Raw genomic sequence first — 47,820 nt, 5'->3', positions numbered from 1 at the left:
TACGAATTTTTATGTTGACATTACTCATAGTGTTTATACTTAGAAATTCAAGGGTTCTATCATACATATTTGGTGGTCTATAAATAGAACCTCACAAAATGAGGATAATTTTTGGTCACAATGAGTCACATTTTTCATATTTAGGCGTCACAAACAATAAAAGTTTGTGGCGTTTTTACTTGTGACAAACTAGGAAAATAGTGTGACATAGTGTGCTTGGGTTCCTTCGATTACCGATTTATTAGCTGAAGACTGGGTAACTATAGCTTACTGGTTGATACGCAATAGTAACAATTAGTCACAACTAGTGTAAACTAAGTCATGTCAACGGTTACAGCGGTTCAAAAATTACATAGGAAGATATGATGACATGAAGATTAGGATATATCTATTATTTATATTTATGATAAATTATGGTATTATTAAGACGAAATCGTAAAATTATGTGCAACAAAGACTATATACATTTTGTGAGGTGAAATCATGTTAATTATCAAATATAATAGTAAATATCGAGATGATATGATTTATATGGTGCTTGAATCAAGTATCCTTGAAGCGCAATGGAATTGGTGGTCAGCTCCTTAAAACTGCGGAAACCTATGCAACTAGCAACGGAATAACTAAATTGTATACGAGGTTTGCAAAGGATTATGTTGAAGCTCAAAATTTTTACCAAAGAACGGTTTTACTGTAATTGAGCCATTTGAAATGATTAAGCACTTATCATAAGTAAAGTGAGCATTATCTTTAATAAATTCTGTGGCGTATTCTTCATACCTCGCGTCATAAATGTAAAATAATTGGTATTAGAATAGTTTTGGGGGTGTTTATATGGAAGTAATTCAATTAAAACAAGACGAATTGAAAATTAGATTTGCTAAACGTGAAGATACGGTAATTGTTTTGAAGTTTATAAAAGACTTGGCTGTATATGAAAATGAACTTGACCAGGTTACAGCTACCGAGAGTGTGCTTGAAAAGTCACTGTTTGATAGAAATGTAGCTGAAGTAATACTTGGAGAATACAAAGATAACATAGTTGGGTTTGCTTTGTTCCATAACAGTTTTTCTACGTTTCAAGGTAGGCCTGGCATACATTTAGTTGATTTATATATTGAACCCGAAATGCGAGGAAAAGGATTTGGCAAAAAGATGCTAGCATATCTTGCAAGACTGACAGTGGAAAGGGATTGTGGTCGGCTTGAATGGTGGGTACATGAATGGAATCAATCAGCAATTGAATTTTATAAAGGAATATACGCATATCCTATAGAAAACCTAAGAATTTGGAGATTGTGCGACGACGCTCTTTCGAAGTTCTCTCAATATAACAAATATGAAAGTAAATGTGATAGTAAGAAAATATCATCTTAGAATATTATTTTATAAAAGATAAAACATAAGTAATAGAAATAGTACATCATTGAAAAACCTTTAGTGGCTTTTATAGTTATTAAGATGAGTCGGAGTCGGAATCGGTTCCTAATATAAAAATTATTTTAATAATTATTACTTCAATAAATAATTAAATGACATGTATGATAAATAAACTTTCTTCATTAATTTGAAGCGCCTAAAATATAGGAAATCTTTCACTGATTTCTGTCTTTATAATTTCTGGTGAAGCAAAGGCTATCATTGGGAAATTTAGCTTGTTTGCAATAGTGAATATAGGATCATGCACATGACTTCCTGAAGCCTTTCCAAAAGGATTATCCAGCGCCAGTCCCACTTCACTTTATTTTTATATTCACTTGGTATTTTATTGAATCTCTTCGTTATTTTGTTGAAAAAAAATCCATAGCACTATTGATATTTATTTTATTGAGGTTATACTAATAGCTAAATACTTAACTAAAATGCTTCCATTATTAAGACAAAAGAACTTATAAGACAAGCTTAAATCGAAACTATGAATACTAATACTAAAAACGTTGAGCTGAAAGGAAAATAATATATGCTTTGTATGAATAAGTATACTCAAAAATATATTGATGAATGTCGCCTAAATATTAATTTGCAGCTTTCAACATACAAAAACTTGATTACAACTGCAAGAAACCAAGTTGGTTCAACAAGAAAGGAGGATAATTATGATATCAACATGTAAAAAAGCAACAATAAAATGTGCAATTGTAGTTCTGTCATTGATACTTCTTGTAGGATGTTCTAGCGTAAAAAGCCCGCTTATTCCTACAAGTAGCAGTCAAAATCAGACAACCTCTTCAACAACTACAAACTCAAGCTCAATTTTATACAAGAATGCTCAATATGGTTTTAACTTTATATTACCGAAAAGTTGGCAAAATTTTTCGATAATCAATGGAATTTGGGAAGGTAATGATATAGCATCTGGAAAGCTTACTGAGACTGGCCCTAAAATTTCCATTAGACATCCTCAATGGACTTCTAATAACCCGCGCCAGGATATTCCTATTATGGTGTTTACTCTCGGCCAATGGAACTTACTTCAGCAAGAGGAATTTCATATAGGTGCTGCGCCAATTGGGCCAAGTGAACTTGGTAGAAACAACTCTTATGTTTTTGCACTGCCAGCACGTTACAACTTCGCATACCCCACTGGGTATCAAGAAGTGGAAGAAATATTGAAAACTCATCCTCTTAAAGTAGTTCAGATAGTCCAAAGCAGCGATTTAAAAACAGTTATGCTTTTGAATATGATGAAGCTTGCAAAACAAGGAAAAATTATTAATTGTGACTTTCCTGCCAAAACAACGAATATGGAAACTATTATAAAAGCTTGGGGGCAGGCAGATAAAACTGTTTACGTAGCATCTGCTAAAGGCAGCTATGCAACTTATAAGAACCATAATACTGTCTTTGGTATCAACAAGGGAGAGCAAGTATTTGAAGTCCGGTCTTTCGATACCCAGATTAAGGTCCTATCCTTAGCTAAAGTGAAAGAGGTTTTCGGAACCCCAGTGTTTAATTCCAAGATCGGTACTCAAGAAATTATAGGATATACATCCGGCACAGAGTTTAAATTGGAAATGGTATTTAGTAGTCCTACAATTGATAATCCGAGCCCTGTGATGGATCATTATAATGTTCTATATCCGAGGGGAACCGTAAATTCTATGGCAGATGACCCTGGAAGACAATGGTGAATCAAACAATAATAGCTTAATAATTCTACTAAGAAAGCTATAATTAGAAGTCATTTATATTTTTAAATAATAAAAGCTATAAAAGTATCTATTTAAAGTGGACTCTGTGTCAATGAGATTCTAAAAAAAGAGCCTTAAAAAAAACCTTATATCATATTTCTGATATAAGGGTTTTTTTAACTTTTATAGGGTACTTACCTGTATTTAAGTATAAGGCATATTGATATGGTGAGAGTTTTGCTAGATTCCATTGGTAACGATCATTGTTGTAAAAGTCCATATAATCATCTTCCATCCGGACCCCATACTAAAAGTATTTCTCTATTTCCTTCACATCTTTCATTTCAAATAGTTCAAGTCCTATTATCTCTATAGTTTCATCTGGTAATTCCATTATCTTATTTTTATATTCACTTGGTATTTTATTGAATTTCTTAGTTAACTGTTTTAATAAAAGCTGTGCTTTTCCTTCTTTCCTACCTTTTTCCATTCCTCTTTCCATTCCTCTTTCCATTCCTTTTTCCATTCCTTTAGCAATTCCATCCTCTAATATCATCTTACCTATTTCTGTCATATTAAATACCTCCTTGAATTTTTTCTTACTTTCAGCATCACCGAATTTCTCTAATAATGCATACAACATTGTAAGACACTTTAATTTACTATCACTTATATTTATTTTATCTGCTAATTCTATACTTCTTATAGTTCTTTCTGATCTTGTTAGATTTCCCTTCATTAATGGAATAAATGTTAGACTTAATATCTCTTCATTTGTAAGTTCTTCATTATTATCAATTTTGTTTTTTAAGTAATTATATTTTTCATCACCATCTATATTATTCATATAATAGGCTTCTATATTATATTTAATACTTCCTGCATTTATATAGTTTTCTACCATTTTAATATCTGAAGAATATACTACTACCGTTCTTATTTTTCTATTCCCTTTATAATGCAAAGATGCATCATAAAACATAAATCTTCTTATATCCTCTTGCCTATTTGTTGTTTGGAATTCGAAATGAAGATAATTACCATCTTCTGTATGGAAAGTATAATCCATAAAGTTTGTATTTATTTTTATATCTTTTAGCTCCGTTTGTGCTGGTGCTATTATCTTAGTATTTATTCCAAAAAAATTAACTGCATTTTGTTGAAAAAAGTCCATAGCACTTTTAAGCACCGAATCTTCAATCTTTTCATAATCCATGTCTATTCCTCCTTTATTATATCATAATATTACCTGTCTATAGTATTAGTATTACTTTGCATTATATGCGAACATTTGTTCTTATTATTGCAACAACAAAAAAACTGCCGAAATATATTTCTATACATTTCGGCAGCAATGCTTTAATTTTCTAAGTACTGCTATTAGCTTTCCTTCCCTAGTGGCTGCACGCTACTCCAGCTGATTATGCATCCCATGTTGCAAACAGAAATTAATATAACGCTATAATGAAGGAAATGGTTTATGGAGAATTTGATGTAGTATTAGGTGATGGAGATAGACTACTAAGTTCAGACTCTCTATCATAAGATGGCAAACCGCAATATAGAAAAAATGGGAACCGTGGTAATATCCGCTGGTGATGTTGGCTCATACTGCTATATCTCTTTTTCTGTTCTATTTATAATTCTAGTTAAATTTAACAAGGTTATTAGCTAAGGCTTAACTCCGCAAAGGAACTGATTTCAGCCTATTATTAGATACTTCAGTTAAGTGTTAATTAAATTTTAATTAACTTTTACAAGATTCTAATTAATTATTATTCAGTAAAAATGCTCCTAATCTATTGATTTAAGATCAAACCCTATAAATCTATTTAATCTTCCCTGTTTATATTTTAAAATCCCCTTATTCCCTTCCATGATTGTGGCATAATATTTAGGAACAACAACAAAAACCATTTCAACCTCATTATCTGTTTCAAATATTAGCTTATAATTATACCCAACAGATGAAAATCCCATATAGTCTCCAGACATCTGCATAACTGATTCTTTTGACTTTAACCTAGCATTAACAGCAATAATAGGTTTAGTGCATAATACTATCTCTTGGTATATAAATGTTACAATCAGAAGAATAGCTACAACACCTAAAAAAGAAAATATAAAAAAGAACATTATATCGTCACGATTAATAGACTTTAAAATTTCATTTGCAGATGCAATTTCAGGAATGTCCAAATTAGAAGCTATAAGCTCCAGCGGCTTATAAAAACACGTGAAGTAAACCATTATTGTTATACTGTATAAAATTAATATTAGTATCCCCCGCTTTACAGTAAAAAAAACATTTTGACTGCTTGACACTTAAATCCCCTCCTCTGCTATTTGGTGCCATCCACGTGGCAAATGGCAAGTTCTTATTTTTACCCATATTTACCTCACTACAAAATCATACATTTTATTATTTAAAGCCTCATTTGACCTATTCTATCATGTTAACTTTGCTAAATTAGGCTAATATTGTCATATTTCAAAAATAAATAAAAAATTAACCATTTTTCTCAATGGGTTCACTTTAGAGGTGCAAAATCAATTTTCCCATAGTAAAACACACAAGTATTATCAACTTAATTTGAGCGAAAATTAAAGCAAAAAATATCCTACATCTATTCCTATGATGTAGGATATTTTTTATTTGATTACAACCTTAATGAAAATTGTTTATTTCCTATTTCTTTAATTTTTCACTCAATAAATCGATCTGTTCTTTGGCTTCTTTCAATCCTAATCCTGTAGTTTGTCTGTACATTTTAATTGCTTTAATCTTTTTACCATCTATAACAAGACTTTTAATTTCATCATCAACAGCTGTTTCAGGGACTCCAATTTGTTTAGCAATTTTTTCTAAAACCTTATTTGTGCGTTTGATATCATTTCGTAATTGATTAATGCCAGTTAATATACTCGATAGTAACAATACTCCTATAATTATCCATATAATATTATCATCCATATGTTGTTTCCCCCTAATTTTTAATAATAAACAACTTAACAATTAACTCATAATATTCTACCATTGCTCAACAATAATAAGAAGAATCGGAATTAATTATCTTGCAAATGGTTACAATTCAAATATATTTTTGATAACTCCTGTAAAATTATCATACATTGATTTTCTTATTATATTCATTTAAGAACTCTTTCGCTTTCCGAGCCATATCAAGATGGTCTCTATGCCATTCAGTTATCTTATTAAAGTCATGGAATCCAATCTCTATACTTTCAAACGATGCTTTTAAGCATCCATCTATTACCTCGCAATAAAACAATATATGATATGATGTATGGGGTTGTCCAAAATCTCCTGGTATCCTCGTAAATATGTCTATGATTTCTTTCACTTCTACATTAAGTCCTGTTTCTTCATAAATCTCTCTTTTTATTGATTGTTGAGGGCTTTCACCTGTTTCAGTCCAACCACCAGGAATGCCCCACAATTTATCGTCAGCACGTCTTTCTAAAAGAATTTTTCCTTCTTGCGAAATAATTACTCCATTTACGCCAACCTTAGGAGTTATATAACCTAACTCTTTTTTAAATCGTTCAACAATTATTTTCTCTTCAATATTACATATCTGAGAATATTCATTAGATGCTAATTCAAGTAATTTTTCGTATCTTTCATTGTCATATGGGTCTTTTGCATAACACAATCCAAGTTGTGCTATTGAGCGTATTTGTTCTAAAAGTAATAATATATTATTCATATTTCCCAACCTCCCTAAAATTTCTAAAAATTATAATTCCGACGCAATAATCTACGATTGTTTACTAAAATATAGTATATTATATACTAATTATAGCATAAATTTTACAATGAGGGCAAACCTCCCCCTTTGCAAATCGAAATTCTCTACAATCTTTAGGAAGGCTATGAGTTAATGAATTAAGTGACATTATCTCCCCTATGAAGTCAAATAAGTCTTGTAACTCTAAATCCGAAAAAGTTTTTATATCTTCTTTATCCCTATTTAGGTCTAACATAGCCAATTAAATATATGTTTTGTATGGCAATAATATAATATTGTTGTATATCAACCTATTCAGAAAATTAGTAAAAGATAAAATGGGGTGAAAATTATAAATTCCTTTATGTATTTTGCAGTTTTTACAGTAGTTTTTATAGTTGCATTCAATGCACTTGGATGGTTAATTAAAAAACTAATTTTCTTAAACACAAATAACTAGTCGAAGGTGATTTAACATCACCTCAACTAGCTATTTATTATAACTACATCAGGCTTCAATATTTCTAACTCTTTAATAATTATTTGAAAATATTCTTGCGTAATATCAATTATCTCTTCTGAAGTGCTGCGCCAATTGGGCCAAGTGAACTTGGTAGAAACAACTCTTATGTTTTTGCGCTGCCAGCACGTCTTATATTTTATAATTAGTGCATTATCTTCGATTGCCAGTTTTTGCATGTCATCTTTATTATTATGTGAGTCATTTTTTCTTTTGGGATCAATCCTTAACAAATTTATATATCTCAGTAGCTCCTATTTTCTCTTTAGTGTTTTTGATTTACTTACTTAATTTTATATAATTTACTTCTTTAAAGCTATTTATTACTAAATCTGCCATGGAAATATCTTGCCTTGCTTCAACATCGCTATTAATTCCTACACACTTCATACCTGCTTTTTTTGCTGCACGTACCCCATTATTAGAATCCTCAATAACTATGCAATTTTCTGGGCTTATCCCAAGCTTCTGTGCGGCAAAAATAAATATATCTGGTTCAGGCTTACTTTTCTTTACATAGTCACCGGTAACAAAAACTTCAAAGTATTCTTCTATTTGAAATTTCTTTGCTATAGCCTCAATTACATTTAGTGGTGATGATGATGCAATGGCTAGATTTACTCCATTATCATGTAAGTCTTGTATTAGCTCTTTTACACCCTCAATAAGAGTTATCTCACATTCATCTGAATTTAGGTATTTAAAATATTTGTTTCTTTCGTATTCAATTAACTCCTCAATTGTTTGACTAAGCTTATATTTGTTTTTTAGAGTGTCCCACATATAATGGGAGGTTGAACCTACGAAAGAGAGATGCTCATCTCCTGAAACCTCTATGCCTAATTTTTTGTATGTCTCATTTTCCAGCTTCATATGTGTAGGTTCACTATCAATAATTACTCCATCCATATCAAATATGACTGCTTTTAGCATAAAATCACCATCCTGTTCTTTATTTTATCTGTTGAAGGATGTCATGAACAAGTCTTTGAGTTTTTAGACCCTCCACAGCATCAGAAGTAGGTTGGGTATCGCCAATTATTGAATTAATAAAATGCATTATAGCATCTTCAAATCCCCTGCGCTTTAAGATTGTATCCCAGGAAGGAGATGTACTTGTTATTATTTTTCCCTCCTTTTCAACTTCCATTGTATCCATATTTTTAACTCTTATTATGGAATTTTCAGCTACAAACTCCAGCTGCTCCATATTTGATCCCGTATTCCTGTGCATGCCTAAAAAAATCTGTTTATTATTTTGGCCCTTATAAAAATGTTGAGCATAGATTAATTGTTTCTCAGCGTTAACTTCGCTCCAGCCCTTTATACTGCTGTCCGGCTCTCCAATCCAACGGGCAGTGTCAACTAAGTGAATATAATCATCAAGCATGGTAAATTCAAAATCCTTGGGTCCAATCCCATTTACTCTGTGTTTTTCAATACGTACCCAAGCAGCTTTATTTCCTTCCTGCTTTGCCTTTACATACATAGGCGCAAATCTTCGATTAAAGCCTACCATTATTTTCCTTCCATATTTTATACTTAATTCTGCTAATTTTTCTGCTTCCTCCAAAGTAGACGCCAAGGGCTTATCTACGTAAACATCTTTTCCTTTTCTTAGTGCCTCTGATACAATTTCAAAATGAGCAGCCGTTGAACTATGGACGAAAAGTGCATCACATTCTTTAATTAAATCGGATAAATTAGAAAAATCATTAATACGGTAGCAGGTGCAAATTTCTTTTCTTTTACTTTCAGTTGGGGAATAGGCACCAATCAGAGACCAAGCTGTTTCTTTTGTAAGAAAAGGCAAATATACCTTTTGAGCTATGTTTCCAAGACCCACTATACCAATTCGAAGTTTGTTATTTATTTTAATCATCTCCCAATAATTGTATTTAACATTTAATTTTGCATCCTCTGCAACTATTGTACTATTCTTTTATCATTATAACATTAATTTATAGTATAATTTAATAAGACATAATGATATAAAAGTATTAAGTAAACATCATTTAATTAATTTATTATAGAAGGGGGTGACAATATGAAAGATCAACAATTGGAAAAGCTTATTATGGAAAAAAATAATATTATTAATGAAGAATTGAAAAATATGCCAAATGATTTAGAATCAATAAAACTTTTGCTGGGCAAAATACTTACTTATGATACAATTATTTTAGAAAAATTAAATAAATATACGGGATAGTTTTTTAATATGCTATAGCTAAACGGTATAAATACATTCTACATACTTAGGCTATACTCCTTCCAAGATAATTTAAAGGAATATGGCCTTATTGTTGCTTTGCAAACTTTTAGTCTATTTTTTAAAAATAAATCTTCCCTGTAAAACTTTTTGTCAGAAGAAAATTCATTTCTTAGGTGTTATAATTGAACCCTGCACTGGCATAGGTTTGCCATCGGTATCTTTAAAATAAAGTGGCAAACCTTCTGCAAAGATTGGATAAATAGTTTTTGTTGGGTCTTGACGTTGATGATGAATATGCAAATGAGGTTCAGATGTGGAACCTGAATTTCCAACACTTCCAATGCTATCTCCATCATTTACATGGTCTCCAACTTTCACAAGGACACTATCTTTTTTCAAGTGATTCAGCAGTAAAAATGTCCCCGTTTTATCTATCTTTATATAAACATGATTTCCTTCTATAGATAGAAATTTCTCTGTATTGGGTAGTATATCATTTTCCTTATCATAAGCGGCAACAATTGTTCCTGAAACTGGTGCAATAACTTCTTTATCGTAAATTCCATAGTCCCTAAGATTTTTACTACCTATATTTTTGGGTTCCATAACCAAATCATATGCCCATCTTTCAGATGCCCATTTAGCATGTGGCAAATTAGTTTCTATGGTATCTCCACCCCATCCAACGGTTGTTTTCTCTTTTAATGGCCATGTTACTGTAATTGAAGGCTTTACTTTATCAATGTCGGCAGGATATTCAAGCTGTAAAGCATCGAATAATATAAGGATAGGGGATGCAAGAAAAATAGATAATAGCAATGCAATTGCTTTATGAATAACTCTTTTCTTTTTTACTAAGCAGATAATAAGCAGTATCAGATTAATAAGCACCAATATAACACCAATTGGTGCAAAAACTAACATTGCTAGTGGCCATGCCACAGCACCTGCTATTCCATGAATAAGAAAAATACTCCCCCATAAAGCAAATAAAACGCTAGTCATTATATAATTCAACATTCTATTAAATTTTTGAGTTTTCAATTTAACGCCCCCAATCTATAATTTCAATAACGCAACAATAATTACAAAATAAAAACACCTTATATATTATATAACGATGTTCAAAACCATAATACTTCAACTACTGTATGCTTTGCTTTCTTTGAAAGTAACTCAATTACTATAAAATGCTCCCTGTCCACATTGACAGGGAGCATTTCACTATTGTGTTACTTTCAACTTATTAAATCATCATCTGCGATGCTGCAATTAACGACTTCAGAAGGAGATTTACCCCCTTGAAGGGCTCTGGAGTAGATAACAATTCTCAATTGTTATCCTCCCACTGAAGTTTTATTTTTGTTATAGTATGTAACCCCCACTTATAGAAGTGGGAGACTTCCTTCTGAAATGTCGTTAAAGAGATTGAGTTTGCTTAAGTTGAGGTTTAAACTTACTTTATAGAAATGTAATAATCTATAAAGTTTTCATTTTCATTAAAGACCTCATAGTCAGAGGTTTCAGCAAGTTCAAATCCAGAATTAGGAAGCCAACTACCATCAATATAATCATATATTGATTGATTTAATCTTTCACCATTTAAAGTGTTATTTTTAGTATCATAATTAAAAACAGCATATTTCCCTTGTGGTAAAATCTTTTTCACCATATCATCAGGGATATTTTTATATTCTGATACTTCAACACAATAAAAATAAGTGTAATTGATCTCATCATCTTCCTTACTTATATCTTCCGGATTATAATCATATGCGGCATAATACAATTCAGTATTCACTCTGTTTTCAATAGTATTTACCATTTCCATGAACTCGTTTTTTACTTTTAATAAAAGATCAAACTTTATGTTTTCGCTTTGATTTATTTTTCTAGCTATACCTAAAAGCAGTCTCTCATCTTTACAAATAATCTGTGGTTTCAATATTATCACTCCATCTTCATTATTTTTCGAAAGCAAATTAATTTTTTCATACAGGTTTGGTTCTACTTGAGATTTTCGAAAACTGCTTGGTGGCGCTCCATAAGCCACTTTAAACGATCTCGTAAACGCTTCATGAGATTCGAACCCATATTCAAAAGCTATTTCGGTTATATTACATTTTTTAGTTACTACATCAAACATTGCATTACTAAGCTTTCTTTTGCGCACATATTCCTTCACTGGACACCCAACAATTGCACTGAATACCCTGTAAAAGTGCGGAATTGAGTACCCAGCTACTTTAGATATTTGTTCCAACTTAAGATTGTTTTTCAAATTGCTCTCAATATAGTTGATTGATTTTTGAAGATTAATATAATAACTCAAAAATACGTCCCCCCCCTTTTGCTTTCTAATTAAATAATACATTATAGGAATAATGAATACTTGATATCCTTTATCATCTTTAATTAACGAACTTATGATTATTTGTAACTGCATTCACAAGGTAAGCATATTCAAAAAGTGACTTAACACTTAACACTTAAAATCATTCCAATTTACTGGGGTAGTTTTTCCATTTTGCCAATCTTCTTTTGTAATGCCATAACCAATTGCATCATATGGTATTCCATCGTTACCTACCCATGCTTTTCGATGGTGTGCTTCTTTAGCAAAACCACACTTATGGAATACACATCTCATAGCATAATTATCTTGCCTTGTATCAGCTTCTATCCTTTCTTTATCAGAAAAATTATTAAATATATAATCAACAAGCCACTTAACAGTAATTGTACCAATTCCCATACCTTTGTACTTGCTCAAAATCTTTATATCAAACATCGGGTCACCATCTTGTAAATCATGAATCCTTATCATTCCCACTTTTATATCTTGGTCTAAAATAACCCAAAATGTTTTGCAGTCATCCCCAGTATAATATTGGTTTTTATAGCTCGCCCTAATCCTTTCTGGACTTGGGCTTGGTGTTCCATAAAACTCCCAAGTATCTGATGTTAAAAATTCTACAAGAGTTTCAATTTCATCTTTAAATTCTTCAAAGCGTATATTCATCATTTTATTTCCCCCTAATTATTTTAAATATTTTACATGTGTACTGAATTATGGATTATTCAGACACCCCCCCTTTGTTATCATTATATACGCAACTCAATAAATAATAAATCCCGACTTTATCTATAATCATTCTACACCTAAAAAAAACTGGGGTGGGTATATTTTCAAAATTTCTTCAGCATACATCCTATTACACTCAAGGTCATGATCTCTATCCATTGATACAATATCTAAACAGCACTCTCCTTTAACATTTCCTTTTTTTAAGCTATAATTTAAATATAGAGGTTTAATTTACAAAAGGGGAGTTTACAAATGGATAATATATTCAAGACTTCATTAGAAGCGGTTAATAATAAAATTGTAATTAGGATTATTAAAGAAGAGGATTCAATATCTGAACTAACAACAGTTCTTCATAGTGCCTATAAAAAGCTAAAGGACATGGGTCTCGAATATGTAGCCTCCTATCAAAGTGATGAAACTACAAGAAAGCGAATTGAGGGGGCATATAGATGTTACTTAGCTGAATATGAATCTAAAATTATAGGGACAATTTGTCTTTATGCACCAAAGTGGCATGAAAATAGTAAATGGTATTCCAATAGTTTTGTAGCAAAATTCGGACAATTTGCAGTTAATCCAAATTATCAAAACCTCGGTATAGGAAGTAAATTAATTGCTATAGTAGAGCAGAGTGCAAGAGAAATGCATGGTGTCACTGAGCTTTCCCTAGACACAGCAGAGACTGCAAATCATTTAATAACATACTATGGTAAAAAAGGCTTCAGGTATATAGAAGATGTAAACTGGAGTGTTACAAATTATAAAAGTGTAATTATGAGTAAGAAGCTTTAGCTACTACGAAAGAAATTATTTATGCCAATAATTAAATAAAACCTTAACGTGGGATTTATTATACACATCCCCTGTTAAGGTTTAATTTTTCTACAGTGCTACTGCATTAGTATCCACTAAGTAATATTGTGTTTGATATGTTTTTATAGTTAAACTTGTTGTTACTGGGGCATTTACCCCTTTTACTGTACCTTGACCCCGAGCCAACCAGATTGTTGGCAAACTATATGCTTCGGTAACATTCACTAACGTCCCCGTTTCTGTTACTGTTAATGTTGAATTCTGTAAATCTGCAACAGTTCCTTTTGATACTTCAATACCACCATATTCGTTTCCAGAAACATCAATACGTCCTGTTAGCGTTACGTCTGATCCATTTACCAGCAACGCTGCATCTCCGCCTATTAATTTGATGTCATCAATATTTACCCCTTTTGTATTGTATACCTCTATTACATAGTTTCCTTGCCATCCAGCTACATCGCCTGTGAACTTAATCATCTTACTTCCGCCATTGATTGTTACTGGACGACTTACTATAATTTTTTCTGTTGTTTCAAAGCTTGAAATTACATTAATCGTTTTAATAGCTGTATTTGCTAATGCTGCTTTAAATTCTGTTAAATTAGCTACATCTGATACATCAACAGTTGTTTCTGCTGGAGCTACAACTGTGTTCATGATTAAAGTGACCGCAGTCTGTGCTAGCAGTCGGCCATTTATCGATGCATGAGTCCCAACAGCAATATTTGTCTTTCCTAATATGATTCCCTCAAAATGTGCATCCGCTCCAATTGAAACTGAGCCTGCAGCCTGCCAGAAAATGTTCTTTGCTTGTGCTCCACCTGCTAGGATAATCTTTGCGCCAGCAGCCTGGGTAATTCCTTTAGCTATTTGGAAAATCCATACATCGTTTGCTCCACCACTAAGAGTGACATCACCATTTATTAAAACGCCAGTCCCCCACTTGTAAACACCAGCTGTAAGTGTTTTGCCACTAATATCTCCAGTATAAAGTTCGGTATAATTAGAAGGTCTTCCAGCGGCATCAATGTATGCTGTTTGCATGTTGCTTACTGCTGTAGTAAGATTACTGGCAGTTGGTGAGGCATAATCTGGAGCGTATGCTTTTCCATTAACTTGAGTAGAAGATGAAAATTGATTTGTGGCATCCACTGTTAGTGAAAAGCCAGTCATTGCCGTTGAAGTAATTGGGCTAACCCCTATATCCCCAGTGATAAAAGATTGGGGTACAGAGGAGATTCCTGATTTTGCTAACATTGCATACTTACCAGCCGCACCTAAGTTTACTGGAGCGGTCTTAACCACGGGTGTTTCGCGTGCTACCTTTGAAAAAGTACTTTCAGTAGCTATGTTTGCTGCTGAAATTTTAAAATAGTACATTTTACCATTTGTTAACCCAGTAACATCATAAGCTGATGTAGTTACTGTAGCTGGAACACTAATTAAATTATATGTTAAATCGTCTAGTGATTCAAAAACGTTATAATAGGTAGCTCCTGGAACCTCTGACCAATTTAAATTTATTTGTGAATCTCCTGCGGTGGCAACAAAGCTTGTTGGAGCTGTAAGAACTGTTGTTGAAGAAGCAAATACTGAACTAAATGAAAATAGTATCATGCTTATAGTTAATAAATATGTAGCCAGTTTTTTGAATGATTTAATATACATAATAATTTTCCTCCTAATTGTTTTTAATTTTTGAAAACCTAAAAGCATACACACCTCTATACTTGCAATATGGGAAAAAGGTTTTTAAACTTTATAACAAATAGCTTGCAAGTAAATTATTAAGTAAATATACTAATCATTTCAATTGCTTTCATATTATGTTATACGTAGAATTTCTTATTTTTGAAGGGTTTTTTTAACAAATGTATACATTTTCATAAAAGCTTACCAAATGGTTATACGTCTTTGTCTCTATTTTTTCAGATGTAGCTCAATTCTTAGAGTAACTACTTAACATTGTTGAAATAGAAACAATAATTTGATATAATATTGTTAATATACCAACGGGTGGGAGGACAGGACATGAACAAAGAAGAACAGGTCATGATGGGTTTCAGGGACTTATTAAACAAGATAGTTTCGCTTAATAAGCCTAAGATGGAAGACAGTCTTAAGGGTTATAAGTCTTCTGAAGTACATTGCATCGGATACATTGGAAGAAATGTGGATTCCAACGTGACAAAACTTGCTGAGTCCTTTTATATGACTAGGGGTGCCATAAGTAAACTAACTAAGAAGCTCATAAAAAAAGGCATTATCGAAAGCTACCAGAAACCGGATAACAAGAAAGAAATCTATTTTCGCTTGACTTCGCAAGGGAAAGTAATTAACGAAGTCCATGAGGAACTGCACAAAGATTTTCAAGAGCGTGATAAAGCCGTATTTGAGCAGGTAACCGAAGAACAATTTGATATCATGCTTAGTTTCGTGGAAAAGTATAGTAGGCATTTGGATGCAGAAATAAAGAAGCAAGGTGTAGATATAACAAATCAAAATAATTTTGAATAATAGGGCTTATCAAAAATAGCCTAAAGGGGCTGTATCATACGCTGGAACATCAGCGTATGATACAGCCCCTCTTTATTGTTGACAAAGAAACAATAAAATGATAGGATAATTATGTTGCCAAGGAAACATAATTATTCTTTTTCGAGAAGTGTGAATTACACTACTCGAGAATTTACGAGGAGGATCATTACATGAAAAAAACAGGAGATTATTATTTCGAACAAGCGACTATACCAAAAGCAATTGCACACATGGCAGTGCCCATGATGCTGGGGATGTCTGTTATTATGATTTATAATGTTACTGACGCTTTTTTTATTGGAAAGCTAAATAACACAACAATGATGACAGCTGTAGTATTAGCGTTACCTTTTACAATCATATTATCTGCAATTGGAAATATTTTTGGCGTAGGTGGTGGAACCTATATATCTAGGTTACTTGGTGAGAGAAAATTAGAAGAAGCAAAAGAAGTTTCATCAGTTACTTTTTTCTTAAGTTTACTAGCTGGATTTATTTTTATGTTATTCGCAATACCTTTAATTCATCCTATTCTAAAAGTATTAGGGGCAAAAGGTGATACAGTTTCGTTCACCAAAGATTTTATTATGGTTCTTATCATAGGAGGTCCATTTGTAATTTCTAACTTTGCATTAGGACAAGTAGTACGAGCGGAGGGAGCATCAAAAGTCTCCATGAATGGTATGTTTATAAGTGTTATCATAAATATTGTTTTGGACCCCATATTAATTTTTACATGTCATTTAAATATTGTAGGAGCAGCAATTGGAACAGTTGTTGCGAATATATGTGCAGTATTGTACTATGTTTATTACCTTAAAAGTAAAAGTTCTACTTTGACAGTTTCCATAGGAACATTCAAAACAACGCTTATCATGTTGAAAGATATTTTTAAGATAGGAATATCCTCTTTTCTATTAGATGCATTTATAATTGTTTCCGTTTTATTGTTAAATAATTTTGCAGCATACTATGGCGACTATGCTGTTGCTGCATTTGGAATATCTCTGCGAATTGCCCAACTTGCTCAGTTTGCTGCTAAAGGGTTATATATTGGAGTTATCCCCTTAATTGCTTATGCATATGCAGCTAAGAATATAAAACGAATGAAGAGTATTATAAATATTACTGCAGCCTATATTGCAATCCTAACTATGGCCTTTTCATTGATAATATTTATTTTCAGAGAACCAATAGTACATCTATTTAGCGAAGATACTTACGTAATAAACACTGGTATATACATTTTGATAGCTATGCTTATTTCAGCTTTGTTTGCTAGCATTACTGGTCTTTTTATAGCAATATTTCAAGGAGCTGGAAGAGGTAAAGAGGCAACCATTATGTCTGTAGTTCAGGGTTTATTATTAATTCCTATTATGATTTTAGGAAAATATACTTTTGGTTTACATGGAGTTATATGGTCGATGACTATAACAGAAATACTAACTTGCATAATAGGATTATATTTCTGGATTCAACTTCAAAGAGATATTTCTATGAAGGAGTAAAAATAGATATATTTACTCCTATTCCATTCATTATAAATTCATCCCACAATAACACCTTAATATTTCTACTAACAAAGCTATAATTATAAGTCATTTATATTTCCTTGAGCTTTTTAAATATAACATAAGAATATATTATTGGAACAATAGAAATTACAGATATTATTACAATTAAAGCTATGGCAGAAGAAGTTGCATCTCCAAATATTGCAAACATTGCAGATATAATACCTCCAACTACCCATAATGGGGCAGCCATTCGGTGAGTTTTAACCCACACTTCTTCATTTGAAAGCGTCCATGGAGTTTTTATCCCAACAAAATAATTATGCTTGAATTTCCCCATGACGTTTCCTATCACAACAAATAATAAAGATGTACCTAAGCCTACGAACATACTTACATTTATATGATATCCAAATGCAATTAGCAACACTGTAGCCTGAATACCTGCAAAGAGCAAATGAAAAGAACACCTTATTAATTTATATGCAGATGGAAATTTTGCATAATTAGCTTGTTTAGGGTCTAAATATGGTAAAAATATAAATAGAAAATAAGAAGCTAAATTAATTAAAGGAATTCCAAATGCGCCAAAAAACCTTCCCGAATAACCATCAATTTGTCCTTTAAAATTCCAGTGGCTTGGAATCTTGTTTGGAAGACTTGGATAAAAGTATAAACTAACAATAAAAGTTAAGGCAATTATAGAGATAATATACCAATCCTTCTTTATAAAATTAAGAATCTTTTTCATTATTAAGATCATCTCCTTCATTATAATGAGTTGCATCAAAAAACCAACCAATAACCTCTTGGAATACTGTAGTATTTAATGAATAATAAATGTTCTGCCCTTTTCTTTCATCACTTACAAGGTCAGCTTGTTTTAACATATTTAAATGATGAGAAATACTCGGCTTTGTCATATCAAAATGCTCTGCTATTTCACCTGGAGTAAGGGATTCTTTCTTAAGAAGCATTATGATTTTCCGCCTAGTTGGATCGGCTAAAGCTTTAAATGGCAAATTCAAAGCAGACATACAATCCCTCCTTTATTTAGTTATTAGATAATTAGATAGTTGTCTAACTATCTAATAACAGTATATTCCATTTGCTTAGAAAGAGCAACGGATATAAAAAAAAACATCTGAAATTCAGATGTTTTTTTTACTGTACATAGTTTTACTTACCTTTCGGTTTAGTAGTATCTCTATCACCTGTAGTAATCTATGTATTTCACGTATAATAACTGTTTAAGTTAACGTCCTAAACGTGCTTTCTCCAAAGCATTTAAATCAAACTTTTTCATTTTTAGAAAAGTCTCTGTTACTCTTTTAATTTCATCATCTGTGCCCTGCATTAAGACTTCATCCATATTTGATGGCACAATCTGCCATGATACACCAAATTGGTCCTTTACCCATCCACATTGCTCTGCCTCAGGAACAGCAGAAAGCTTATCCCAATAATAATCAATTTCCACTTGGTCCTGGCAATTTATAATGAGTGAAAATGCCTCATTGAAATTGAAACCTACATCATATCCATTATCCATGGCCGAAAAATCAAGACCGCAAAGCTTAAAAGCAGCATAATTTACTTGTGCTTTTGATGACTCCGCTTCATCCTTGCCATATCTACTTATTAAGCCTACTTCTGAATTTTCGAAAACCTCAGCATAATACTTCACTGCTTCTTCCGTTTTTCCACATGAAGAATTTGAGAAAAGCAAATTTGGTGTAATCTTTTGAACCGTTTTCCCACTATCAACAAGCATCAATTGCCAGGACAGGCCATAACGATCTTGTATCCAGCCGTACCACTTGCTAAATGGATATTCAGCCAGTGGCATCAATTCCGTCCCACCTTCTGATAATGCTTTCCATTTAGTATTCACTTCCTCAATAGAGTTACAAGCTACCATAAGGGAAATCGATGGGTTAAATTTGAAATAAGGCCCTGCACTTATTGCAGCGAATTGTTGCTCAGCTAATTCAAAACTTATAATTTCCGCATTTCCTGAAGGGGTATCTCCGATAACTGTCTCATTTAAAATCTTAGAGTTTTCAAATAAACTGATATAGAACGTTACCGCTTCTTTAGCTTCTTTGTCATACCATAAATGAGGAACTATTTTTTGCATATTTTTCTCCCTCCTAAATAATAATTTCACAAAATCCTTCATAGCTTTTAATACAAACTTTATAATAACATTATACCAATTAATTTCATTGAATAAACATTTACTCTTTCTTTAATATTTGAATTTGTCCTAAAGATCTTTCCGTGCCGTCATTCGAAACTCTAGTCATTATATATACTTCATAAAAATCGCCACTTACTTCAATATTCTTTCTATCTATATACTCAATAAGACTTTTATAATACTTGCTTGTATCATTATAATCATCATCAAAATTTAATGTTATATATTCTCCCTTTGGCAGGGTTATTAAATTATTGTCATTATCTGTAATGCGTTCTGAAACACTAATTAACATATTATTATATATTAGTTCATCATATTTTTTCACATCTTGGTATGACACAGCAAAAGCAAGTTCTTTATTTGAACTACTATACTTCTGTTCCATAGCTACTAATATTTCACTTAAATTTATTTCAAATTCTTCTGTATATCTTTTTGTATTATTATATTTAATAAATTTTCTTTCCTCGTTATATTTAATAAAAACATCATTAATACCTTCTTCTAAAGAATTTTTTATACGCTCCTCAAGAAAATTAATGTTATTTTTCATTATGTTTAATTCTTTTATTTTAGAATCTACCATTTCCTTTTGCTTACTAATTATATTAAGTATAGAGTCGAATGAAGTATAATTTTCTATTAATTCCTTTATTTCATCTAAGGATAAACCCATAGCCTTACACTGTTTTATTAAATCAAGTATTACAAAATGTTTTGCAGAATAATATCTATAGCTGCTCTTTTCGTTTATATATGAAGGCTTTAGTAGTCCAATTTTATCATAATATCTCAATGCTTGAACTGATATATTTTGTAACTTTGACATTTCTCCTATTGAAAAATTCGTCCACATATCCTCACCTCATTTGTATTCTTGCTTAAGTGCCTAAATCCTATTCAGCTAAAACCGTTTGTGTTGAAGTTTTTATGTTGGCAATTAATTTTATAGTTATAAATGTTAAACTTTCAGATACTATTGCACTTACCCATATTCCATTTATTCCAAACATGCTTCCAAATAAAATTAAGCATATTGGCAAGAAAATAACCGATCTACATATGCAACTTATATTTGAATACTTTGGTTTTTCTATAGCTTGATAATACACAAGAGTATTTAGATTTATTCCTACTACAAAATAACTAAAACTTGCTATTTGAAGGGCATTGTATGCTAATTGCGCTATGTAGGGATCTGATGTAAATATCCCTATAAGATTCTGTCCAAAGACAAAGCTTACTATAACAAAAGCTCCACTTATTAAAAGTGATGATATGCAGGTTATTTTGAAGAATCCTATCAATTTACCTCCATCTTTTCTTCCATAGTTATAACTTAAAAGTGGTTGTACTCCTAGTGTTATCCCATAAAGAACCATATATATATTTGTAGTTAAATAATTTATTATGCTATATGCAGAAATCCCTACATCCCCTACATATTTCGCTAAAGCCATATTATGTAACAACACAATTATTGAATAACTTCCTTGTGCAAAGAATGATGGGAAACCTATAAGTAAAAATTCTTTAATAAGTTCCTTATCGAGCCTTACATTTCCAAAAGTTAAGAGGCCTTCTCCTTTTAAGAAATGAGGCAATAACATAGATACTGTAACTATTTGACCAAGTCCTGTAGCTATAGCCGCTCCTTTTATTCCAAAACCAAATTGAAATATAAATATATAATCTAATATTACATTGGTTACTGCACCACTCATTGTGGCTACCATTGCAAGCTTTGGTCTTCCATCATTTCTAACAAAGCTGCAAAGGACTATTCCCATTAAATTAGGAATACAAAATAATGCATAAAACCTTAAATATTCTACTGATAAAGGCTGCAATTTCTCTGTTGCTCCCAGTAAATTTGCTATTTGCGGTGTAAATACAGCACCAATTATACTTATTCCAATACTAATTATTAGTAGAAATTTAAATACTTGTCTAAATATATTTACTGCCTTTTCAGTATTATTTGCTCCAAAATTTTTAGAGACTAGAGCTCCACCACCTATTGCAAACATAGAAGCGAGTCCAAATAATAAAACTGTAAATGGTAACACTATGTTAACTGCCGCTAATGCTGAATCCCCAACACCTTGTCCTACGAATATTCCATCAATAACTGTATATAAAGAAGAAATAAACATAGCAAGTGCTGATGGAACCGCGTATTTAAAAAATTGTTTTGTCATACATATCCACCTTTTTCTATTATTTTCACACTTTTCTATTATAAACTATGTTGTTACTATAGAGTCAAATTCTTTTATTTATATGCACTCAACAATTAAATTATCAAAATATTTAGAATTATTAACTAACTATATTTTATATTCACTAATAATTAATATTGACATTTCTACAATTTCGATGTATTATATAAAAAAGAAGTAATTTTAGATAGCGGAGGATAGTCCAATGGTTATTTGCAGCTAAAAAAGGAGTTTTAATTTGGTAACATATAAATATATAAAATACCAGTAAATCATTATTATTTATTAATAAGATTTGCTGGTATTTTATTTTTAACAATGTTGGCGTGCCTGTAACCCTATTCCTCGTCACTATTATTATATTGGTTAAAATACATATTATAGTATTTCCCTTTTTTATTTATAAGCTCCGCGTGATTTCCCATCTCTATAATTTGTCCCTCATCTATAACCATTATTTTATTTGCATCTCTTATAGTGCTTAGCCTGTGAGCTATAATAAAGCTAGTTCTTCCATGCATTAATTTAAGCATTGCTTCCTGTATTCTAAGTTCAGTTCTAGTATCAACACTGCTGGTAGCCTCATCCAATATCAATATACATGGATTTGTTAAAATTGCCCGGGCAATGGCCAAAAGCTGTCTTTGTCCTTGACTGAGATTACTTCCACTCTCAGAAAGTAGTGTTTCGTAACCCTTAGGAAGCCTTTTAATAAATTCATGTGCATTCGCCATTTTAGCTGCATTTTGTATTTCTATATCTGTTGCATCTAGGTTTCCATATTTTATATTTTCTTTTATAGTTCCTGTAAAGAGATAGGTATCTTGAAGAACTATGCCAAAACACCTTCTAAGGCTGTCTCTTGTATATTCCCTTATGTCAACCCCATCAATATATATTATTCCACTTGTAACATCATAAAATCTTGTAAGTAAATTTACAATTGTAGTCTTCCCTGCTCCTGTTGGTCCTACAAGGGCTATACTTTCACCACTCTGGACTTCAAAATTAATATCTTTAAGAATGTTTGTGTCTTCTTTATATCCAAAATACACATTATTAAATTGAACATGTCCTATGGATTCAACAATTTCTTTTGGCTCTTTTACATCTTCTGTTTCTTCCTCCGCGTCAAGTATTTCAAATACTCTTTCAGCTCCTGCTACAGCGGATTGCAGTGTATTAAATATATTTGCCAAGCTATTAAGTGGGCGTACGAATTGCCTTGAATAACTTAAAAAGCTGGCAATTACACCTACTGTAATCATATTTTCTACTGCTAGAATTCCACCTACTCCAGCTACTGCTGCAAACCCAATGTTATTTATAACATTCATAATGGGCATTAAAAACCCAGAATATATTTGAGCTTTGAGTCCCACCGTGCATAATCTTTCATTTATTTCATCAAATTCACTCATTGTTTTAGCTTCATGATTAAAAGCTTTTATTATATAATTTCCAGAGATAGTTTCTTCAATATGTCCATTAAGCTTACCAAGTTCCATCTGCTGAGCTTTAAAAAGCTTACCTGTCTTTCTTGCAATGGAGCCAGTTAACAAAAATACCAGTGGTACTGTAATTAAACTTGCCACAGTTAATATAGGGCTTAAAATTATCATCATAATAAAAGACCCTACTATAGTTATAGCTCCTGCCATGAGCTGGATAACAGATTGAGAAATAGTAGAACTAACATTGTCAATATCATTTGACAATCTACTCATAATATCTCCATGACTGTTTGTATCGAAAAAAACCATTGGAAGATTTTGGAGCTTTAAAAATAAATTATTTCTCATAGTCTTAACTATTCTTTGACTGGAACTTGCCATGGCAAACCCTTGAAATAGATTTATAGCTGCATCTGCTAAATAGGATATTAATAGTGCAATTACAATTATACTCAAAAGATTAAAATCTACCTTTCCATTTTGGGAATGCATTGCATTCACTGCGCGTCCTATTAGATAGGGCCCCATAAGTACTATGGCAGAATCAATTATTATAAATATAAATATTATTATTAATGTTTTTCTTTCAGCTCCAAAATAGCTCCACAGTCTTCTAACCGTCTTTAAGAATTTTTTAGGTTTTACTACTGGTGCCATATTTCTTTTTCCAAAGCCACCAGCTGTAAATGGCATATTAACACTATTATTTTTATCTTTATATTTGTTATCTTGCATCTACAGCATCTCCTTTCCAATTTGAGAAAGGAAGATATCATTATAGATATCACAGCTCTTTAAAAGCTGTGCGTGGCTTCCAATACCCTTAATTTCCCCGTTATCTAAAACTATTATTTTATCAGCTCCCATTACAGAGGTTATTCTATGTGCTATTAAAATGCAGGTTAAATCCTTAGCATATTCTTTTAAACCATTCCTTATTCTCACCTCTGTATCTGTATCCACAGCGCTGGTTGCATCGTCAAGTATTAGAATTTCAGCCTTTTTTATCAATGCTCTTGCTATAGATATACGTTGCTTTTGGCCCCCAGAAAAATTGACACCCCCCTGTCCAATTTTTGCATTATATCCTTCTGGAAGTTTATCAATAAATTCATGTGCCTCAGCCACTATAGACGCCGCTTGAATTTCTTCAAAACTTGCCTTCTCACTTCCCCATTTTATATTGCCCAGTATTGTACCTGAAAACAGCAGAGCTTTTTGTGGTACTACTGCAATCTTCTCCCTTAATGACTTCTTATCTAATTTTTTAATATTCACACCATTAATTTTTATTTCTCCACTTAAAGTATCATAAAATCTTGGAATTAAATTCACAAGAGTACTTTTACCGGAGCCTGTTGATCCTATTATTCCAACAGTTTCTCCCGGTTGGCAAGTAAATGATATATCCTTTAATATGGGTTCCTTATCTTTATTATATGAAAAAAATACATGTTCAAAGTCAACTCTTCCTCTGCACTTAGAATCTTCCATAATTTCCTTTCCGTTAATCATGCTATCCACTTCAGAAAATACTTCACTAATACGCTGCGAAGATGCTTTAGCGCGTACAAACATTGTAAAAACATTAGTTACCATCATAAGTGAAAATAATATTTGTGTCATATAACTTGTAAATGCAATTATTTGTCCCACCTGCATATTACCTTTGTTTACATTTATGCCACCTATCCAAATCACGAGTACTATTCCAATATTTACTACGAGTCCAATCATTGGGGTAAAAACAGCTGTTACTTTCAGAGCTGCTGTAGAAGACTGTGTAAGTTGTACATTCTTCTTTTGGAACCTATCTATTTCATAATCAAATCTATTAAAAGCTTTAACTACCCTTACTCCTGATAAATACTCTCGCATTACTCTATTTACACTATCAAGTGATTTCTGTACTTTAATAAAATAAGGATATCCAAGTTTCATATTACCAAATATAAGAATAGCTACAACTGGTACAATTGCAACCAAAATCATAGATAGCCGTAAGTTTAGTCTCACAGCCATTATAATACTTCCAATACCTACAATAGGTGCTTTAACTAATATCCTCATAAGTCCATTAAGGAAATTTTGAACCTGTGTCACATCATTTGTAAGCCTTGTCACTAGAGTAGCTCCTTCAAATTTATCAGCATTTTCAAAAGAAAACCCTTGAATTTTCTTAAACAAATCAGATCTCATTTCGGTGCCAAATTTTTGTGAAACATTGCTTGCAACAACATTACGAATAGATGCAGCTATTGCTCCAAATCCAGCGATAACCAGCATAATAATCCCCATTCTGATTACATAATTTAAATCTTTATTCGCAACTCCAACATCCACAATTTTAGACATTATTGTTGGTTGCATCAAATCACAAAATGCTTCTAGTGTTACAAAAAACACTGCCGTACAAAATCCCATACTATACTTACGAGCATATACTTTAAAATACCCCAAAGTTGATTCCCCCCAAATGGTGCCACCCACGTGGCAAGTGGCAAGTTGCTATTCTTAATCGCATTTATTTGTTTGATAATTTTTTATTTTAAATTCTTCTTAAACTCATTTTATCACAATAGCTTTGCTAAATTAATATAAATTTGTTTATATGCTTCTAGAAGAAAATCATAAAAAAATACTTATAAGAAGAAAAAAAGCCCCTAATGAAATAACACATTCATTAGGGACTTTTGTCTTTATATTTTTATATTAGATATAAGTTACCTCTAATGGATTTCTATCAACTAGTTTCTTATAGCTATACTTAGGATATCCAACCATAACAGCAGCCGTTATGATTTTTCCTTCTGGAATATTAAATAATTTAAGCAGTGGAGAACCCTTAATGGATGCACAATACTCAAAAAATCCAGCCCAACAAGTTCCAAGTCCTAGTGATGGAGCAAATAATTCTAAATAAGTCAAACAAGAAATAGAGTTAGCCCTACCATTTGAAAAGTCTTTGTCCGCAGTAGTTATAATTAAGTTTGGAGCACCACGCAAAATTGAATCAACTCCGCCTTCCCTATAGATACTGATTAATCCTTTTAATGCATCCTTTAGTGGAGAATTCTCTATCATCACAATAGTAAGTTCAGCAGCTTTTTCAACTAATTTCTTATCCTCAACTACCACAAATGATATACCTTGACTATTACTTCCAGTAGGCGCTAGCCTTGCAATATCAACTAATTTTGTTAATTTTTCTCTTGATACAGATTTATCCTTATAATTTCTTATAGAACGACGTGCCCTTATAAAATGCTCCGCCTGCTCTGCACTTAGTTTAGGAAAATCCTTTCCATCAACTTGCTTTTCTAATGGTGTTTTTTTATTATCTATAGCATCAGTGGGGCATATAGCAACGCAGTGTCCACAGGCAATACAAGTGGTATTTGCTACTTCCTCTGGTCCCTTTTCTCCCATCTTTAGAACATATGCTGGACATTCCTTAATGCATTGCTCACATTTAATACATTTTTCTTCATTTACAGTTATAAGATCCATTCTTTTCATCCCCTTGTTAAAATTAAGTTTTAGCTGTATAGCCTAAAATAGACTATCATAATTATTAGTTATCCAGTTTGCTATATTTCATATGTATATACATACATTATGCTAAAAAAATTTACTCTACTAATTTTTCAATATCCTTTAATGTGTTTAATAACTCCTCAATTCTTTCTTTGCCAATACCATCTTCAATCTTATTTTGTGCTTTCTTTAATAGAGGTATAGCCACTTCAAGAGTCTTTAATCCTTTATTAGTTATAGTTATGCACTTTTTCCTAGAGTCCTGCTCTTCTTTCTTAATATCAATATAACCACTCTTTATAAGTAACTTAACATTTCTTGTTACAGTACTTTGATCCATGAGTAAGATGTTACCAAGACTCGAAACAGAAATATTTTCATTCAGTGAAATATCCAGCAATAACAAACATTGAGTACTCTTAAGTCCAGTTGGTTTAAGCATTTTGTCATAAAATTGAGTAATTGCACGGGTTGTTTTTCTTAGGTTACCACAAGCACAACTCTTGGTATTTTTATTAGTAGACGAAATTAAGCAGCACATAAATTCAACTCCAGTACAATATATATGTATATACATATACTATAGTCAAGTTGAATTTATGTCAAGTATATGTTAATTAAAAGAATTTATAGATTTACCATTTTCATTATATCCATGAAGTCTTTATATAGCTGACCTCCTTCTAAATTGCTTTTATCTTTTGCTTTTTTCAATACAATATCTTTAACATTATGGCTACATTTACAATATTATATAATATGGTTTTTTTATTTATATTAAAATATAGAATAAAAAATGAAGGAGGGATTATATGTATTTAGATAATATCTATAGCTCAAATTTTTCAAAGATTCAATATTTATATTCTAAACATATGGAGCTAGGATATCCTACTTTGAAAGGTATGTTTGAAAGAGGTATCCCTGAGCATGGGTTAAGCAATGAACATGATGAATTTTTAGATGTTGTTGCCCTACTTTTAATAAAGATTCACAAGGATAAAGAAATTTTACCTCTTATAGTAGACATAATTTTTTTTAGAAACAGAAAAGGTCTTTTTACTCATGATTTGATCTGGGCTTTTTTTCAAGCAAGAGATCCACATAGCTTGATGTTAATCGCTAATTATTTAATTTCAGAAGATGTAAATGATGTTAGGTTAGCATGCAAGCTTCTAGATTTTGTACCTTCCATAGATATGACTATGGGAAAAAGTAGTGAAAAGCAATATATAGCCTTTTATTATTGGCTTGAAGAGAATTATCCCTTTTTATATTTTACGGGGGAAAGCTTTCAGAGAACCAGTAAGCCTATACCCTATATTGTAGCTTTAGATGCCAAATATCTATGCAAACAGGTATCACTTTATACTTCAAAAACCTTCATACCAAACACTGTAAAAGAAAACAGCTTACTATATTATTTTAACGACTTAGATGAAAGTAACAAGCTGCTTCTATCAAGCTTCTCACGTGCAATGCATTATGAAAATATATATTTATGGAAATCATGGATTAACCAATCCATGACTAAGCAAATAAGCATCGCTGAAGCTAGGTTAGGCTCGGAACCTAACAATTGATAATTGTTATAACTAATTAAGGAGGCTTGCAAATGATCATAATTTCTAACAATACACTTAACGTCGATACTTTTATAAATAAATATAAACCAAATGATATTGAGCTAGATATCATTACTAAGATGAGTTTAAGCAAAGAGCAATATGAGTATGATTCATTAAAACAATTGCAGTTTGAGTTGAAATTACGAAATAATATTGTTATTGCTGCCCAAAAACTCAATGAAAGCGATATGTCCTTTAAAACCTTTCGTAAATCAATCTGTAATCTTGATTATTGGGATCGTACTGATGAAGGTGGATTTATATTAAAAAAAGGAATAACTCCCAGTGCAGCTATAAATGATATTTCTATAAATAGTTCAAAATATGGTACTGAATGCGCTACCGCAATGATTATTATTTATTATCAAGCATTGCTTAATATATTTCCCGAAAAAAATTTCAATGAGTTATTTCCTAAAATACAATTAATGAATTGGCATTATATAGATGATTTGCTGGAGGATGCAGGTTATTTAGAAAAACGAAGTGATTATTTACCAGGGGATAGAAGATACTTTGATAACCCTGATGTAAACCCAGTAAAACCTGAATGGCAAGGAGAAAATGTTATAGACCTAAGCAATGGAATTTATTTTGGGCATGGTATAGGAATAGGAAATGCTGAGGAAATAATTAGTGAATTAAATAAATTTAGAATAGCGGGAGCAAAATCATCCGCTTATTTACTTGATTCAGCTGCACGCCTAGATTTTAAAAATTTAGCTGATATATATCTTAAATTTCCTTCATCATCTACCAATTAAAATTCCAATTGGATTTAAAGGTACAATTAAATTTCTTATTAAAATTAGTGAGAATAAAACTAGATATTCTAAGTAGGAAACTATTAAAATTTCTAAAATATTAAATCAGAGATTTACTTGGAAGAAGAAGGCACCGCCTTTACAGCAATCCCTTAACTACTTCCCTTAAAACAGGGTGTGTTGGACTTCTGTGTTGCCTAGGATGGCAGGTTAAAAATGAACAACATCCATGGTAACAAAACAATAAAAACAGAATAGTATAAAGGGTAAAGATTATTTTGGAGGTACTTATGTACGACTACCGTAGTAAAGATTTTGAAAATCTTGGACAGAATATGCCTATGAAGGATATGCCCATGAAGGATATGCCTATGACGAATATGCCTATGCCGAATATGCCTATGATGTGTATGCCTATGATATGTATGCCTATGATGTATATGCCTATGATGAATATGCCTATGTATGATGAAGATGATGAATATGATGAAGATGATAAAGATTTAAAAAGCATGTATCCTAAGATTTATATGAGGATACATCCCATGGTAAAGCATCATTGTGATATGCTGGAGTCCATACATGGCACAATGTATTGCCCTAGTAAGGAAGAAATGGATCATATGTGTAAAGAAATATGTGACAAGTACGAAGAGAAGCATAAAGATGACGATGATCGAAATGATAATAATGATATGAGACAAATACTCGGACTAGGCAGGAGAGGTCCAATTGAGGATTTAACTAGAGTACTGTTTATCAGAGATTTACTTGGAAGAAGAAGAAGACGGAGAAGAATGTTCGATCATGGATCCCATCATGGATCCCATCATGGATATTAGGATTAACTGCTGCTAATATGATGAAATAAACCCAGTCATCCTATGGCGTAGGAATGAATTAAGCATTATAAAAGTAGCCATTCTCCTCAAGATATTGGCTACTTTTATAATGCTATTCTGGCACTACCTTTAGTTAACATAAAAAATTGACTCGTAACCTTCTACTTATTAAAATTACAATGAATAAGAATAAAAAATAAATATATACACACACTGAATTAAAATGAGGTGTTGTAAATAATGGATAAAAAGCTAAGCCTTATAATGTTTAGTGGGGAGTATGACAAAGCTTTAGCCGGATTAATACTGGCAAATTCAGCTAAAGAATTAGGAATGGAAGTATCTGTGTTTTTTGCCTTTTGGGGTTTACTTCTATTGAGAGACCCCCATGTAACCATAAGCGAAGGCAAGTCTTCACTTGAGAAACTTATGGGAACGATGACTCCAAAAGGTCCAGATGAATTACCCCTTTCCAATATAAATTTTAGTGGTTATGAGGTTGCAAAAAAATGGTTTTACAAAATTGTGAAAAACTAAAATATAGAAGTTACTTTAAATGATAAATATATATAAATAGTCCCGATATAATATCAACTGGTTCCGTTTTGAGGTGCAAAACAATAAAATATCATAAATAATAACATAAAAGCAGCATTAATATTCACAGGTATTAATGCTGTTTTTTATCTGTTATTTTTTAGTAACATTAGTATTGGTATTTTGTATATAATTGTAATATAATATAAGTACACACTTGTATTTGATAACGAATAAATCATAGTTGAGGAGATTAACGATATATACTCAATTTACAGTCCACATAACTAATACCTTCATCTTTATGAGGAAATGGGTGTTCTATCGGGTTTACTGAGGGTAACTTATAATTAATTTATTTTTAACTTTCAAGTAGAAATATATGGAATTTATGCAATAATGTTTATTGAATTGGTGGTAAGAAAATTATAAAAGACTATTTCGTCACTTTTACTTATAAATAATTATGATATACGTTTTTTGCGTCCGTTCATCATATAAAAAACCATACTATTTTTATTGTATTTTGCATTTTTAATATCAGATAAATATAATACTTTTTTCTTAAATATTAAACCACAGTTTTCAATTATACTATCATTTTTAAGGGTTAAAAAATCCTTATATAACATATAGAAGTTAATACTGTTTACTATTGCACCAGCAAATGTTAGTATAATTATTGGTGCAACAATTATTAAAAAAGATGGATTTTTAGACAATATCATAATTTAAACAATACACATTACTGCAACTATTATCCATATGAAAGCTACAATTAAAATATTTGATGACATTTTTATTTTAATAAGCAGTTATTCCTCCCATTATGCAATGTGTTGTTTCTACTTAGTTAAATTTTTCTTACAATTGTGAAACAACTTTTATAAATATTGTACCATTATTTTACATGAAACTATATACTTTTATAAATATCTCCATAACTGATTTAAACCTGTTTTTTTAATTATACCTTATTGCTCTCATAAGGATTTCTTAACCAACCAACCAACCAAATTAGAAAAATCATTTAAATTCACTAGTGGTTACAATATTTCAAAGATGATAAAGACATAATAAAAAGCAAAAATATTATAGTTCATAGTACAACTAACTTTGTAGATACCAGAATTGCTACTTACAAAGGTAGAGAACCTATTTTCAGATAATTAAATCCCTTATACTTGAAATTTATGTTATAATTAGTATATAAATAACTATAATTTAGTAAACACTTGTATAAAATTATAGACTATTATAATGGGGGAGTAAAAAGATGAGTAATGATAAAACAAGCAATTATGGAATACCATTTTTATATGTAATAATACTTTGCACTATTGGTCTTTTCACAATAGGATATGGGTTAATAGTTGGAGTAATAATTGGACTGTTAGTTGCAATTTTAATCGCTTTGGAAAGAATTTTAAATATATTAAATAAGGAATACAAATCTAAAATTTAAAAGTAACCCCATATCATTAGATGTGGGGTTACTACTGCGATTGCAACGATGTTAATATTAAAAAATGTCGTAAAATGAGTACTATGTGATATTAAGTTAATTCGCGCTCTTGTTATATAGTTCTTCTATCCTCTAACCCTTCCCCCATGAACCACTCTGCCAATGACACTTCCAAGTTTCCCCTTTTCGTCCTCTTCATTAATTTGTAGCGCCCAAAATACAGGGAATCTTTCACTGATTTCTGTCTTTATAATTTCTGGTGCAGCAAAGGCTATTATTTGGAAATTTAGCTTGTTTGCAATAGTAAATATAGGATCAAGTACATGGCTTCCTGAAGCCTTTCCAAAAGGATTATCCAGCATGTGGCACTTTGATTGCGAGTCCTATCATGCCATGCTTTTGATAAGCCCTGCTCCAATCCTTAAAATATCCATTTAAAGAATTCTATCACATTACCCTTGCTGAATTAATCAAATACCGTCATATTGCAAGTTGCAAAAAAAATAGATAGGCACCAAATACCTATCCATTTTCTTAATATCCCGTAATCTTAATATTTAGTTATAGTTACTTAATTATTAAGTTTTGTAAGTGCCTGTGCATCTAGTTTTGTAGAAACTCCTTCAGATGAATACTGATAAAGATTCACAAAGCTAGGCATTGAATATTTGGTTTTTTGTGGTATCAGCACTACAAATGTCATAGTTGGATATGTATTCTTATCTATCCAAGTACCAGAGTTAGCATAAATAGCTTTTTGGTTATTAACAGTGTTATATGACAGTATGCGAGCCTCATGTGTGTGTCCAAATACTACAATTCTTTTATCAGAGTTAGGGTTACTGAAGTACTGAATATTAGACATTTCATCTGAATCACTAGCTAATCCACCGTTTGTAATAGCATTTTTCACAGAAGTTTTTATAGGTACTTTATTCAAAGTTTGTCTTGCTTCCCAGGAATCTTGACTTCCTTTGAATAAATTCACGTTAATAGCACCATTTTTCATAGTTTGGTAAGGCATGATTTCATTTATTGAGTAATCTTCCTTAAATCCATCTATATTAGTGGTAATAAATTTTTCATCAAAACTCTCTTTTGCCGGTAAGGCAGTCATAAGTCCCTTCCATTGTTGCCAATAGCTATAAGCCAAATCTTGACTTACTCCTATATTATTAGGGGTAACTTCTGGCATTATTCCACCTGCTTTAGGATGTCCTTCTATAACAGAAGTTGTTGCTATACGTGTGAAAAAATATCCTGGCGGAAGGATTGAGCCAGGTGCAATTTTAGCATTTGAAATAGGGTCAGGTGCACAAAAAAAATTATATCTATGCCCATGTTCAATTACAGCCTTTGGAAAATTCTCTGGTGAATATGCTCCTAGTCCTTGTACATCACGTGCTTGCGATATCCCTGGAAGTACACTCTGCACGTCAGAAGCTGTAAATAACAGGTCATGATTACCTGGTACATAAGTCACTTTAATTTTTTTATCTGTGATTATATTGTTAAAAGCATCAATTATTGTTTTATTGTTTTTAGCAATTAGTTTTATAAAATCAAGTTGTGTTTTTCCATTGAAAGTATCTAATTGTGCTGGAATAAACCATTCGTCAAATAAGTCACCAGCGATAACCAGTTCTTTAACATTAGGTGAATACCTTATTTGTTCAAGAAATTTTTTAAGATCCTCTCTGTTCTTTTTAATTTCGGCATATTTATCATCTATTCCAAGATGTATATCACTTATACAAACTACTAGTTCTCTTTTTGAATCTAATTGAGCTATTCCTTCTTTTGCAAGAGTAAAAGAATAGTTTACAGCAAAATATTCAATATTATTACTTAATGAAAGGCCCTTTGATGATTTCAATTCAGGACTTACTACAATTTTAAATTCTTCTCCTTGCGTAAATGGGACACTGTCTTTTGTTTTAATTTGCAGTATTGATGGATTAATTTTGTCTATAACTGAATTAACAGGTACTTCAGTTTCTAAGCCTTTTGTGCTTACTTTAAATACTTTCACTGCATTTGTAACAGTATTTCCATCAAGGATTGTCCCAAAGTCAAGCAATAATGAATTAGTAGAGCTTACAACAACGGGGTTATCTGCATTATTTGCAAGGGTTGTGCTTGTTTTCATTACCAGAGTAGGCTGCACAACTGGGTTTACCTCTGCAAATGCAACTGTAGGTAAAATAAATGTTAATAGAGTAATTAATAAAACTAGATATTTTTTCATAAAATCCTCCTTTAATTTTTAGCCATCAATAGATAACCAAATCTTTAAACTTTTCTCTTTAAAATAGTAAGTTACACATATTATAAAACATCAACCCTAAATGAACCCTAAATGAGAAGTGCCCTATAGGATTTATTCTCCTATAGGGCACTTCTTATAAATGCTTGTACATCAATGGTTTTAGCGTTTTTTATCTAAATAGATAAAATACTGTCGAAAAATATTTTATTAATTTATTTTTAAGTTTCTTATCATTTTCTAAATTCCCCATAAAATTTTTATACATTTCCTGGAGTTCTGCATCTCTTGGCTGTGCCCAGGCATACCCACTCTCTTCCATATACCCTCTTTGATTCAACTTCTCAAGTAAATTAAATTCTTCTTTTCTTTTTATCTTATTGCTTTTAACCAGATCTTCAAAGTTATAACTATCACAGTCAACTTGCTCTGTAACTATTTTATAATTTCCACTTCAAATAAGAAATAAAATTGTAATAGCTAACTTTATATGGTAAAATATTAAGGTAAATATATAATATTATAAGGAAATATAGGTTATTTTTGTTTTAAAAGGGATATTTTACTGTGCATAACGGTATGTATGGCGATCCTAAAGACAGGAGGTGATATATGGATAATCGTGATTGGGATACAATTAGTATAATTCAGAATAGTATTGTTAATAACCGATTGGTTGAATCCTGGGATGAGAAGGATAGTAGCTTAGATTATACATCCGATGATCAATCCTTCCATATTATATGTAGCTTTAACCCGTGGCAGATTGTACCAGAAGGTAGTGGTAAAAATATAAGAATAAGACTGCCAATTCAGGAAGGTTTATTGACAGTGGATGAAACTGCCAATGATATATCTGGAATTAGCATTATTATTTCTTGTACGTTAGATTTTGTTAATTTACCAGATAACAAAAAATCCTCCATACTAACTTTTGATTTTTCTTATGTTGCTACCAGTGAAAAAGATGGTTTTACGCAAGGTGCAGTATATCCAATTGTGGTAGAAGATAAAACAGACAAGCTTGGCATAATAAAAGAACAACTACTGATTAATGGAATATGCGACTATTTAGTGGAAAATCCTAACAAGGTTAGATATATTTTTGCACAAGTCGGTTCTTTGAATGAAGCGCTTGCTGAGTGGATACGGCCAGTGCAAAATAAATATGTCTTTTTAGATCAGGACAATGGATATTTTGCAATTTGTTCTGTATGTGACGAACGCGACGTTTCCGGTTATTCAATAGATATTGATGTGCAAAATAAGGACATGTATAGTACTGCACTTTTCTCAATTAACAGAGACAAGGTTTTATGGAATATTGTTTTAACAAGTCTTTTATCTACCTTTGAAAACTCCACTGCTGATTTCAATTTACAGGATTCAGTACTACTAAATAATAAAACTCTAAATCTACATAAAATTCACAATGGTGCAATTGATTATTATCCTAAAGTAAAAAGTTTTCGTGGAGTCATAACTGGGGAATACTTAAACATTACGTGTAGTGGTAATTGCAATCTTTATGTGGGCATTGATATGACATTTAGCATAGAAGCAACCATCAAGCCTGAGAAAAAGAATAATAATACAATTGCCTTTGTCATAGGAGATATTAATGTTTCTAAAGACTCTCATGTACCATGGTATTGGAAATTTCTTTTGGGCTTAGTTGATGTTGCGGTGAATATAATATCAGAGGATTTAATCAATCAAATTAGTTCGGCATTTCAATCTAGTATAAATGTGATGGAGATTGATGCTATAAAATGGAATGATGGTAACAATGAAACAGTATTAACTAATTGCTTTTTTTCAAATGAATTAATATTACAGTATAAATTATAAGTGCGATTATGAGGGGGAATAACAAATGAGTGATAATTTAAAAATCAAAAATCACAGTGTAAGTTTAGAGGTTGAAAATCTAGATAATATCCTTAAGGACGCAGTGTTAAATACAGGTCTATATAAAAATGCTGTAATGCTTCAGAAATCAGAGGAACAATTAGAAAACCCTAATATACTATTAGGTGATAGTGTCACCACGAATGGTTGGGATAGCGTATATGCTATACGTGCTAATTATTTAAATTTAGCTATCCAAGAAAAACATACTTCACCACCTAATTTCTCACAAGATTTAGATGATAGTGGGGATATATTTAAAGTTGATGGAAACTTTGGGGATTGGCAAATCATAGAAGGTGGAGATGGCTCCAATGTTAATATGAAAATACCTATTAAGGATGGAATATATACTTCTTCAACAGGCAAGCAAATTTCTTTGAATGATGTGAGTGCTGTTGTACAAGTTAAGCTTGCATATTTTCCAGAAGTGTTATCTGAACAATTTGAGGATGGAAGTTATGACTTAAAGATTAATACTACTCAGACGAATCAACAGAATCCTGTTGTATCCTTACTCTATATGAACTTTCCACCTGATTCAAAAATTAGTACAATAAATAAAGCAATTATACAAAGCATGCTACAGCTGTGGCTAAATGACAATTTAAAAGCCTTTGATAATGTGTTTTCTACGGTGTATCTTAAAAACTTGTCTTCTGGTGAAGATTTTAAATGGTTAAAAACTACGTATATGTCATACGCATATACTGACAATGGAACCTTAAATAGTAGTGTTTTTGGAGTATTGTGTATGACAAATAATAGAAGTGCAGATGCACTATCACACCAAATTACTTCGGTAGCCTTTGAAAAAGATGATAGTAGTGTATTTATTATTAACACCCAGCTATTTTTAAAATATCAATTCCTACCAGGAGTACAGCAAGATTTTTCAAAAGATAAAGATAAGTTTGTCTTAAATGAGAATATGATTACCGCAAAGAATCTTTCCATGGAAGGAATAAAATATGGTTGCATTACGTATCATCCAAAGATTGACAACTTTATGGTGTCCTTTGAACCGACTCAAATTAGAACTACAACACATATAAGCGTTAATATTTCGCCTGGTATTGATGCTTATATAGATATGGACTCATTCCAAACATTAGAGCTAACGGTGAATGATAAAGGGGAGCAATGTCTTACCTATGCGAATTTGGGAGAGCCTATAGTGATTCATCGTGTGGTTACAGATCCTGCTATTATCATCACGGAGATTATATTATCGGGGATTGTAGCAATATGTGGCATCCTTATAGAGAGGGTAGTTAAAGATGTGGTAAATAGAGTTATTGTTGGAATTGTAGTTGCTGTTGTAATAGCAGCTATAAATGGTATATCACAAATTATTAGCAACTGTATTGCAAATGGAGTTGCTAATAATGTTCCGAGTATTTCTACTTTAGTTAAAATTGCTACAAATCAAATCGCCTGGCCATTATGTGATCCAAATGATCCGGACCGTTATGTACTAAGAACTGTTGTCTATAATGGTGGCATTATTTTAAAAGGTGACCCAGGCTTTATAGAATCATCTAATACAAATCAGGAGGCTTCAAATTATTAAATAAAAAAATAAATAGTAATATCAATAGTTAAGGACCTATTAATTTAAAGGGATTAATAGGTCCTTAACTGTTGATATTACTAGATGCCGTATAAAAATATTCCTTAATAACTATATAATCAAATGTAAAAAGGCATGTTAATTTCACCTTATTAACATGCTTTTACTATTTCAAAAATGCTTGTAAATTTTTTTTATAAATCAAACAATGCGTGGACTAGTGCAATATCACATTTTGCTGCCAATCTATTTAGTGTTATCGTCCTAGTATTCCTTTAATACCAATTCAGGGATTAATTATTTTTATTATTAAATTTGTGTAAATGACAATAAATAAAAATTGAAAAACTAAGAGAAGCCCATAAAAATATCAGTGCACCTATCCTGGTATTTTTATCTATTGCTCTATATTCAGATAGCTATATATGTAAGTACCGAAAATGCTATGATCTACTCCACCATTATAATTCCTTTTATATGTAATATGATTTAGCAGCTTTTTTACATCATTCAATAATTAACTTATATTCCCTTTATTTATTATAAATTCTCTTTTAATTTAACTCCATATTGTACTAAACACGTAATTTACATCATATTATTTATGAACAAGGAGAAGCCACTTTAAATTAATGTATTTTAAAAAAATATTGTTTTTCACTTTATAGGAGGTGCATTAAGAATCATAGATAAATTGGCATTGCAGCTTACCTCCTTCATTTGTACGCAGGCCTACAATAATGTTAAAGATAGAGCAAGGATACAGTATGGCTTAAGTATACTTTTAAGTGAAGGATTCAAGATTGTTTTTCTAGTATTATTTTTTAATATAATACATGTTCAGAAGTATTTCTATTTTTCATTACTCGTACTATTGTCAACAAGGGTATTTGCTGGAGGAGTACACGTAAAGGGAGCCTTGAATTGTTTACTTCTAACAACTCTGCTCTTTATCTTCACCAGTGTGCTCGCTCCCTTAATGCCTAGACTTCTGGCAGTATATTATCTACCTGTGAGCATAGCTAGTTTTGTGATAGTTTTAATCCGTGCTCCAATATGCTGTGTTCGTAGTCCTGTAAAAGATAATAAAAAAAAGCTGCAATATAAGTATACGGCAGCTCTGTCTATAGTTTTATGGACCACTATTTTATTATTTTTAAAAAGCCCTTCCTATATAAACTGCGGCTTCAGCACTATATTAATACAAAATATACAGCTTGTGCTGGTTAAAAAGCCGACGTTATAACCCATTTGTGAATTCTATAAAAAAGGAGGACATTATGAGAAAATTAGTTAACAGTTTTAAAGGAAAATCCATGTTATGCGCACTTTGCCTCACTGTAACTTCATTTGTATTTCCATGGTATGGCTCCTTCCTCTTTCTTGGAGAGCCTGAAATCCCAGAATGCCTAAAAGAAGAATAGTCACATACCTACGACAATTTAATGCTGAAAATTGTATAATTGTTTTCAAATGATAGTTGAATCCTAGCACCATAGGATTCAACTGTTTTTTTTACATTATACAGCCCGTATCCGCGATTTTCTCCTCCTTTAGTAGTATATCCTGCACTAAAGATCTTTCCGATTTCATTAAATTCTATTCTTTCACCTGTATTTCCGATTTCTATAATACAATTGTCTTCAAGGTAACCTATATTTAAGAATACTTTTTTCAAATCACCTTTTGAATTTATAACAGCGTCAAAAGCATTATCTACAAGATTATTTAAAAGCTCTGATAATTCATAATCCTTGAAAGGAAACTTAGAGCCCCCTTGAATCATAAACTTAAACTCAATATTATTTTTGGCTGCCTCATTAATTTTATTGTAAATAATGGCCGTTACCACTGTATTGTCTATTTGAAGTACCTTCTCCATATCTTCTAAGGAAATATTAAGAGAATCTATATATTTTGTTATAGTTTCCTTTAAATTCTTTTCATCAGATACTAGGAGAAGGCTGTAAACTGTATTCAAATGATTTTTAAAATCGTGCTGTCTCCTTCTTACGTCCTCGAGTAACTTCGATATTACAGGAGAGTATTTCTGATATTCCTCCAGTGATTTCTTTATTTCGTTATTTTTCATTTGATACTCAAGAAAAAACAAATTTGCCAGAATGTATACTATAGGAATGGCAAGATACAGCGCTATTTCATCCAAAAATTCATGTCTTTTAAAATTCCATACCCACTTTGCCGTAACTATATATATTAGAAGGTTCACAGAAAAAAAGTATATTTTAGAACTTTTTTGCTTAAAAAAAATTATTAGCTTATCATCAGATACATATCTATATATACAAAAAGAAAAGACCATGCAAACGAGGTTTGCAATAAGTAAATATATAAAATCTCCTTTTTCCATAAAAGTTGGAGTAGCCAATCTAAACACAATTATTATAATCAACTGCATTATACCAAAAATGGCCAGAACCAAACCGAACTCTAATAATAAATACTTTATTTTTTTCTTAAATACCAGCTTAATAGCTAAAAGTAAAAACAGGTAATTAACAAAAAACTGCAAGGGAGGATAAATATAGTTTGTAATTAGAACTACTAATGAAGTAAAAATTACTATGATAGCACTTTTATAAAATCTCTTTTCATATTTTTTATTAAACATATTCCATAGCAACATAAAGCTTCCTACTTCCAGGAATATCAAAACAAATATCTTATAATCCTTCATTTGTCTCCCCACCCACAACATTATTAAACCTGTCCATTATACTTTTCTTATAGTTATTTCCGAGTAATGCAGTTTTATCAGTATTGCAAAAATAAATTTTGTAAGAAGTTTTATCATTAGTTTTTTCAATTTTATTGATATATTTTACATTAACTAAATAGGACCTATGGCTTTGAAGGATATTCTTATGTTCCATAACTGAATTTATTTTCTTAAGGGATAAATAATCTATAGTGAAGGACCCGTTTATAGTATGAATTATTGAAGTTCTAATAAAGACTTCCACGAATATTATTTCATTAATAAATATTTTTACCTGGACGTTCTTTACAGGAACTATTATGAATTTTTCCCTAATTTCTGTAACAGCAACCTGTGCACTACTTTCTGATAGCAAAAGCTTTGTTATCATTTGGATGTTTTCCTTATTATAAGGCTTTAATATATAATCATAACAGTGAATTTTCTTAAAGGCTGAAAGCATATACTCCTTGTAAATTGTCACAAATATTATCCAGTTTAATCTATATCTTTCTATTTTTCTTATTTCCTGAGCAAATACAAGACCTGATTCATTTTTTAAATTAATATCTATATAGAAAAGATCAATCATCTCCTGCTGGGCTATTTTAAGAGCCTCTGCAGTATTGGTGGTTTCATATACTTGATACATGTCCCCAGACTGTTTTATAATATCTGACAGGGTTTTCAACTGAATACAATCGTCTTCTAAAACTAATATATTGTACATATAGTTATCATCCCCCCTTTGTATTGATTTACCCTTAATTACATATTCTATATTAATTTGAAAATACCTTCTAGTAATTTGAATATTTTAGTTAATCAAATTAAATAACACATTGATATTAATGACAAAAATTAGGTGTTTTATGCAATGTTCAATACATCCTAAAATATATATGATACAATTAGTGTACAACCTTATATCATTTCCAAACTCTATTCAAAAAGTGAGCGGATTGCACCTAAAATAAATTTAAAAAGGAGTGTGGTCTTGTGAATCTAGATTTTATTATTATTGTTCTCTGTCTAACAATGTTGGGTATTGTTGCTATGCTGCTTGGTTTCTGCTACAAACAAGAGATAATGAAAGCTATGTTTCAATCAAAAACAACTATAAAAAATAATGAGCTTTCCGCTGAAACCTCATTAAGTATTGACAAAAAAGAAAGCAATAAGTAGCTCCGGCGAGCTTCCTATTGCATCTAAACACAATTATATCTAATCTCATAAGCAAATTGAACAGTACAGCAATCCGCTCACTCAATAAGTGTATCATGATTTTTATAACAAATCAATAGTAATTTAGAAATTATTCCCTTTTAAGGTTTATGATTCCATATTATAGTACAGTTTTACGTAAGGAGTATAATGTATACTCTATAATAATAAAAGCTGCGAATTTAAAATTCACAGCTTTTATCTCTTTAAACAGATCTCTTATTCTAAAAAATCATACACAATTTTAGAAATATTTGGAATAATAAAAATTGTAAAACTAAGAGAAGCCCATAAAAATATCAGTGCACCTATCCTTGTAATTTTAGATAATTAAATAAGCTTGTTTTATATTGCACTCTACGTATACTTTTATGATTTTATCAATTATATGTTTTCTTTATCTAGCCTTTTATTTACTATGTCTAAAAATTCTTCTGGTTTCATTCCTGATAGTTCCTTTTTTTATTTCTTCTATAATCTGCTTTTTAATTTGAATGTATAGTGGTACCCCACTTTCTTTACTTATTTTAAAGTTAATAAAAATTCCACTCAAAGCATATTTCTCATTTCTATCATCCTTTACTTTTTTTTAAAAGTTTCTTTGAATTTCTTCCATAAAATCTTTTTTAATTGAACCTTATTTACAACATAGTTTTTGTTGAATTCCTCTACAATAATCCTATCGGCTTCTCTATTTCCTGTTATATTGACTTGAAATTTCTTATCTAAGTTTTTGTACATATCCATAATAATTCTCCCTTCAAACTCTAAATATTATTTAAGCATAATTTTAGAATTTGAGGTGGTTCCGGAAAGCAGCCATATGCACTTGCTCTTTTTAAGTTTAAATACGTAGCTGTAAATAAATCATCCAATGAAAATTTTATTAATTTATTTATTTTGCCCATATTTATAATACCTCCTAGCATTTATCTCAAGTTTAGGCCCATTAGGTAAACAAATAACTTAGGCACTTTAAGCTTTCTTAGTACAATTAAAAATTTCTGCTTCCAACTACCTTTATTGCTGTTAAAAGAATATATTAAAAAAACATTATTCAGTTTTATTCTCCTGATTTTCTTTTTTAGTTCTCTCTACGAATCTTCCGAGGAAAAAGAAAAGAACACCTACTCCAATACCTGTCTGTAGACAAAAGAGTAAACTCTCAATTTCGCCTGGTAATTCTCCGCCAATCCAAGTTTCCATAACAGGTGTAGCCCAAGGTTTATAATCAGTACCTGTAATCTCGGAAACAACTTTGCTTCCTGCATCATCTGAGCCACCAAATTCAGCACCTTTTAACGTGAATAATGGTATAATGGCAATTAATGCAGCAATAATTAATAGAATGATAACTTTTTTTTTCGTCTTTACCATTAATTTTCTCCTCCTTTTAGGAATCCAAGATCTGTGAGTTCGGATTTTGCATATGTTTCAAGACCCATAATGATAACAACTGTCAAAATTCCTTCGATAATTGCCAATGGAAGCTGTGTCGGTGCAAATACTGCAAGGAATTTAGCTGCAGAGGCTGCGATACCACCGCTGGCTGACGGATATGCAAGTGCAAGCTGAATACTAGTTACACAGTAGGTAAATAAGTCGCCAATTGATGCTGCAAGAAAAATACCTACATATTTATTGACTTTCAGCTTTTGGCATAATTTATAGATTCCATAAGTAATAAGCGGTCCTGCAATAGCCATAGAAAACGTATTAGCACCAAGAGAGGTCAGGCCGCCATGAGCAAGCAGGATTGCCTGAAAAAGCAGCACAATGATCCCCAGGATACTGACAGCCATAGGTCCAAATAAAATTGCACCAAGTCCGGTACCAGTCATATGTGAGCAACTTCCTGTTACTGACGGAATCTTTAAAGATGAAATTACGAAAATGAAGGCACCCGCCATAGCAAGAATAGAAATCGATTTACGATTTAATGACAATGTTTTCTTAATTGAAATGTAACCTGCTAGTAAAAACGGAACACAGATAACACCCCATACTATACAGAATTTAAGTGGTAGATATCCTTCCATGATGTGCATTGCGTTTGCTACGGGAGTTACTCCGAAAATTAATGCAAAAGCTATGGCAATAAAGACAATTTTCTTTTCTTTTTGATTCATTTTTATTTCCCCCTTTGTTTTTTTAAATTTATATTAATCTAAGTTAAAACACCTAGAAAAACTAACTATTTTTCAAGCATTTCCTTGAATTCCTGTGTACTTTTCGGATAGGCTTTAGTATCTTCCAGCAGATGTTTTTCTACAAGCAATTCATAGACATCCAGCATGGCTGGCTGTTTTAGATTTGCCTGTTTTAAAATTTCAGTGTTTCGGAAAATTTCTAGCGGTGTTCCATCTGCGATAATTTTCCCCTGGCAGAATACAAGGACTCGCTTAGCCCATCTGTATGCGAAATCTACATCATGGGTGGAAATCAGCATTGTCTTACCCTCCAAAGCAAGCTTGTCCAAAACTTCTTCTAACATCAGTGCATTTAAAGGGTCCAGTGATGCAGTCGGTTCATCAAAGATAATGATTTCCGATTTCATAGCAATTATACCGGCAATGGTGACACGCTTCTTTTCACCCCCACTCAAATAGTGTGGCGGACGATCTTTAAAATTTGAGATGTTCATATATGCCAGTGCTTCCTCAACCCGTTCCAATACTTCCTCTTTGGGAAGTTTTAAATTCATCGGCCCGAATCCAACTTCTGCCCTAACTGTAGATGCAATTATTTGATTGTCCGCATCCTGAAATACGATTCCGATTTTTTTTCTAAGCCCTTTTAAATTCTTTTTATTGACCACAGTACCCCGGTAAATGATTTTTCCCTGTTCCGGTGTAAATACACCGTTTATGTTCAAGAAAAATGTGGATTTTCCAGATCCATTGGAACCAATGACAGCGATTTTCTCACCTTCATGGATATCCACGCTTACGCCGTCTAGTGCAGACTTTCCATTTCCGTAGGTGTAGTATAGATCTTCGACCATTAATATTGGTTTTTCCATAATAGCTCCTTTCTATCTTGTAAAGCACCAGAGCAGAATCAAAGAACTTATGAAGGCTACTGCAGAGGCAATCTGTATTATCTCTACCTTTTTATCTTCCTCCAAAAATATAAGATCTCCATCATAACATCTGGCCTCCATGGCATCATAATAAGTGTTTGCCTTTTTAAGCGAAATAACCAGCATATTGCTTGCAATGCTTCCAAATGTATAACAGGAAGTTTTAAAATCACAGTAACCTAGGCGTGATTCTGCAGAGTTTTTCATTTTGGCATAGACATCCATTAAAATGAAAATGTAACGGTAAATGAGGTTCATCAGTTCTACAATAAGCTTTGGCACATGTGCCTTTCGAAGCACATAGATAATCTCAGAAGATGGTGTCGACAGTGTCATCATCTGTAGGGCACTGATAGCTGCAAACACCTTCAGAATCAAAAATACCACTTCCTTAAGCTTTGCCTGAGAAGTAAACACATAGCAGAAACCAAGATACAGGTTATACTGCCCCATGGGCTGCTTTGAAAAATCAATGGCAATGGTAAAAGTGCCAAGGAGAATAAAGACGATTGGAATCGCCAGTATTGACAAATATTCATTTACTGGAAGCTCTCCTCTTACAATGGTCAAATATGCCATTGCAATAATGACCACAACAGATACATAGGGGTTTTCCAATGCAATACAAAGAATCAGTATTAGAACAGAAAGAGATACTTTAAAAGTAGCATTCCAGTGTCTGATTTTGGAACTGTAAGCATAAAAATCAATTGAAAACCCTTCGCCATGTTTATGTCCTATTCTATGTTGATGATGATGTTTACCATCGCCATTGGTGTGCCCCTTCCCATGTTTCCATTTGAAGAAAAAGACAGCCACCAGAAACATGGCACATAAAATAATAATTTTTTCCATGTAACACCTCCTTTGAATTTTTACCTCACGTCAGCATTCTTGAAGAATTTAGAACCATGAAAATGCAGGAAACATTGTGAACAATTGAACCTACAGTAGGATTTAAAAATTCTAGGCCGAATAATGTGAATTTTAAAACTATAATCCAAAAAAATAAAAATACTCGACCTACAAAAGGTGGAGCAAAAGATTTTATAAAATAAAATGCCTTCACATCCCATGTGAAAGCAATATAATGCAAAAAGGCATATATAATTGCAATCCCGTCCCTCCGTAGGATAAAGCTGTATATCATCTAGGCAGGTCTCCTGGCTTGCGGGTCACTCTCCTCCAACCTTCCCAGCGCTTGCCAGTGGTATAGATTTGTCTCCGTGTACAGTAGCGGGGGCTGCAGTGGATTTAGACCACTTTCCCTATTAAACCTTTAAAAGGTACCTTAGATAATTTCTTATTAAGTTATTAATGTTATTACAGAGTATATTTTCTTTTTTTATAATAATTAAAATTGTATGTCCTCTCAAGATGGAACCCCTTGGTTAAAATAATGCTTTATGTCCTTCATCTCAGGTCTAGATTATGTTTTTTTATTTTATATTGCAAATCTTGTCTTGAAATACTCAGTTCTCTTGAAGTTTTGCTAATATTATAAGCATTCTTTCTTAATGTTTTTTCAATAATTGCCCTTTCAATATTAGCCATATAAGTGCCCAGTTCGAATTTTTCATCTAAACTTGTCACCATATACTATAAACGCCTCCCTATCTCGTATATACTTTCTAATTAAAATAATAAATTTCCGTGAAAAAAACAGCAAATAAAAAACCACACCCTAAGGATGTGGAATAATGCAATTAACTTTTTGGCGCATTGAATAACCCAATATTATTGTTAATTTACGTATTTCCGTCCCCCCTCCGAAGACTAAAATTTTACACAGTAGGCAGGTTTACTGGCTTTAGCATCATCTTACTCTCCAACCTTCTCAGTTTCCCAATGGTTTTCTGGATTTCATCCTCTAATACAGTAGCGGTGGGCTGCAGTGGTTTTTATCCACTTTCCCTTTTAACCCTAGTTATAGGGCACCTAAAGCTAATATTCAATTTTTATTATATTACAATTACTATATTAGCATCAAAGAAATGTAAAAGCAATAGAAATTTAGCCCTTCAAAATGCTAATATAGCAGTTGATTTTTTATATTAACAATATTATACTTATACAATAAGCACATGTTTGAAACAATTTAAAAATTAAATAATAAAATATAGGTTTAATTAAAATTAATTAATGAAAAGGGAATCAGGTTAAAATCCTGAACTATCTCGTAGCTGTAATAGATGAATTTTAGTACATTATGCCACTTGGAAACGGGGAAGGCGTACTTAAATAATGATTCTTGAGTCAGAAGACCTGCCTATATTAATGCACCACAAACTCTACGAGTGATAGGGGGTGACGTATAATTGTATAACACGCATTTTATTTTTGCGCTTTTTACAATTATGGTCAGTATTATTGTCATACCCTTTAGCAGAAATGCTAAAGGGATTAATTTTTTGTTAGAGAAAAATTTCTAATTATACTATAGATTTTTTATAAAATAGAATAAAGAAAACACAATATAATGTGTTCGAGGAGGCCTAGTTATGCTACATGTACTCAAAAGAGATGGACGAGAGGTTCAATTTGATTCGATAAAAATTACAAATGCCATAAGAGGAGCTGCGGATGAGATAGCTTTTAATTTAAGAGAAAGTGAAATTATAGAGCTAACTCAAAAGGTGTTAGAAAGAATTGAGGATTTGGACAAGCAGCAACTTTCTGTGGAGGAAATACAAAATATTGTTGAAGATAAACTTTTAGAAAATGGACATAAGCCTATTGGAGTGGCTTATTCTAATTATAGGCGTGAACGTAACAAGATTAGAGAAATAAAATCAGACCTTATGAAAGCT

The 47,820-nt window shown here is 31.7% G+C and carries 53 protein-coding genes, 1 pseudogene and 3 riboswitches; of the genes and pseudogenes, 18 read left to right on the top strand and 36 right to left on the bottom strand.

Annotated features, from left to right (window positions below; translation table 11 throughout):
• Positions 1-553 precede the first annotated feature (553 nt).
• Entirely contained in the window at positions 554-697 is a 144-nt protein-coding gene (locus KPL50_RS22670) for a GNAT family N-acetyltransferase (protein ID WP_216300803.1), read from the top strand.
• A gap of 137 nt (positions 698-834) precedes the next feature.
• The gene (locus KPL50_RS22665) at positions 835-1,377 is read left to right on the top strand and encodes a GNAT family N-acetyltransferase (RefSeq protein ID WP_216300802.1); all 543 of its coding nucleotides are present in this window, start codon (positions 835-837) and stop codon (positions 1,375-1,377) included.
• A gap of 199 nt (positions 1,378-1,576) precedes the next feature.
• Here the strand turns inward: KPL50_RS22665 and KPL50_RS22660 are convergent, their stop codons facing one another.
• Entirely contained in the window at positions 1,577-1,735 is a 159-nt protein-coding gene (locus KPL50_RS22660; RefSeq protein WP_216300801.1) for a hypothetical protein, read from the bottom strand.
• Between the two features lie 361 nt (positions 1,736-2,096).
• Here KPL50_RS22660 and KPL50_RS27235 point away from each other — a divergent pair, with 361 nt between their 5' ends.
• Entirely contained in the window at positions 2,097-3,131 is a 1,035-nt protein-coding gene (locus KPL50_RS27235) for a YjgB family protein (RefSeq protein WP_253200767.1), read from the top strand.
• A 151-nt stretch (positions 3,132-3,282) separates the two neighbouring features.
• Here KPL50_RS27235 and KPL50_RS22650 read toward each other — a convergent pair whose 3' ends face one another.
• The 9 genes from KPL50_RS22650 to KPL50_RS22610 form a co-directional block, all read right to left on the bottom strand.
• Positions 3,283-3,426, bottom strand: coding sequence for an IS3 family transposase (locus KPL50_RS22650; RefSeq protein ID WP_216300800.1), 144 nt, complete (start codon positions 3,424-3,426; stop codon positions 3,283-3,285).
• 12 nt (positions 3,427-3,438) lie between these two features.
• Positions 3,439-4,347 carry a DUF4351 domain-containing protein gene (locus KPL50_RS22645; RefSeq protein WP_216300799.1) on the bottom strand — a complete coding sequence of 303 codons (909 nt, stop codon included), beginning with the start codon at positions 4,345-4,347 and terminating at the stop codon, positions 3,439-3,441.
• Positions 4,348-4,925: 578 nt separating this feature from the next.
• A complete protein-coding gene (locus tag KPL50_RS27755) occupies positions 4,926-5,456 on the bottom strand; it encodes a DUF2500 family protein (protein WP_216300798.1) in 531 nt (176 codons plus the stop codon).
• A gap of 364 nt (positions 5,457-5,820) precedes the next feature.
• Positions 5,821-6,105, bottom strand: a complete 285-nt coding sequence (locus KPL50_RS22635; RefSeq protein ID WP_216300797.1) for a ribosomal protein L7/L12 — start codon at positions 6,103-6,105, stop codon at positions 5,821-5,823.
• 151 nt (positions 6,106-6,256) lie between these two features.
• A complete protein-coding gene (locus tag KPL50_RS22630) occupies positions 6,257-6,862 on the bottom strand; it encodes an NUDIX hydrolase N-terminal domain-containing protein (protein ID WP_216300796.1) in 606 nt (201 codons plus the stop codon).
• 79 nt (positions 6,863-6,941) lie between these two features.
• Positions 6,942-7,139 carry a hypothetical protein gene (locus KPL50_RS22625; protein ID WP_216300795.1) on the bottom strand — a complete coding sequence of 66 codons (198 nt, stop codon included), beginning with the start codon at positions 7,137-7,139 and terminating at the stop codon, positions 6,942-6,944.
• Positions 7,140-7,369: 230 nt separating this feature from the next.
• On the bottom strand, positions 7,370-7,636 hold the full coding sequence (locus KPL50_RS22620; RefSeq protein WP_216300794.1) for a hypothetical protein: 267 nt from the start codon (positions 7,634-7,636) through the stop codon (positions 7,370-7,372).
• Between the two features lie 46 nt (positions 7,637-7,682).
• Entirely contained in the window at positions 7,683-8,336 is a 654-nt protein-coding gene (locus KPL50_RS22615; protein ID WP_216300793.1) for an HAD family phosphatase, read from the bottom strand.
• A 19-nt stretch (positions 8,337-8,355) separates the two neighbouring features.
• Positions 8,356-9,285 carry a Gfo/Idh/MocA family protein gene (locus KPL50_RS22610; RefSeq protein ID WP_216300792.1) on the bottom strand — a complete coding sequence of 310 codons (930 nt, stop codon included), beginning with the start codon at positions 9,283-9,285 and terminating at the stop codon, positions 8,356-8,358.
• Positions 9,286-9,450: 165 nt separating this feature from the next.
• On the opposite strand from KPL50_RS22610, the gene KPL50_RS22605 reads away from it, so the two are divergent.
• Complete coding sequence (locus tag KPL50_RS22605) at positions 9,451-9,615, top strand: hypothetical protein (RefSeq protein WP_216300791.1); 165 nt, start codon at positions 9,451-9,453, stop codon at positions 9,613-9,615.
• Between the two features lie 165 nt (positions 9,616-9,780).
• Here the strand turns inward: KPL50_RS22605 and KPL50_RS22600 are convergent, their stop codons facing one another.
• The 3 genes from KPL50_RS22600 to KPL50_RS22590 all read right to left on the bottom strand — a co-directional run bounded on the left by KPL50_RS22600 (position 9,781) and on the right by KPL50_RS22590 (position 12,643).
• Complete coding sequence (locus KPL50_RS22600) at positions 9,781-10,662, bottom strand: M23 family metallopeptidase (protein ID WP_216300790.1); 882 nt, start codon at positions 10,660-10,662, stop codon at positions 9,781-9,783.
• Positions 10,663-11,074: 412 nt separating this feature from the next.
• Positions 11,075-11,950 (bottom strand): AraC family transcriptional regulator, encoded by an 876-nt coding sequence (locus KPL50_RS22595; protein ID WP_216300789.1) that lies wholly within the window; start codon positions 11,948-11,950, stop codon positions 11,075-11,077.
• A gap of 150 nt (positions 11,951-12,100) precedes the next feature.
• Positions 12,101-12,643, bottom strand: a complete 543-nt coding sequence (locus KPL50_RS22590) for a GNAT family N-acetyltransferase (RefSeq protein WP_253200766.1) — start codon at positions 12,641-12,643, stop codon at positions 12,101-12,103.
• 315 nt (positions 12,644-12,958) lie between these two features.
• On the opposite strand from KPL50_RS22590, the gene KPL50_RS22585 reads away from it, so the two are divergent.
• A complete protein-coding gene (locus tag KPL50_RS22585) occupies positions 12,959-13,501 on the top strand; it encodes a GNAT family N-acetyltransferase (RefSeq protein ID WP_216300788.1) in 543 nt (180 codons plus the stop codon).
• 90 nt (positions 13,502-13,591) lie between these two features.
• On the opposite strand, the gene KPL50_RS22580 is transcribed toward KPL50_RS22585, so the two are convergent.
• The gene (locus KPL50_RS22580) at positions 13,592-15,193 is read right to left on the bottom strand and encodes an ice-binding family protein (protein ID WP_216300787.1); all 1,602 of its coding nucleotides are present in this window, start codon (positions 15,191-15,193) and stop codon (positions 13,592-13,594) included.
• 363 nt (positions 15,194-15,556) lie between these two features.
• On the opposite strand from KPL50_RS22580, the gene KPL50_RS22575 reads away from it, so the two are divergent.
• Both KPL50_RS22575 and KPL50_RS22570 read left to right on the top strand, forming a co-directional pair.
• Positions 15,557-16,042, top strand: coding sequence for a MarR family transcriptional regulator (locus tag KPL50_RS22575; RefSeq protein ID WP_216300786.1), 486 nt, complete (start codon positions 15,557-15,559; stop codon positions 16,040-16,042).
• A 191-nt stretch (positions 16,043-16,233) separates the two neighbouring features.
• Positions 16,234-17,574 (top strand): MATE family efflux transporter, encoded by a 1,341-nt coding sequence (locus KPL50_RS22570; protein WP_216300785.1) that lies wholly within the window; start codon positions 16,234-16,236, stop codon positions 17,572-17,574.
• A gap of 94 nt (positions 17,575-17,668) precedes the next feature.
• Here KPL50_RS22570 and KPL50_RS22565 read toward each other — a convergent pair whose 3' ends face one another.
• The 9 genes from KPL50_RS22565 to KPL50_RS22525 all read right to left on the bottom strand — a co-directional run bounded on the left by KPL50_RS22565 (position 17,669) and on the right by KPL50_RS22525 (position 27,540).
• Entirely contained in the window at positions 17,669-18,331 is a 663-nt protein-coding gene (locus KPL50_RS22565) for an SdpI family protein (protein WP_216300784.1), read from the bottom strand.
• Positions 18,315-18,617 carry an autorepressor SdpR family transcription factor gene (locus KPL50_RS22560; RefSeq protein WP_290443285.1) on the bottom strand — a complete coding sequence of 101 codons (303 nt, stop codon included), beginning with the start codon at positions 18,615-18,617 and terminating at the stop codon, positions 18,315-18,317. Before KPL50_RS22560 ends, KPL50_RS22565 begins: the two co-directional genes overlap by 17 nt.
• Positions 18,618-18,835: 218 nt before the next feature.
• Positions 18,836-19,720 carry a VOC family protein gene (locus tag KPL50_RS22555; RefSeq protein ID WP_216300806.1) on the bottom strand — a complete coding sequence of 295 codons (885 nt, stop codon included), beginning with the start codon at positions 19,718-19,720 and terminating at the stop codon, positions 18,836-18,838.
• A gap of 100 nt (positions 19,721-19,820) precedes the next feature.
• On the bottom strand, positions 19,821-20,642 hold the full coding sequence (locus tag KPL50_RS22550) for a MerR family transcriptional regulator (protein WP_216300783.1): 822 nt from the start codon (positions 20,640-20,642) through the stop codon (positions 19,821-19,823).
• A 40-nt stretch (positions 20,643-20,682) separates the two neighbouring features.
• Positions 20,683-21,987, bottom strand: coding sequence for an MATE family efflux transporter (locus tag KPL50_RS22545; protein WP_216300782.1), 1,305 nt, complete (start codon positions 21,985-21,987; stop codon positions 20,683-20,685).
• Between the two features lie 359 nt (positions 21,988-22,346).
• Positions 22,347-24,197: an ABC transporter ATP-binding protein gene (locus KPL50_RS22540; RefSeq protein WP_216300781.1), complete on the bottom strand. Its 1,851-nt coding sequence runs from the start codon at positions 24,195-24,197 to the stop codon at positions 22,347-22,349.
• Positions 24,198-25,922: an ABC transporter ATP-binding protein gene (locus KPL50_RS22535; protein ID WP_375372958.1), complete on the bottom strand. Its 1,725-nt coding sequence runs from the start codon at positions 25,920-25,922 to the stop codon at positions 24,198-24,200.
• Positions 25,923-26,174: 252 nt separating this feature from the next.
• Entirely contained in the window at positions 26,175-26,972 is a 798-nt protein-coding gene (locus KPL50_RS22530) for a nitroreductase family protein (RefSeq protein WP_216300780.1), read from the bottom strand.
• 121 nt (positions 26,973-27,093) lie between these two features.
• Positions 27,094-27,540: a MarR family winged helix-turn-helix transcriptional regulator gene (locus KPL50_RS22525; RefSeq protein ID WP_216300779.1), complete on the bottom strand. Its 447-nt coding sequence runs from the start codon at positions 27,538-27,540 to the stop codon at positions 27,094-27,096.
• 271 nt (positions 27,541-27,811) lie between these two features.
• Here KPL50_RS22525 and KPL50_RS22520 point away from each other — a divergent pair, with 271 nt between their 5' ends.
• The 4 genes and pseudogenes from KPL50_RS22520 to KPL50_RS22505 form a co-directional block, all read left to right on the top strand.
• Positions 27,812-28,582, top strand: coding sequence for a hypothetical protein (locus tag KPL50_RS22520; protein WP_216300778.1), 771 nt, complete (start codon positions 27,812-27,814; stop codon positions 28,580-28,582).
• A gap of 32 nt (positions 28,583-28,614) precedes the next feature.
• Positions 28,615-29,391, top strand: coding sequence for a protein-glutamine gamma-glutamyltransferase (locus tag KPL50_RS22515; RefSeq protein ID WP_216300777.1), 777 nt, complete (start codon positions 28,615-28,617; stop codon positions 29,389-29,391).
• A 290-nt stretch (positions 29,392-29,681) separates the two neighbouring features.
• Entirely contained in the window at positions 29,682-30,233 is a 552-nt protein-coding gene (locus KPL50_RS22510; protein ID WP_216300776.1) for a hypothetical protein, read from the top strand.
• Positions 30,234-30,473: 240 nt separating this feature from the next.
• Positions 30,474-30,725, top strand: a pseudogene (locus KPL50_RS22505) (DsrE/DsrF/DrsH-like family protein); the annotation flags it as partial.
• A 509-nt stretch (positions 30,726-31,234) separates the two neighbouring features.
• On the opposite strand, the gene KPL50_RS22500 reads toward KPL50_RS22505, so the two are convergent.
• Complete coding sequence (locus KPL50_RS22500) at positions 31,235-31,498, bottom strand: hypothetical protein (RefSeq protein WP_216300774.1); 264 nt, start codon at positions 31,496-31,498, stop codon at positions 31,235-31,237.
• Between the two features lie 548 nt (positions 31,499-32,046).
• Between KPL50_RS22500 and KPL50_RS22495 the strand changes: the two genes are divergently transcribed.
• Positions 32,047-32,235: a hypothetical protein gene (locus tag KPL50_RS22495; protein ID WP_216300773.1), complete on the top strand. Its 189-nt coding sequence runs from the start codon at positions 32,047-32,049 to the stop codon at positions 32,233-32,235.
• Between the two features lie 125 nt (positions 32,236-32,360).
• Here KPL50_RS22495 and KPL50_RS22490 read toward each other — a convergent pair whose 3' ends face one another.
• The 3 genes from KPL50_RS22490 to KPL50_RS22480 form a co-directional block, all read right to left on the bottom strand.
• The gene (locus KPL50_RS22490) at positions 32,361-32,597 is read right to left on the bottom strand and encodes a hypothetical protein (protein ID WP_216300772.1); all 237 of its coding nucleotides are present in this window, start codon (positions 32,595-32,597) and stop codon (positions 32,361-32,363) included.
• Positions 32,598-32,806: 209 nt separating this feature from the next.
• Positions 32,807-34,483, bottom strand: coding sequence for a metallophosphoesterase (locus KPL50_RS22485; protein WP_216300771.1), 1,677 nt, complete (start codon positions 34,481-34,483; stop codon positions 32,807-32,809).
• Positions 34,484-34,673: 190 nt separating this feature from the next.
• A complete protein-coding gene (locus KPL50_RS22480) occupies positions 34,674-34,823 on the bottom strand; it encodes a hypothetical protein (RefSeq protein ID WP_216300770.1) in 150 nt (49 codons plus the stop codon).
• Between the two features lie 290 nt (positions 34,824-35,113).
• Here KPL50_RS22480 and KPL50_RS22475 point away from each other — a divergent pair, with 290 nt between their 5' ends.
• The 4 genes from KPL50_RS22475 to KPL50_RS22460 all read left to right on the top strand — a co-directional run bounded on the left by KPL50_RS22475 (position 35,114) and on the right by KPL50_RS22460 (position 39,409).
• Positions 35,114-36,352 (top strand): TULIP family P47-like protein, encoded by a 1,239-nt coding sequence (locus KPL50_RS22475; RefSeq protein WP_216300769.1) that lies wholly within the window; start codon positions 35,114-35,116, stop codon positions 36,350-36,352.
• 25 nt (positions 36,353-36,377) lie between these two features.
• Complete coding sequence (locus KPL50_RS22470) at positions 36,378-37,985, top strand: TULIP family P47-like protein (RefSeq protein ID WP_216300768.1); 1,608 nt, start codon at positions 36,378-36,380, stop codon at positions 37,983-37,985.
• Between the two features lie 694 nt (positions 37,986-38,679).
• The gene (locus KPL50_RS22465) at positions 38,680-39,231 is read left to right on the top strand and encodes an accessory gene regulator B family protein (protein WP_253200765.1); all 552 of its coding nucleotides are present in this window, start codon (positions 38,680-38,682) and stop codon (positions 39,229-39,231) included.
• Between the two features lie 34 nt (positions 39,232-39,265).
• A complete protein-coding gene (locus tag KPL50_RS22460; protein WP_216300767.1) occupies positions 39,266-39,409 on the top strand; it encodes a cyclic lactone autoinducer peptide in 144 nt (47 codons plus the stop codon).
• An 8-nt stretch (positions 39,410-39,417) separates the two neighbouring features.
• On the opposite strand, the gene KPL50_RS22455 is transcribed toward KPL50_RS22460, so the two are convergent.
• Complete coding sequence (locus KPL50_RS22455) at positions 39,418-40,683, bottom strand: ATP-binding protein (protein WP_216300766.1); 1,266 nt, start codon at positions 40,681-40,683, stop codon at positions 39,418-39,420.
• Entirely contained in the window at positions 40,670-41,434 is a 765-nt protein-coding gene (locus KPL50_RS22450; protein ID WP_216300765.1) for a LytTR family DNA-binding domain-containing protein, read from the bottom strand. The genes KPL50_RS22455 and KPL50_RS22450 overlap by 14 nt, the downstream gene beginning before the upstream one ends.
• Before the next feature lie 308 nt (positions 41,435-41,742).
• Here KPL50_RS22450 and KPL50_RS22445 point away from each other — a divergent pair, with 308 nt between their 5' ends.
• Positions 41,743-41,889: a hypothetical protein gene (locus KPL50_RS22445; protein ID WP_253200764.1), complete on the top strand. Its 147-nt coding sequence runs from the start codon at positions 41,743-41,745 to the stop codon at positions 41,887-41,889.
• Between the two features lie 618 nt (positions 41,890-42,507).
• Here KPL50_RS22445 and KPL50_RS22440 read toward each other — a convergent pair.
• The 7 genes from KPL50_RS22440 to KPL50_RS22410 all read right to left on the bottom strand — a co-directional run bounded on the left by KPL50_RS22440 (position 42,508) and on the right by KPL50_RS22410 (position 46,606).
• Positions 42,508-42,675: a hypothetical protein gene (locus KPL50_RS22440; protein ID WP_216300763.1), complete on the bottom strand. Its 168-nt coding sequence runs from the start codon at positions 42,673-42,675 to the stop codon at positions 42,508-42,510.
• Between the two features lie 20 nt (positions 42,676-42,695).
• On the bottom strand, positions 42,696-42,836 hold the full coding sequence (locus KPL50_RS22435) for a hypothetical protein (protein ID WP_216300762.1): 141 nt from the start codon (positions 42,834-42,836) through the stop codon (positions 42,696-42,698).
• Positions 42,837-42,981: 145 nt separating this feature from the next.
• Positions 42,982-43,305: an energy-coupling factor ABC transporter substrate-binding protein gene (locus KPL50_RS22430; protein ID WP_216300761.1), complete on the bottom strand. Its 324-nt coding sequence runs from the start codon at positions 43,303-43,305 to the stop codon at positions 42,982-42,984.
• Positions 43,305-44,057 (bottom strand): energy-coupling factor ABC transporter permease, encoded by a 753-nt coding sequence (locus KPL50_RS22425; protein ID WP_216300760.1) that lies wholly within the window; start codon positions 44,055-44,057, stop codon positions 43,305-43,307. Before KPL50_RS22425 ends, KPL50_RS22430 begins: the two co-directional genes overlap by 1 nt.
• Before the next feature lie 65 nt (positions 44,058-44,122).
• Entirely contained in the window at positions 44,123-44,950 is an 828-nt protein-coding gene (locus KPL50_RS22420; protein ID WP_216300759.1) for an energy-coupling factor ABC transporter ATP-binding protein, read from the bottom strand.
• 12 nt (positions 44,951-44,962) lie between these two features.
• Positions 44,963-45,865, bottom strand: coding sequence for a cobalt ECF transporter T component CbiQ (gene cbiQ, locus KPL50_RS22415; protein ID WP_216300758.1), 903 nt, complete (start codon positions 45,863-45,865; stop codon positions 44,963-44,965).
• A gap of 280 nt (positions 45,866-46,145) precedes the next feature.
• A riboswitch (cobalamin riboswitch) is annotated at positions 46,146-46,319 on the bottom strand.
• A 104-nt stretch (positions 46,320-46,423) separates the two neighbouring features.
• Complete coding sequence (locus KPL50_RS22410; RefSeq protein WP_216300757.1) at positions 46,424-46,606, bottom strand: helix-turn-helix domain-containing protein; 183 nt, start codon at positions 46,604-46,606, stop codon at positions 46,424-46,426.
• 180 nt (positions 46,607-46,786) lie between these two features.
• Positions 46,787-46,967: riboswitch (cobalamin riboswitch) on the bottom strand.
• Positions 46,968-47,114: 147 nt separating this feature from the next.
• Positions 47,115-47,298: riboswitch (cobalamin riboswitch) on the top strand.
• Between the two features lie 213 nt (positions 47,299-47,511).
• Between KPL50_RS22410 and KPL50_RS22405 the strand changes: the two genes are divergently transcribed.
• A partial coding sequence (locus KPL50_RS22405) for an ATP cone domain-containing protein (protein WP_253200763.1) occupies positions 47,512-47,820 on the top strand: 309 nt, incomplete at its 3' end.

It is taken from the genome of Clostridium sp. CF012 (assembly GCF_018861755.1).
Lineage (GTDB): Bacteria > Bacillota > Clostridia > Clostridiales > Clostridiaceae > Clostridium_AD.
Note: the sequence above shows the minus strand (reverse complement) of the source record. Positions and strands in the feature narration are given on the sequence as shown.

What these genes read in the sequence shown, in the direction of transcription:
- KPL50_RS22665 (WP_216300802.1), top strand. Translation starts at nt 835, where the DNA reads ATGGAAGTAATTCAATTAAAACAAGACGAATTGAAAATTAGATTTGCT.
- KPL50_RS22610 (WP_216300792.1), bottom strand. Translation starts at nt 9,285, where the DNA reads ATGATTAAAATAAATAACAAACTTCGAATTGGTATAGTGGGTCTTGGA.
- KPL50_RS22490 (WP_216300772.1), bottom strand. Translation starts at nt 32,597, where the DNA reads ATGCTGGATAATCCTTTTGGAAAGGCTTCAGGAAGCCATGTACTTGAT.
- KPL50_RS22540 (WP_216300781.1), bottom strand. Translation starts at nt 24,197, where the DNA reads ATGCAAGATAACAAATATAAAGATAAAAATAATAGTGTTAATATGCCA.
- KPL50_RS22430 (WP_216300761.1), bottom strand. Translation starts at nt 43,305, where the DNA reads ATGGTAAAGACGAAAAAAAAAGTTATCATTCTATTAATTATTGCTGCA.
- KPL50_RS22445 (WP_253200764.1), top strand. Translation starts at nt 41,743, where the DNA reads ATGTTGGGTATTGTTGCTATGCTGCTTGGTTTCTGCTACAAACAAGAG.
- KPL50_RS22550 (WP_216300783.1), bottom strand. Translation starts at nt 20,642, where the DNA reads ATGTGGACGAATTTTTCAATAGGAGAAATGTCAAAGTTACAAAATATA.
- KPL50_RS22530 (WP_216300780.1), bottom strand. Translation starts at nt 26,972, where the DNA reads ATGGATCTTATAACTGTAAATGAAGAAAAATGTATTAAATGTGAGCAA.
- KPL50_RS22485 (WP_216300771.1), bottom strand. Translation starts at nt 34,483, where the DNA reads ATGAAAAAATATCTAGTTTTATTAATTACTCTATTAACATTTATTTTA.
- KPL50_RS22510 (WP_216300776.1), top strand. Translation starts at nt 29,682, where the DNA reads ATGTACGACTACCGTAGTAAAGATTTTGAAAATCTTGGACAGAATATG.
- KPL50_RS22475 (WP_216300769.1), top strand. Translation starts at nt 35,114, where the DNA reads ATGGATAATCGTGATTGGGATACAATTAGTATAATTCAGAATAGTATT.
- KPL50_RS22560 (WP_290443285.1), bottom strand. Translation starts at nt 18,617, where the DNA reads ATGTCTGCTTTGAATTTGCCATTTAAAGCTTTAGCCGATCCAACTAGG.
- KPL50_RS22455 (WP_216300766.1), bottom strand. Translation starts at nt 40,683, where the DNA reads ATGAAGGATTATAAGATATTTGTTTTGATATTCCTGGAAGTAGGAAGC.
- KPL50_RS22575 (WP_216300786.1), top strand. Translation starts at nt 15,557, where the DNA reads ATGAACAAAGAAGAACAGGTCATGATGGGTTTCAGGGACTTATTAAAC.
- KPL50_RS22545 (WP_216300782.1), bottom strand. Translation starts at nt 21,987, where the DNA reads ATGACAAAACAATTTTTTAAATACGCGGTTCCATCAGCACTTGCTATG.
- KPL50_RS22605 (WP_216300791.1), top strand. Translation starts at nt 9,451, where the DNA reads ATGAAAGATCAACAATTGGAAAAGCTTATTATGGAAAAAAATAATATT.
- KPL50_RS22585 (WP_216300788.1), top strand. Translation starts at nt 12,959, where the DNA reads ATGGATAATATATTCAAGACTTCATTAGAAGCGGTTAATAATAAAATT.
- KPL50_RS22570 (WP_216300785.1), top strand. Translation starts at nt 16,234, where the DNA reads ATGAAAAAAACAGGAGATTATTATTTCGAACAAGCGACTATACCAAAA.
- KPL50_RS22480 (WP_216300770.1), bottom strand. Translation starts at nt 34,823, where the DNA reads ATGGAAGAGAGTGGGTATGCCTGGGCACAGCCAAGAGATGCAGAACTC.
- KPL50_RS22515 (WP_216300777.1), top strand. Translation starts at nt 28,615, where the DNA reads ATGATCATAATTTCTAACAATACACTTAACGTCGATACTTTTATAAAT.
- KPL50_RS22590 (WP_253200766.1), bottom strand. Translation starts at nt 12,643, where the DNA reads ATGATGAATATACGCTTTGAAGAATTTAAAGATGAAATTGAAACTCTT.
- KPL50_RS22435 (WP_216300762.1), bottom strand. Translation starts at nt 42,836, where the DNA reads ATGGGCAAAATAAATAAATTAATAAAATTTTCATTGGATGATTTATTT.
- KPL50_RS22410 (WP_216300757.1), bottom strand. Translation starts at nt 46,606, where the DNA reads ATGGTGACAAGTTTAGATGAAAAATTCGAACTGGGCACTTATATGGCT.
- KPL50_RS22460 (WP_216300767.1), top strand. Translation starts at nt 39,266, where the DNA reads ATGAGAAAATTAGTTAACAGTTTTAAAGGAAAATCCATGTTATGCGCA.
- KPL50_RS22630 (WP_216300796.1), bottom strand. Translation starts at nt 6,862, where the DNA reads ATGAATAATATATTATTACTTTTAGAACAAATACGCTCAATAGCACAA.
- KPL50_RS22425 (WP_216300760.1), bottom strand. Translation starts at nt 44,057, where the DNA reads ATGAATCAAAAAGAAAAGAAAATTGTCTTTATTGCCATAGCTTTTGCA.
- KPL50_RS22500 (WP_216300774.1), bottom strand. Translation starts at nt 31,498, where the DNA reads ATGATATTGTCTAAAAATCCATCTTTTTTAATAATTGTTGCACCAATA.
- KPL50_RS22470 (WP_216300768.1), top strand. Translation starts at nt 36,378, where the DNA reads ATGAGTGATAATTTAAAAATCAAAAATCACAGTGTAAGTTTAGAGGTT.
- KPL50_RS22495 (WP_216300773.1), top strand. Translation starts at nt 32,047, where the DNA reads ATGAGTAATGATAAAACAAGCAATTATGGAATACCATTTTTATATGTA.
- KPL50_RS22525 (WP_216300779.1), bottom strand. Translation starts at nt 27,540, where the DNA reads ATGTGCTGCTTAATTTCGTCTACTAATAAAAATACCAAGAGTTGTGCT.
- KPL50_RS22555 (WP_216300806.1), bottom strand. Translation starts at nt 19,720, where the DNA reads ATGCAAAAAATAGTTCCTCATTTATGGTATGACAAAGAAGCTAAAGAA.
- KPL50_RS22440 (WP_216300763.1), bottom strand. Translation starts at nt 42,675, where the DNA reads ATGGATATGTACAAAAACTTAGATAAGAAATTTCAAGTCAATATAACA.
- KPL50_RS22625 (WP_216300795.1), bottom strand. Translation starts at nt 7,139, where the DNA reads ATGTTAGACCTAAATAGGGATAAAGAAGATATAAAAACTTTTTCGGAT.
- cbiQ (WP_216300758.1), bottom strand. Translation starts at nt 45,865, where the DNA reads ATGGAAAAAATTATTATTTTATGTGCCATGTTTCTGGTGGCTGTCTTT.
- KPL50_RS22580 (WP_216300787.1), bottom strand. Translation starts at nt 15,193, where the DNA reads ATGTATATTAAATCATTCAAAAAACTGGCTACATATTTATTAACTATA.
- KPL50_RS22645 (WP_216300799.1), bottom strand. Translation starts at nt 4,347, where the DNA reads ATGGATTATGAAAAGATTGAAGATTCGGTGCTTAAAAGTGCTATGGAC.
- KPL50_RS22635 (WP_216300797.1), bottom strand. Translation starts at nt 6,105, where the DNA reads ATGGATGATAATATTATATGGATAATTATAGGAGTATTGTTACTATCG.
- KPL50_RS22450 (WP_216300765.1), bottom strand. Translation starts at nt 41,434, where the DNA reads ATGTACAATATATTAGTTTTAGAAGACGATTGTATTCAGTTGAAAACC.
- KPL50_RS22420 (WP_216300759.1), bottom strand. Translation starts at nt 44,950, where the DNA reads ATGGAAAAACCAATATTAATGGTCGAAGATCTATACTACACCTACGGA.
- KPL50_RS27235 (WP_253200767.1), top strand. Translation starts at nt 2,097, where the DNA reads ATGATATCAACATGTAAAAAAGCAACAATAAAATGTGCAATTGTAGTT.
- KPL50_RS22650 (WP_216300800.1), bottom strand. Translation starts at nt 3,426, where the DNA reads ATGGAAGATGATTATATGGACTTTTACAACAATGATCGTTACCAATGG.
- KPL50_RS22520 (WP_216300778.1), top strand. Translation starts at nt 27,812, where the DNA reads ATGTATTTAGATAATATCTATAGCTCAAATTTTTCAAAGATTCAATAT.
- KPL50_RS22615 (WP_216300793.1), bottom strand. Translation starts at nt 8,336, where the DNA reads ATGCTAAAAGCAGTCATATTTGATATGGATGGAGTAATTATTGATAGT.
- KPL50_RS22565 (WP_216300784.1), bottom strand. Translation starts at nt 18,331, where the DNA reads ATGAAAAAGATTCTTAATTTTATAAAGAAGGATTGGTATATTATCTCT.